The 43623-nt window shown below is 63.4% G+C and carries 30 protein-coding genes; 17 read left to right on the forward strand and 13 right to left on the reverse strand.

What is annotated here, in order from left to right; all coding sequences use genetic code 11:
• Positions 1–98 precede the first annotated feature (98 nt).
• Positions 99–713 (reverse strand): 3-isopropylmalate dehydratase small subunit, encoded by a 615-nt coding sequence (gene leuD / locus HX821_RS26450; RefSeq protein ID WP_003208984.1) that lies wholly within the window; start codon positions 711–713, stop codon positions 99–101.
• Positions 710–2131, reverse strand: coding sequence for a 3-isopropylmalate dehydratase large subunit (leuC, locus tag HX821_RS26455; RefSeq protein WP_177036842.1), 1422 nt, complete (start codon positions 2129–2131; stop codon positions 710–712). Before leuC ends, leuD begins: the two co-directional genes overlap by 4 nt.
• 251 nt (positions 2132–2382) lie before the next feature.
• Here leuC and HX821_RS26460 point away from each other — a divergent pair, with 251 nt between their 5' ends.
• From HX821_RS26460 to HX821_RS26495, 8 genes are read left to right on the forward strand one after another with little or no spacing between them, the layout of a single operon-like run.
• Complete coding sequence (locus tag HX821_RS26460; protein WP_177036844.1) at positions 2383–3585, forward strand: PepSY domain-containing protein; 1203 nt, start codon at positions 2383–2385, stop codon at positions 3583–3585.
• Entirely contained in the window at positions 3582–4121 is a 540-nt protein-coding gene (locus tag HX821_RS26465; protein WP_008431660.1) for a hypothetical protein, read from the forward strand. Before HX821_RS26460 ends, HX821_RS26465 begins: the two co-directional genes overlap by 4 nt.
• Positions 4118–4447, forward strand: coding sequence for a hypothetical protein (locus HX821_RS26470; protein ID WP_003208992.1), 330 nt, complete (start codon positions 4118–4120; stop codon positions 4445–4447). The genes HX821_RS26465 and HX821_RS26470 overlap by 4 nt, the downstream gene beginning before the upstream one ends.
• The gene (locus HX821_RS26475; protein WP_102605703.1) at positions 4444–5004 is read left to right on the forward strand and encodes a DUF6162 family protein; all 561 of its coding nucleotides are present in this window, start codon (positions 4444–4446) and stop codon (positions 5002–5004) included. The genes HX821_RS26470 and HX821_RS26475 overlap by 4 nt, the downstream gene beginning before the upstream one ends.
• A gap of 26 nt (positions 5005–5030) precedes the next feature.
• Positions 5031–5951, forward strand: coding sequence for a metal ABC transporter substrate-binding protein (locus HX821_RS26480; RefSeq protein ID WP_023659272.1), 921 nt, complete (start codon positions 5031–5033; stop codon positions 5949–5951).
• Complete coding sequence (locus tag HX821_RS26485) at positions 5948–6694, forward strand: metal ABC transporter ATP-binding protein (protein WP_177036847.1); 747 nt, start codon at positions 5948–5950, stop codon at positions 6692–6694. Before HX821_RS26480 ends, HX821_RS26485 begins: the two co-directional genes overlap by 4 nt.
• Entirely contained in the window at positions 6691–7590 is a 900-nt protein-coding gene (locus HX821_RS26490) for a metal ABC transporter permease (RefSeq protein ID WP_003208998.1), read from the forward strand. The genes HX821_RS26485 and HX821_RS26490 overlap by 4 nt, the downstream gene beginning before the upstream one ends.
• A complete protein-coding gene (locus HX821_RS26495; RefSeq protein WP_003208999.1) occupies positions 7590–8537 on the forward strand; it encodes a metal ABC transporter solute-binding protein, Zn/Mn family in 948 nt (315 codons plus the stop codon). Before HX821_RS26490 ends, HX821_RS26495 begins: the two co-directional genes overlap by 1 nt.
• A gap of 149 nt (positions 8538–8686) precedes the next feature.
• Here HX821_RS26495 and HX821_RS26500 read toward each other — a convergent pair whose 3' ends face one another.
• From HX821_RS26500 to HX821_RS26520, 5 genes are all read right to left on the reverse strand, one after another.
• Positions 8687–8911: an MbtH family protein gene (locus HX821_RS26500; protein WP_003209001.1), complete on the reverse strand. Its 225-nt coding sequence runs from the start codon at positions 8909–8911 to the stop codon at positions 8687–8689.
• 80 nt (positions 8912–8991) lie between these two features.
• Positions 8992–10392 (reverse strand): aspartate aminotransferase family protein, encoded by a 1401-nt coding sequence (locus HX821_RS26505; RefSeq protein WP_177036849.1) that lies wholly within the window; start codon positions 10390–10392, stop codon positions 8992–8994.
• Positions 10393–10542: 150 nt separating this feature from the next.
• Entirely contained in the window at positions 10543–11316 is a 774-nt protein-coding gene (locus HX821_RS26510) for an N-acetylmuramoyl-L-alanine amidase (RefSeq protein ID WP_003209007.1), read from the reverse strand.
• 123 nt (positions 11317–11439) lie between these two features.
• The gene (locus tag HX821_RS26515) at positions 11440–12759 is read right to left on the reverse strand and encodes an ATP-binding protein (RefSeq protein WP_008431673.1); all 1320 of its coding nucleotides are present in this window, start codon (positions 12757–12759) and stop codon (positions 11440–11442) included.
• Positions 12759–13439, reverse strand: a complete 681-nt coding sequence (locus HX821_RS26520) for a response regulator (protein ID WP_003209011.1) — start codon at positions 13437–13439, stop codon at positions 12759–12761. The genes HX821_RS26515 and HX821_RS26520 overlap by 1 nt, the downstream gene beginning before the upstream one ends.
• A 175-nt stretch (positions 13440–13614) precedes the next feature.
• Between HX821_RS26520 and dsbD the strand changes: the two genes are divergently transcribed.
• Genes dsbD through dsbG form a run of 3 tightly spaced genes read left to right on the forward strand, consistent with a single transcriptional unit; the run spans position 13615 to position 16951 of the window.
• Positions 13615–15345, forward strand: a complete 1731-nt coding sequence (gene dsbD / locus HX821_RS26525) for a protein-disulfide reductase DsbD (RefSeq protein WP_087695095.1) — start codon at positions 13615–13617, stop codon at positions 15343–15345.
• Complete coding sequence (locus HX821_RS26530; protein ID WP_087695093.1) at positions 15345–16214, forward strand: TlpA disulfide reductase family protein; 870 nt, start codon at positions 15345–15347, stop codon at positions 16212–16214. The genes dsbD and HX821_RS26530 overlap by 1 nt, the downstream gene beginning before the upstream one ends.
• Positions 16190–16951 (forward strand): thiol:disulfide interchange protein DsbG, encoded by a 762-nt coding sequence (gene dsbG / locus HX821_RS26535; protein ID WP_003209017.1) that lies wholly within the window; start codon positions 16190–16192, stop codon positions 16949–16951. Before HX821_RS26530 ends, dsbG begins: the two co-directional genes overlap by 25 nt.
• Positions 16952–17012: 61 nt before the next feature.
• On the opposite strand, the gene HX821_RS26540 is transcribed toward dsbG, so the two are convergent.
• The 3 genes from HX821_RS26540 to HX821_RS26550 form a co-directional block, all read right to left on the reverse strand.
• Entirely contained in the window at positions 17013–19601 is a 2589-nt protein-coding gene (locus HX821_RS26540; RefSeq protein WP_177036851.1) for a hypothetical protein, read from the reverse strand.
• A gap of 132 nt (positions 19602–19733) precedes the next feature.
• On the reverse strand, positions 19734–32672 hold the full coding sequence (locus HX821_RS26545; protein WP_177036853.1) for a non-ribosomal peptide synthetase: 12939 nt from the start codon (positions 32670–32672) through the stop codon (positions 19734–19736).
• A 60-nt stretch (positions 32673–32732) separates the two neighbouring features.
• On the reverse strand, positions 32733–33491 hold the full coding sequence (locus HX821_RS26550) for a thioesterase II family protein (RefSeq protein WP_177023348.1): 759 nt from the start codon (positions 33489–33491) through the stop codon (positions 32733–32735).
• A gap of 278 nt (positions 33492–33769) precedes the next feature.
• Here HX821_RS26550 and HX821_RS26555 point away from each other — a divergent pair, with 278 nt between their 5' ends.
• A complete protein-coding gene (locus HX821_RS26555) occupies positions 33770–34321 on the forward strand; it encodes an RNA polymerase factor sigma-70 (protein ID WP_003209024.1) in 552 nt (183 codons plus the stop codon).
• A 138-nt stretch (positions 34322–34459) separates the two neighbouring features.
• Here HX821_RS26555 and HX821_RS26560 read toward each other — a convergent pair whose 3' ends face one another.
• The 3 genes from HX821_RS26560 to HX821_RS26570 form a co-directional block, all read right to left on the reverse strand.
• Positions 34460–35473: a GNAT family N-acetyltransferase gene (locus HX821_RS26560; RefSeq protein WP_177036855.1), complete on the reverse strand. Its 1014-nt coding sequence runs from the start codon at positions 35471–35473 to the stop codon at positions 34460–34462.
• 66 nt (positions 35474–35539) lie between these two features.
• Positions 35540–36328: an ABC transporter substrate-binding protein gene (locus HX821_RS26565; RefSeq protein ID WP_177036857.1), complete on the reverse strand. Its 789-nt coding sequence runs from the start codon at positions 36326–36328 to the stop codon at positions 35540–35542.
• Between the two features lie 99 nt (positions 36329–36427).
• A complete protein-coding gene (locus HX821_RS26570; RefSeq protein WP_177036859.1) occupies positions 36428–37051 on the reverse strand; it encodes a TetR/AcrR family transcriptional regulator in 624 nt (207 codons plus the stop codon).
• Positions 37052–37205: 154 nt separating this feature from the next.
• On the opposite strand from HX821_RS26570, the gene HX821_RS26575 reads away from it, so the two are divergent.
• The 5 genes from HX821_RS26575 (at position 37206) to HX821_RS26595 (ending at position 43488) form a co-directional block, all read left to right on the forward strand.
• Positions 37206–38984 carry an acyclic terpene utilization AtuA family protein gene (locus tag HX821_RS26575; RefSeq protein WP_177036860.1) on the forward strand — a complete coding sequence of 593 codons (1779 nt, stop codon included), beginning with the start codon at positions 37206–37208 and terminating at the stop codon, positions 38982–38984.
• Between the two features lie 12 nt (positions 38985–38996).
• A complete protein-coding gene (locus HX821_RS26580; RefSeq protein ID WP_177036862.1) occupies positions 38997–39869 on the forward strand; it encodes an SDR family oxidoreductase in 873 nt (290 codons plus the stop codon).
• Positions 39870–39872: 3 nt separating this feature from the next.
• Positions 39873–41489: a geranyl-CoA carboxylase subunit beta gene (gene atuC / locus HX821_RS26585; RefSeq protein ID WP_008431693.1), complete on the forward strand. Its 1617-nt coding sequence runs from the start codon at positions 39873–39875 to the stop codon at positions 41487–41489.
• Positions 41490–41560: 71 nt separating this feature from the next.
• Positions 41561–42718: a citronellyl-CoA dehydrogenase gene (gene atuD / locus HX821_RS26590; protein WP_177036865.1), complete on the forward strand. Its 1158-nt coding sequence runs from the start codon at positions 41561–41563 to the stop codon at positions 42716–42718.
• Entirely contained in the window at positions 42715–43488 is a 774-nt protein-coding gene (locus tag HX821_RS26595; protein WP_177036867.1) for an enoyl-CoA hydratase-related protein, read from the forward strand. The genes atuD and HX821_RS26595 overlap by 4 nt, the downstream gene beginning before the upstream one ends.
• Positions 43489–43623: the final 135 nt, after the last annotated feature.

The following is a 43623-nucleotide window of genomic DNA, read 5'->3' on the forward strand; positions in this document are numbered from 1 at the left end:
GGGAGGCCGCTGTGCTCTTGATTTTGATCTGACTGCCCCATTCAGCCCGAGGCCGAACGCAGGCAGTGCGGAGCAGCCAACCTGCAACTACAGCCCCATCACCCGAGCCAAGGATTGGCCGCCAAATGCTCACGCTCAAACGCCTTGATCTGCTCACTGCGCTGCAACGTCGTGCCAATAGCATCCAACCCCAACAACAACGCAGTCTTGCGCAACGTATCGATCTGGAACGCAATCACCTGCCCGTCCGCCAAAAGGATCTCCTGCGCCTCCAGGTCCACACTGATCTGCGCCTGCTCAGGCTGACTCACCATCTGCCCCAACCGCTGCAACACCGCCTCCTCCAGCGTGATCAACAACACCCCGTTACGCTGGCAGTTGTCATAGAAAATCCCCGCAAAGCTGCTGCCGATCAACGCGCGAATGCCCATCTGCTTCAGGCCCCACACCGCATGCTCCCGGCTGGAACCACAGCCGAAGTTCGGCCCCACTACCATAAAACTCGCGCCCTGCCAGGCCGGCTGGTTCAGCACAAATTGCGGGTCAGGCTCACCCGAGGGCAAAAAGCGCAAATCAAAGAACAACCCGCGATCCAGCCCGTTGCGGTCGATGCCCTTGAGAAACTGCTTGGGCATGATCACGTCGGTGTCGATATTGGCCGCCAGCATCGGCGCCGCCTTGCCGGTGATCCGAGTGAAGGGTTGCAAGCTCATGTGCGGTCTCCAAAGTGGCGAATATCCGTCAGCCGGCCAGTGATGGCCGCAGCGGCGACCATGGCGGGGCTCATCAGGTGCGTGCGGGCACCCGCGCCCTGGCGGCCTTCGAAATTTCGGTTGGTGCTGGAAGCGCAGCGGTCGCCCGGCTCCAGCACGTCGTCGTTCATCGCCAGGCACATCGAGCAGCCCGACTGGCGCCATTCAAACCCGGCGTCGATAAAGATCGCGGCAAGGCCTTCGGCTTCGGCCTGGTCACGCACTTCGGTGGAGCCCGGCACGATCATCGCCCGCACATGGTCGGCCACGTGCTTGCCGCGCACCACGCTGGCGGCGTCGCGCAGGTCTTCGATACGGGCGTTGGTGCAGGAGCCGATAAACGCGTGGCTGATCACAATGTCGCTCAACGGCATGCCCGCTTCCAGGCCCATGTAGTTCAAGGCACGGCGCATGTCCTGGCGCAGGATCAGGTCGCTGATGTCTTGCGGGTCCGGCACGCGGGCACCGATGGGGGCGGCCTGGTCGGGGCTGGTGCCCCAGGTGACCATCGGTTCAAGGGCGCGGGCATCCAGTTGCACTTCGAGGTCGAACACCGCGTCGGCATCCGAGTGCAGTTGGCGCCAGCCCACCAGGGCGCGTTCCCACAACTCGCCCTTCGGCGCGCGTGGCTTGCCCTTGAGGTAGGCGAAGACTTTTTCATCCGGCGCCATGAACGCTCCACGTGCGCCGGCTTCCACCGCCATGTTGCAAATGGTCATGCGCGCCTCGACGCTCAAGGCATCGATGGTCGACCCACAAAACTCAATGGCGTAGCCGGTGGCTCCCGAAGCGCCGATCTTGCCGATCAGCGCCATGATCACGTCCTTGGAGGTCAGCCCACGGGCCAGTTCGCCGTCCACGGTCACACGCAGGCTTTTCAGACGCTTGTAGACCAGGGTTTGCGAGGCCAGCAAATGCTCGATTTCCGAAGTGCCAATGCCAAAGCCGAACGCGCCCAAGGCCCCGTAGGTGGTGGTGTGGCTGTCGCCGGCGGCGATCACCATGCCCGGCAGGATAAAACCCTGCTCCGGGGCGATCACGTGTTCGATGCCCTGGCGCTTGTCGAGGATATCCAACAGCTCGATCCCGAAATCCCGGCAGTTTTCCGCCAGGTACGACACCTGGCGCGCGCCGCCCGCATCCGGCATGGTCGCGATGCGCTTGGGCGTGGTGGGGTTCACATGGTCGACCACCGCCAGCGCCGTACCGGGCCGCCACACACCACGGCCCGCCTCGCGCAAGCCGCTGAAAGCTTGCGGGCTGGTGTATTCATTGATCACCTGGCGGTCGATGTACAGCAGCACATGGCCCTGGTCATCCAGGCGGCACACCGTGTGGGAATCGATGTGTTTGTCGTAGAGGGTTCTGGCAGAAGTCATTATGGGGCTCGCTCAACGGTATGACCCCATCATAGGCAGCGCCCCCGCCCCATCAATCCCGCCTTGGTGATGGCTCGGAACATGTTTCGTGTTGCATGAATGCGTATCTGAAACATTTACTTTCATATCCGCCTTAGGGTTTTGTGTTTCTCATCCGTCTTAACTTAGATACAGCCGCTCGCGTCAGCAAAAGCTACGGGTGGCGTTTTCCGGGCCTTTACCGCCTCCCTCCGATCAAGACCCTCATTCACATGTCGAAGAAGTCACGCTCAAAACTCTGGTTTCTCGTGCACAGCTGGCTGGCATTGCCCATCTGGTTCTTTGTGCTGATCGTCTGCGTCACTGGCACCCTGGCGGTGGTCAGCCAGGAGATCGTCTGGCTGGCCAACCCGGACATCCGCGCCAGCAAGCCGTCGGACAATGCCGAACCGCTCACCTACGACCAGGTGATCGGCGCCATCAAGCGCGCCGAACCCCAGGTGATCGTCGAATCCCTGAGCCGCCCGGACGAATCGCACTTCGCCCTCAGCGCCGACCTCAGCTACCCCGACGGGCGCTCGCTGGAGGTCTACGTCAACCCATACACCGGGGTGATCCAGGGCATCAGCCCATCGTTCAACTTCCAGCAATTTACCCGTGCCCTGCATGGCTGGTGGCTGGTGCCTTTCACCAATGGCTACAGCTGGGGCTGGTACCTGGTCTCGCTGCTGGGCTTGCCGCTGCTGGCCTCGCTGGTCACCGGCCTCGTGGTCTACAAGCGTTTCTGGAAAGGTTTTTTCAGGCCGACCCTGCGCATTCGTCACGGTGCGCGGATTTTCTGGGGCGACTTCCACCGGTTGAGCGGCATCTGGTCGATCTGGTTTATCGCGGTGATTTCCATCACAGGCACCTGGTTCCTGATCCAGGCGATCCTGGGTGATAACCAGATCACCATTTCCAGCGAGCCGATCGTCCCGGCGATTGCCCGCGACAAAGTGCCGATGTCCGCCCCGGGCGTACCGGCGCCCATGATTCCCCTGGACGAGGCGATCAACATCGCCACCCAGCGCATTCCCGGGCTTGAGGCCAGCTTCGTGAGCCTGCCCAGCAACGCCTACAGCCACCTGCGCATCGGCGGGCGTGGCTGGTACCCGCTGATGTTCCAGACCGCGGAAATCAACCCGTACAACGGCGAAATCGCCGCCTCGCACCTGCTGTCCGACCGTTCGGCCCTGGAGTTCGTCACCGAATCCATGCGCCCGTTGCACACCGGGGACTTTGGCGGGATCTGGATCAAGCTGATCTGGGCCTTCTTCGGCCTGGTGCTGAGTATGATGGTCTTGAGCGGCTTGCTGATCTGGACCAAACGCACGGCCCTGGCCACCCTCAATGCGCTGAAACGCGAAGCCAAGGCAGCCCGTCAACCGGCGAAAACCCAGGCCTTGCAGGCTGAGACCACGGAGGCCAACCCATGAACAAGGCCATGACGGTTCAACCCCCCTCGCCCCTTCGGGCCTTCTGGCTCAAATGGCGCTTCCACATCAATATCCTGCTGTTGCTGGTGCCCCTGGGCTTCATGCCCAAGTACTTTGCCGACGCGGCACTGTTTCGCGGCGACAGCGGCCTGGGCGAACGGGAGATCGGCGAAGTACAGGTCGGCCCCTGGAGCCTGAAGCTCGCCGAACTACGCAACGAGCCGCCGCGCCCGGACCCGGCAGGCCCGATGAAATCCTTCAACGCTGCCCTGTGTGCCACGTGCATCGACCAGGTCAAGGCAACCTACCTGCGTATCGGCAAGCCCCGCAGCCTGCGGGCGGCCGGGGTGATTTTCTTCGGCACCCCATACCGCATGGGCGCTGCGTTGCCGATCCCTGAGCGCACCCCGCTGGACGCCGAAGTGTGGATCACCATGGAAGGCTGGGACGGCGCCATGCACCAGGCCTCCATTCCCTTGAGCCAGGCATCGCCGGCCACCATCGACTGGCTGAAAAAACGAGGAGTTAAACCATGACTTTGCCGCAACTGGCCCGCACCGTTGGCGCGCTGATCCTCAGTGCCGGTTTCAGTACCGTCGCCCTGGCCCACAACCCGATGTGCGAATGCAAGGAAATCGCCGGCGAGCAGATCCAGTGCACCGGTGGTTTCTCCGATGGCAGCGGTGCCCCCGGCGTGACCCTGGACGTGATCGGCTACGACGAGACCATCCTGGTGCCCGGCAAGCTGGGAGAAGACTCGAAGCTGACCTTCAAGAAACCCTCCGCCGAGTTCTACGTGCTGTTTGATGCCGGCCCCGGCCACGTGGTGGAAATCGACCAAGCGGATATCCAGCCCCAATGAGCCGTACAACCCAAGTCGTGCGCCCGGCCGGTGCCGGGCACGAAACCCTGTATGTCCTGCTGTTGTGCCTGATCATCCTCGCCGTTGCCGGCACGGTGGTGGCCTTGCGCGGTGAAAGCCAGGAGATCGCCGCCGTGCCCAGCCACCAACTGGACGCCCGCCGCGACCTCAGCGCCGCCGAGCAAGGCATCTACGCCGACCTGCGGGTGACCCTGGATGAAATCCACTTGCTGCAGGAGGAACACAGCGCCCTGCCGACGCCTGAACAGCTGGCCGAAGAGGGCTTCGCGCCCTTCGCCCAGGACGCCAGTTCGGTGAGCCGTGGCGACCACCGCTGGCAGTTGCTGGACGCGGCCTATCTGGGCCTGAGCCAGACGCCGGACCTCAGCGGTTCGCTGTTGATGCGCATCCGCGGCGCCGAGCCGGATATCTGGCTCAACCGCAGCGCCCACCTCACCGCCCCCACCGACCTCACTGACCAGGCGCTGATCAGCGCGGGCTGGCAGCAGGTAGTCGCGCAATTCGATGCCGGTGTCACCCGCCAGCATCGTCACTGAATTCACGTTGCAGCCGAGAGAAGACCATGTCTATTTCATCTCCATTATTACGTCTGGTGCTGGTCGGCCTGATCACCGTGCTGCTGGCCCCGTTCGCCAGTGCCGACCCGGCAAAGCGCCTGCGCATCGGCATCACCCTGCACCCGTATTACAGCTACGTCGCCAATATCGTCGGCGACAAGGCTGAAGTTGTCCCGCTGATCCCGGCCGGTTTCAATCCCCATGCCTACGAACCCCGCGCCGAAGACATCAAACGCATCGGCACCCTTGATGTGATCGTGCTCAACGGCGTCGGCCATGACGATTTCGCCGACCGCATGATCGCCACCAGCGAGCGCCCGGACATCCCGGTGATCGAGGCCAACGCCAACGTGCCGCTGCTGGCCGCCACCGGCAACGCTGCGCGCGGTGCGGGCAAGGTGGTCAACCCGCACACCTTCCTGTCCATCAGCGCCTCGATTGCCCAGGTGAACAACATTGCCCGGGAACTGGGCAAGCTCGACCCGGACAACGCCAAGACCTACACCCAGAACGCCCGCGCCTACGGCAAGCGCCTGCGCCAGATGCGCGCCGACGCCCTGGCCAAGCTCACCAGCGCGCCCAACCCCGACCTGCGGGTGGCCACCGTGCACGCGGCATATGACTACCTGCTGCGGGAATTCGGCCTGGAAGTCACCGCCGTGGTGGAACCGGCCCACGGCATCGAGCCGAGCCCCAGCCAGTTGAAGAAGACCATCGACCAACTGCGGGAACTGGACGTGAAAGTGATCTTCTCGGAGATGGATTTCCCGTCCAGCTACGTCGACACCATCCAGCGTGAATCCGGGGTGAAGCTGTACCCGCTGTCGCATATTTCCTATGGCGACTACAGCGCGGAAAAATACGAAGTGGAAATGACCGGCAACCTCAACACCGTGGTGCGGGCGATTCAGGAGTCCGGGGCATGACGGCGGCTGAACACCTGAGTGTGGCCAGCGTTGGCCCGACCGTCGACTTCGATAACGTCGCGCTGACCCTGGGCCGTACGGTGATCCTCGATGCAGTGAGTTTCCAGGTGCAGCCCGGCAGCATCCATGCGCTGGTGGGCCCCAACGGCGGCGGCAAAAGCTCGCTGATCAAGACCCTGCTGGGGCAAACGCCGCACCAGGGCCAGTTGAGCCTGCATTGGCCGGATGCACCCGGCACCATCGGCTACGTACCCCAGGCGCTGGAGTTCGACCGGGGCTTGCCGATGACCGTCGACGATTTCATGGCCGCGATGTGCCAGCGGCGTCCGGCGTTTCTCGGGCTGTCCAAACATTACGCCGCCGCGATTGGCGACGCACTGGAACGGGTCGGCATGCAGGACAAGCGCAAGCGGCGCATGGGTGCGCTGTCTGGCGGTGAACGCCAGCGGGTGCTGTTGGCCCAGGGCTTGATCCCGGCACCGCAATTGCTGGTGCTGGACGAACCGATGTCGGCGCTGGACGAAGCCGGGATCCAGGTGTTCGAGCGGCTGCTGAACGACTGGCGCCGGGCCGGGATCACCGTGCTGTGGATCGAACACGACCTGGAAGCCGTCGGCCGCCTGGCCGATCGCGTCACCGGCCTGAACCGCCGTGTGCTGTTCGACGCCACGCCGAAAGAGGCACTGACCCCGGACCGCCTGCTGACCCTGTTCTCCACCCACCCACGGAGCCCGGCCTTATGAGCTATGAAGCCTTTCGTCTGATGGTCCAGGGCTGGGCGTCTTCCGGGTATCTGCCGGAAGCGCTGGCCTATGGATTTGTAGTCAACGCCCTGCTCGCCGGCCTGCTGATCGGCCCGGTGCTGGGTGGTTTGGGCACCCTGGTGGTGGTCAAGCGCTTTGCGTTCTTTTCCGAAGCCGTGGGCCATGCCGCACTGACCGGCGTGGCCGTGGGCATTCTGCTGGGGGAACCGTATACCGGGCCTTACGGCAGCCTGTTCGGCTACTGCCTGCTGTTCGGGATCCTGCTCAACTACTTGCGCAACCGCACCGGCCTGGCGCCGGACACGCTGATCGGCGTATTCCTCTCGGTGTCCCTGGCCCTGGGCGCGAGCCTGCTGCTCATTCTGGCGGGCAAGATCAACGTGCACATTCTCGAAAACGTGCTGTTCGGCTCGGTGCTGACCGTCAACGGCAATGACCTGTTGGTGCTGGCGATTGTCGGCGCGCTGGTGATGGCCCTGGCCCTGCCACTGTACAACCGCATCATGCTCGCCAGCTTCAACCCGCAGTTGGCGGCGGTGCGCGGGGTGGCGGTGAAGACCCTGGACTACCTGTTCGTGATCCTGGTGACCCTGATCACCGTGGCGGCGGTCAAGGTCATCGGCGCGATCCTGGTGGGTGCGTTGCTGGTGATTCCGGCGGCCGCCGCACGCCTGTTGAGCCAGTCGCTCAAGGGCTTCTTCTGGATCTCGGTGGTGATCGCCACCGTCAGCACCCTGTGCGGGATCCTGCTGCCGATCATCTTCGACCTGCCGATTCCGTCCGGTGCCGCGATCATCCTGGTAGCCGGTATCGCCTTCGCCCTCGCCGCCATCGCCCGCGGCACGGTCCCCAGCCTGAAAGGGAATCTTGGATAATGCGCCCGATGTTTCGACCACTGCTTCTGGCCCTGGCCATCGCCACACCGGCATTCGCCGCCGACGGCGTCAAGCCACTACAGATCACCGCCAACCAAGGCGTTGGCCATGCTGCCTTGAACCAGGCCAAGGCGACAAAACCGGTAAAAGTCCTCGCCGCCTTGCCGATCACCTATGGCTTGGCGCAGGTGTTGCTCAAAGGCACTGACGTACAGCTTGAGCGCGCGGCACCGGCCAACCTGCCCGGCTCGCGGCAAGTCGCCTATTTCACCGGGCGCGGTGCGCAGGCGCTGAACACCCTGGCGCTGGACGCCGATGCAGCCATCGGCCTGCGCTCGCTGTGGCCCGACGACCCGCTGTACCCGGTGGCCCGGCGCAGCAATATCCGCATCGTCGAAGTCGACGCCGCGCGCCCGGTGGACGGTGGCTTGCCGGGGATTGCCGTGCAGCCGGGCGCCACCGACGGCCTGAACAGCCAGCCGTGGCAAGCCAGCAACAACATGGGGCGTATGGCCGATGTGATGGCCGCCGACCTGAGCCGCCTGGCGCCCGAGGCCAAGCCGCAGATCGAAGCCAACCTGGCCGCGCTCAAGCAACGCCTGCTCAAGCTCACCGCCGACAGCGAAGCGCGACTGGCCAAGGCCGATAACCTGACGGTGGCCAGCTTGAGCGATCACTTTGGTTATCTCGTCAGTGGCTTGAACCTGGAGCTGGTCAGCACCGATGCAAGGGCGGATACCGAGTGGACACCCGAGGCGTTGCAGCAACTGAGCGAAGGCTTGAAGGAGAATGAGGTGGCCGTGGTGCTGCATCACCGCAAGCCAAGCGATGCAGTGCAGGCGGCGGTCACGGCGGGCGGGGCGAAGTTGCTGGTGCTGGGCACCGATGGCGCCGACCCGGTGGCGGAACTGGAAGGCAATGTGGATCAGGTGATCAAGGCGCTGTAACGCGCCTCTCACCGGCGAAACACAGTAAATGTGGGAGCGGGCTTGCTCGCGAAGGCGGTGTGACAGTCAACACATACGGTGACTGAAACAACGCCTTCGCGAGCAAGCCCGCTCCCACATTTGGGTCGGTGTTATGCCCGAGGTCCGGGTCAGCCGGCAAGTGCCTGGCTATCCATCTTCTGGCGCAGGCTCAGCGGACGCATGTCGGTCCACACTTCTTCGATGTAGGCCAGGCACTCTTTCTTCATCCCGCTCTTGCCCACGGTGCGCCAGCCTTCCGGCACGGCCTTGTAGTCGGGCCAGATGGAATATTGTTCTTCATGGTTGACCACTACCTGAAACAGGATGTCTTCGCGGTCGAATACTGAGGTCATTGCTGTTCTCCGTCGGTGTAAGGCTGGCTGCGCACCACGCACAGCTGATGTAAGAAGGAACGTGCCAGCCCGATAAAAAATTAGAGGCTGGTGACCGACGCCGCCAGGGCGCGACCAAAAATCTCGGCCACACGGTCGATTTCTACGGCAGTAATCACCAGCGGCGGCAGGAAACGCACGACGCTGCCGTGTCGCCCGCCCAGTTCGAGAATCAACCCGCGCTTGAGGCATTCACGCTGCACCAGCGGCGCCAGTTGGCGATGCACCGGCGGGTGGCCCTGGGCATCAGGCGCACCGGCGGGGTCCACCAGTTCCACACCGAGCATCAGCCCACGGCCACGAATGTCTCCCAACTGCGGGAAGTCGCGCTGCAGGATGCGCAGGTGTTCGCCGAGGCGCTCGCCCATGGCGGCCGCGTGGGCGGGAATGTCGTGGTCCTTGAGGTAACGCATCACCGCCGAGCCGGCCGCCATGGCCATCTGATTGCCACGGAAGGTCCCGGCATGGGCGCCCGGCAACCAGGTGTCGAGCCAGTCGCGATACACCACCACCGCCAGCGGCAGGCTGCCGCCGATGGCTTTGGACAGCACGACCACGTCCGGGACAATGCCGGCATGTTCGAAGGCAAACATCTTGCCGGTGCGACCAAAGCCGCTCTGGATTTCGTCGACAATCAACGCCACACCAGCCTGCTCGGTAATGCGCCGCAGGCCGCGCAGCCAGTCGAGATCAGCCGGGATCACGCCGCCCTCGCCTTGCACCACCTCGACGATCACCGCCGCCGGCAGCAATACACCGGCCTCGGGATCGTTGAGCAGGTTTTCCAGATAATGCAGGTTGACCTTCACCCCTTCCGCGCCGCCCAGCCCGAACGGGCAACGGTAGTCGTACGGGAATGGCAGGAATTGCACGCCATTGCCGAGCAACGCGCCCAGTGGCTTCTTCGGCCCCAGGCTGCCCATCAGGCTCAGGGCGCCCTGACTCATGCCGTGATAACCGCCCTGGAATGACAACACCGTGCTCCGCCCGGTGGCGGTGCGCACCAGTTTCAGCGCGGCTTCCACCGCATCGGTGCCGGTGGGGCCGCAGAACTGGATCTTGGCTTCCTGCGCCAGCGCCGGCGGCAGCAGGCCGAACAGGTCCTGCACGAATTGGTCCTTGACCGGCGTGGTCAGGTCCAGGGTGTGCAACGGCAATTCATCGCTCAGCACCTGGCGAATGGCATCGATCACCACCGGGTGGTTGTGCCCCAGCGCCAGGGTGCCGGCACCGGCCAGGCAATCGATAAAGCTGCGGCCTTCGACGTCCTCGACATAGATCCCTCGGGCGCGCTTGAGCGCCAGGGGAATGCGCCGTGGGTAGCTGCGGGCATTGGATTCCTGCTGGCGCTGGCGGGCCAGCAGCGGGGTTTCATCGAACTGGTAAAGCGTTTCCGCAGGGACCGCCTGGGTCTCTTCGATACGGCTGGTAGCGACTGACATCTCTCGATCCCTCAATACGCTGATGATGGTGACCAAACTGCCCACCCGTTGGCGCCAGGCCCAAGGGCCGCGCACGGATTTCCTGTTCTGGAAACGCATCAGCGAAGGGAGGATTTACACCTGTGGTCGTTAAAAACAGCTTTAGCGGATTTACCCGGCCACCCCGGTGTATTTTTCATTCAACGCATACAGGATCGCGCAGGTCTGCGCATCCAGCCGCCCACTGTAGTCAGAGGGCCGAAAATGCATCTGGAACGCACGGACACGTTGCTGGAAACCCAGGCGATTTTTCGCCGGGGCATAACCGTAGCGCTGGAACGCCCGCTCCACCTCAACCTCTGGCGGCAGGCCGATGTCGAACCGACGTTGATAGGCCATCTTGGCCACCTCTTCATACCAGGCCCCCACGCCCGCCTCGAACAGGCAGCGCCATGGCAAGCGGGGGCCGGGGTCGCTCTTGCGCCAATAGGCAATGTCGGAATGCCCGAGGATGTCGGTAGGACCGATCGCCGGGTAACGCACCTGAATGTCACGAATCAAGGCGATCAACACGTCAATCTGCTCTGCGCCATACGCCGGGAAGGTCAACACACCGGCGTCATCCCGGGCCTGGTTGACGATTTCAATGCCGATGGAGCGGCTGTTGAGGTTATCGCGCCCGGCCCAGTGGCTGGTGCCGGCGTGCCAGGCGCGTTGCGCTTCGTCCACCAGGCGAAATACCCGCAACTCGTCATAGCCGGCGGCGCGGTAGCTGGCGTCATGGGGGTCGGCCAACAGGTAGTGGGCACTGAAACCGTCGCGGGTCAGTGCACGCAATGACGAGGCAAAGGGCGCGGCGGTGTAATGCACAATCACCTGGCGCACGGCCTGGCCATTGCGCTCATTGAAGTCGTTTGCGGGATACGTGGAATCGATAACCAACATAGGGGCTGTCCTTTTCAACACAGGCCGAGTCATTCAGCCGGTTCAAACACAAAAAAATGACCGCCATCCTGAAGCGTTGCGCTTGAGGATGGCGGTAGCTATGTGTGCTGTGAAAAGAAGGTTTCAGCGCCGCAACGGCATGCCCAGGTCGACGCGCATGCCATCGGCCTGGCTGTCGAATTTCAGAGAGCACGAGCAGCGCTGCACGATGGCCTGGACGATCGCCAACCCCAGGCCGCAACCCGGGCTGTTGCCGTTGCGCCAGAAGCGCTGGGTCAAGTGTTGCAAGTCTTCGCTGGAAATCGGCGCGCCATGGTCACGCACCCGGAACACCACATTGTCGCCAGCGCTGGACACACTCAGCTCCACCCGGGTATCGGCCGGGGTGTGGCGCAGCGCATTGTCCAGCAGGTTGCGCAGGGCGGCGACGGCCAGGCCCACCGGCATTTCCAAAGGTTTTTCGGACAAACCGTCTGCCAGGATCAGGTCAATACGCTGATTGTCGCCGCCGTTGGCATCCTGGATCGCCAGTTGCGCAACTTGCTCGGCACTCGATTGCAGGCCGTCATCAAACGACAGGCTGCCTTCGACCCGCGCCAGCAGCAGCAACTGCTCAAGGGTGCGGTGCAAGCGGTCGGCGCCCTCTTCAGCATGGGCCAGGGACTGGTCACGGGCGGCGCCTTCGGTCATGCGCGCCACTTGCAGGTGGGTCTTGATCGCGGTCAACGGGCTGCGCAGTTCGTGGGCCGCGTCACCGGTCAAGCGGCGTTCGCGTTCGATGGTCTTGGCGATGCGTTGCAGCAACTGGTTCTGGGTGTCGAGCAGTGGCTTGAGTTCGCTGGGCAGCGGGCTGATCTGCAACGGTTCGAGGGAGTCGGCACTGCGGCGCATCAAGGCGTCACGCATGCGGTTGAGCGGCAACAGGCTCTGGCCGATCCCCAGCCACAACAGGCACAGGCAGCCCAACAATGCCACGCCCACCGGCACCGAGGCGGCCAGCAGGATCGACAGGTTCAACGCTTCACGCTCCACCTGCCGGTCGGCGGTGGTGATAAACAAATCGCCACGGGACAGGGTAAAGCTGCGCCAGCCCACGCCATCAATCATCTGGTCGCGAAAGCCGCTCTTGCGCGACTCCAGGCCCTGGTCCGGCGTGGTGTGGCTGCGGGCCAAAACCACGCCGCGCAAGGAACTGACCTGGCACGCCATACCGCCTGGCACATTCAATTGTTCGGCGCTGAAGTGCGCCCCCTCCCCCGTGCTGGAGAGGCCGGGCATTTGCTCCATCAGCCCCGCCACCATGCGTGCCGACGCCACCAGGCGCTGGTCGAGGGAAAACATCATCTGGTTGCGCAGGTCGTTGAGCATCCACGCGGCGGCCAGGACCCAGATCAGCACGAAGGCTGCGCCGAGCTTGAAGGTCAGCCGCAGGCGCAGGCTCATCACGAAGCGTCCTCTCCACCGTCAGCCGGGCCCAGGCGATAGCCCAGGCCGCGCACGGTTTCGACGATGCCGTTGCCGAGTTTGCGCCGCAGGTGGTGGATGTGCACGTTGAGGGCGTTGCTTTCCAGTTCGTCGTTCAGGCCGTAGACGCTGTCCTTGAGCTGCTCGCTGGAGAGCACCCGGCCGCGGTTCTGCAACAGGGCCTGCAACAGCGCCTGCTCGCGGCGGGACAGGTCCACCGACTCACCGCCCAGCAACGTTTCGCGGCTGCTGGGGTTGTAGGTCAGGCGCCCGTGCTCGATCAGGTTGACGCTGCGGCCGGCTACCCGGCGCAACAGGGTGTGCAGGCGTGCGGCGAGTTCGCGCAGGTCGAAGGGCTTGAGCAGGTAGTCGTCGGCACCGGCCTGCAGGCCGTCGACGCGGTTGGTCACCGAATCCCGTGCGGTCAGGATCAGCACTGGAATCTCCAGGCCCTGGCTGCGCAGTTGCTGCAACAGCTTCAAGCCGTCTTCATCCGGCAGGCCGAGGTCGAGTACCATCACGTCGAATTCCGCCACCTTGAGCATCGCCCGGGCAGCCGCAGCCGTGCCGACGCGCTCGACCGTCAGGCCCTGGGCGCTGAGCCCGGCAACAATGCCGCTGGCGATCAGCTCGTCGTCTTCACAGACCAGTACGTGCATGGTGAACCCTTTGCAAAATGTGAGGGTGATTAAAAAGGCAGTGGATTAAGCGTGCATTATGCCGCCAACGCCGAGAATCCCGGATAATCCCTTCTTTCTAGGATAGCCCGGTTAATCATCGGTTAATCAACGCCACACATTGTGTGTCCCACTTGCTTCGAACTAAGGCTTGATCATGCGGCATCTGTTTATCTTTCTGCTGGTAGTGTTTGCTGGATTCGCCCAGGCCGCGCCTGGCAACAATCCATTCGAGACCAAACCCGACTTCCTCCCGGTAGGCAAAGCCTTCACCTTTACCTCCGAGCGTCTGGCCTCCGGCGAAACCCAGTTGTATTGGCAGATTGCCGACGGTTACTACCTGTACCAGCAGCGCATGAAATTCGATGGCCTGGCCGAAAAGCCGACGTTGCCCCAGGGCGAAGCCCACAGCGACGAGTTCTTTGGCGAGCAGCAAGTCTATCGCCAGGGCCTGGAAGTGAAGATTCCCGCTGGCGCCACCGGCCAGGTCAAGCTCGGCTGGCAAGGCTGCGCCGATGCCGGCCTGTGCTACCCGCCGCAATCGATCACCGTGGACCTGGGCGGCAACCCTGCCGTCGCCGCCACCGGCCAGGCCCAGGACCAAAGCCTGGCCAGCGGCCTGCAACAACGCAGCCTGGGCTGGAGCCTGCTGGTGTTCTTCGGCCTGGGCCTGCTGCTGGCCTTCGCCCCGTGTTCCCTGCCGATGTTGCCGATCCTCGCCGGCCTTGTGGTCGGCAGCGGCGCCAGCCCACGGCGCGGCTTTGCCCTGGCCGCCAGCTACGTGGTGTGCATGGCGCTGGTGTATGCCGCGCTCGGTGTATTGGCTGCGCTGCTCGGCGGCAACCTCGCCGCCCTGCTGCAAACCCCGTGGATCCTCGGCAGCTTCGCTGCGTTGTTTGTGATTCTCGCCCTGCCGATGTTCGGCTTCTTTGAACTGCAACTGCCGGCCTTCCTGCGCGATCGCCTGGACAACGTCAGCCGCAACCAAAGCGGCGGCAGCCTGGTAGGCGCCGGCGTGCTCGGCGCCCTGTCCGGCTTGCTGGTGGGCCCGTGCATGACCGCGCCCCTGGCCGGCGCCCTGCTCTACATCGCCCAAAGCGGCAACGCCTTGCACGGCGGTTTGATCCTGTTTGCCATGGGCATCGGCATCGGCGTGCCGCTGTTGCTGCTGGTGACCGTGGGTAACCGCTTCCTGCCCAAGCCTGGCACCTGGATGAATATCCTCAAGGGCATCTTCGGCTTCCTGTTCCTCGCCACCGCCGTGCTGATGATTCGCCCGGTGGTCGGTGAAACCCTGTGGCTCGGCTTGTGGGGTGTGCTGGCGCTGGTCATGGCCTACTGCGGCTGGCGCCTGGCCCGCGATTTCGGGCGTACCGCCATGCTGTTCGGTGCCGGTTCGCTGGTGTTGGGCCTCTGGGGCAGCGTATTGGTGATCGGCGCGGCCGGCGGCAGCGACGACCTGTGGCAACCGCTGAAGGTCTACAGCGGCTCGCGGGCAGCTGGCGCTCCCACCGCCCACGAAGCCTTTATGACCATCAACGACCCGGCCGTGCTGCAAAGCCAGCTCGACAGTGCCAAGGCCCAGGGCCAATGGGTACTGGTGGACTACTACGCCGACTGGTGCGTGTCGTGCAAGATCATGGAAAAACAGGTGTTCGGCAAACCCGAGGTACTGGACGCCCTCAAGGATGTGCGCCTGCTGCGCCTCGACGTCACCGCCGACAACGCCGCCAGCCGCGAGCTGCTGGGCCGCTACAAGGTCCCCGGCCCTCCGAGCTTCGTCTGGATCGGCCCCGACGGTGAAGAGCGCCGCGCCCAGCGCATCACCGGCGAAGTCGACGCCGCCGCCTTCCTGCAACGCTGGACCCAAGCCCGGGAAGCCCTCTGATGCTGACACTGACCATCGGCACCTTCGCCATCGCCCTGAATCACTTGCTGCTGATCACGGCGTTGATCCTCGCCACCCTGGTGGGCTGGCGGGTGGCCAAGCGCGGCGGCGAGAACCCCGAGTCGGTGCTGTTCACCCTGTTTCTGCTGGGTATGCTCGCCGCACGCGTCAGCTTCGTATTGATGTACTGGTCGTACTACCAGAATGACCCGCTGCAAATCGTCGACCTGCGCGACGGCGGTTTTCTCGCCTGGCCCGGCGTGATCGTGCTGATCATCGGCGCGCTGATCTACGGCTGGCGCCGCCCGCTGCTGCGCAAGCCACTGAGCGCCGGCGTGATCACCGGCCTGGCGTTCTGGGCCTTGACCAGCCTGTCCCTGACCCTCTACGAAAAAGGCACGCACCTGCCGGACATTGCCCTGCGCAACGCCAATGGCGAAACCGTGCAACTGGCCGACTACAAGGGCGGCCCGCTGGTGATCAACCTGTGGGCCACCTGGTGCCCACCGTGCCGGCGCGAAATGCCGGTACTGGAAAGTGCCCAGCGCCAGCGCCCGGACGTGACCTTCCTGTTCGTCAACCAGGCCGAAAGCATGCAAAGCGTCGCCACCTATCTGGCGACCCAGGGCCTGAACCTGGACAACGTGCTGTTCGACGCCAGCGGCCGCCTGGGCCAGGCCGTCGGCTCCATGGCCTTGCCCACCACCCTCTTCTACCAACCTGATGGTCGCCTGATAAACAGCCACCTGGGCGAACTCTCACAGGCCAGCCTGGCCCGCGCCATGGAGCGCTTCGAGCCGACCCCCGCCAAACCGGCCTTGCCGGCCACCACAAGGAATTCGCCATGCTCCGCCTCCGCCACCTGCTGACACTCCTGCCCCTGACCCTGGCCGCCAGCCTGGTCCACGCCGAAGACTGGCCGGCGCCGATCAAGAACATCGAAGCCAAGGGGGCCAAGATCATCGGCAAGTTCGATGCGCCCAGCGGCCTCACAGGTTACGCGGCGCAATACCAGAACCGCGGCATGGCGCTGTACCTGACCGCAGACGGCAAAAGCGTGATCGCCGGCAACCTGTACGACGCCGACGGCAATGACCTGAGCACCGCGCCGCTGGAGAAACTGGTGTATGCGCCGATGGCCAAGGAAGTCTGGGCCAAGATGGAACACAGCAACTGGATCCAGGACGGCAACAAGGACGCGCCGCGCATCGTGTACCTGTTCAGCGACCCGAACTGCCCGTACTGCAATATGTTCTGGGAACAGGCACGGCCGTGGGTGAAGTCGGGCAAGGTACAGTTGCGGCACATCATGGTGGGGATTATCCGTGAAGACAGCCCGGGCAAGTCGGCCGCGCTGTTTGCCGCCAAGGACCCGCAACAGGCCTTGGAAGCCCATGAGTCGGCCGGTAAAGGCAGCAAGTTGCAGGCGCTGGAGAAGATCCCGGCGGATATCCAGGCCAAGCTTGATTCGAATATGAAGCTGATGGACGAGCTGGAGTTGTCGGCCACGCCGGCAATTTTCTATCTGGATGACAAGGGTGGATTGCAGCAACAGCAAGGAGCGCCGTCGCCGGATAAGCTGGTGAAGATTCTCGGTCCGAAATAATCAGCCCTAGCCTGTAAAGACAATGCCCGCATCGAAGCGGGCATTGTCTTTTCAGCGCGGATTAAATCCCCTCGACCAGGAAATCATCCATGTACCAATCGTTGCCGCTCGTAGCGCCTTCATGGCTATAGATTTCCAGCAGCACGGGAGCGATGGTTGGCGTAAAGGTGAAGCTCAGTGTGTGCCAGTTCAGGTCAACCAACTCCTCCACCGGTGTTTGTTGAATGGAGTCTTTGCGCAACGATAACTTGGGCGTCGCGAACGCAACGCTGTACCGTCGAACCCGTACGGAAAACCGGTAAGTAAAACCGCTCTCCAAATCCAAGAAGCGCCGCTGCAGGATCGGGCCGAAACTGTTATTGGTAAATGTGAAATTCCTGACTGCGTAATCGGGCTTGCCGTCAGGTCCCGTCCCCATATATTCAATGCTGATATCCCTGGCATCGGGTGCGCCTGACCCTACGGTCCATAAACCCAAGGTCTGATCGTTGAAATCCGTCAGGTCTCTGTACTGCTTGCGCAACAGCAACATCAGCACAGGGAACACAATTGCTTCGCTCACATGGGAGCTGCCGTCCGCCGTAACCTTGAACACGATGTTCAATACGGACCTGTGGCGAAACTTTTCCAGTTCCTCACGAGGCAGAACGTGCGACAACCCATGGTTTGCCTGCTCTTGCGTGATCGGCTCATTGACCAGCAGCTTGAGGGTATGGGACGACCCGTCGAGCAAGGTTCCCGTACATTCCAGCCAGCCCTTTTGCCCCACCAGGATGAACCACCAGGCTTGCAGCGTAATCTCGGCATCCCCGGTAAAGGTGCGCAAGTCCAGTGTCCCCTGGCCACCGGGCAATTGAGTGGCCTGCGGCACCTCTGGCGCAGGCAAGCGCTGCGGTACACTGATCTGTAGCTCCAGGTCAGCTGACGTGACGTGCTTGCATGCGCTCGCGACGCTGTAACTGACGGGCACTGTTTTGCCGCTTCCAGCGATTACAGCCTCGCGGGGAATGGTGAAGTCAACGTACTTCGGATCAGTGTTACCCGGCTTGGGTGGCAACGGCAGGCAACTACCGTCCGATTGTGTCCAACACACGCTGATCTCGTCATGAGCACTGATGTGGTCATATTCCACCCGTGCCGTCACGCCATCACGGCCATTCCATACCGTCAACTGCGAGCCCACGGCCTCCCGAATGGTCAAGGGTTTCAGGACCAGGTCTTCCTGATGAATATCCAGGTGCAGCACAGGAAACGGCTCGGCGCTGGCCCTGTCGGACCGGCCATCGAAGTTCACCGCAAAATGCACGTCAAAGCGGCTGCAATCGGCCAGTTTTTGCAGGTCGCGCCGGGACAGCAGCGTACTGACGCCCTCCTGCAGCCATTGCTCGGAGAGCGGCTCGCCATCCAGCACATCGAAGCGATAAGGCGCGCCATCTTCCCGCTCACCGGTTACCCACATCCAGCAGGGCTGCCCCAAGGCGCCGTAGGCATAGGCCGCCACCGTCAGTTGCGCGTCCCCCTGGAACGTATTGAGGTCCAGCGTACTGCCCGTGGCCTGTTCCACCTGCGGCTTGGGCAGGCCGGAGATATTCAGGATTTTTACCGGTCGCGGCAGCGCCGACCAGGTTTGCCCTTCCCGTCGGACGGTGTAGCGGACCGACACCTGCTTATTGAAATTGGCGCTGATGGCTGACGCCGGCACATTAAAATCAACAACGTCCCGATTGTCGGCCTGCTTGCACTCGATTACCGGAGTGCCTGCCCCGGCAGTCCCTTCCCAGAAGGCGCAAACCCAGTCGCAAGGGCACATATGCTCATAGCTGACCCGGATGGTCGCACCGTCCCGGGTATTGACCGGATTCAATACGAGATTTTCAGGTGTGATTTGCGTGGCTTCCACCACCGTGGGCGCTACGAGATCCAAATGAGGCTCGATGAGCAACGTCAACACCAAACCAGAAATCAGCCGATACACCGGCCTGGAACCCGCACGCGGCAAAAACTCAACGTAGAACGCAATATAAAGCTCACTGTCATGCTTGAGCGTGGCCAGCTCGGCACGGGACAACTTTCGGGTCCAGCCATGGCGCACGTCCTCGTCTGTTACCGGTGCATCTTCATAAGGGTAGAGACTGGCCTTGGACCCATCAGGGTAAATCCCCCCGATATAGACCTGAGCCACTTGAACCGGGTCGATGAACGGCCAGGCATCGACATGCAGAACCGGGTCTTCACCGCACAACAAGGACAGGTCCAGAACACCGCCTGAGGCTTGAAAGATCTGCAGTTGCGGCAAATTGGACGGCAGCTTGATGAACACGTCGGCAACGGGGGAAGGATGTTCCTCGCCATCGCGGGTAACGACATAGGAAAACAGCGCGAAGTTATCAATGCGCAGCCCTACGTAATACGGGGGTACGTGGAACTCGACCGAGCCCGCTTCGACGCCATCCAGGGAGGCAATCGGCGCGTATTCCCCCGGTGTCGACTCCCAGCGCAACGCAATACTGTCGGTGCTGAGCATCCCTTCGTAGAACACCCGGACAGTAGCCCCCTCCAGCAACTGGAGCGGGTCAACCCGGGGCTCTCCCTCGGCTTCGACCAACTGTGGCTTGGGCAGGTCAAGGGTCAACGGTGATGACTTGGGCATGATAGAACTCCATTTCAACGAGTGATGGTGTTGCCCATCACACGCCGAAATGCCCCCCTTGCCTACTGTCAGAATTCACAGTTCGAACCTTAACAACCGCGCCACCCGACGAGTGGCGCGTTGCGATCCGAGTTAAAAACCCTCCAGCTCCGCCATCAAATCACTCAACCGATCCACCTTCTCGGCGCTGATCTCATTCGCCGCCAGCCCGTCGATATACCCCGCCAACGCCTCCACCGTGCTGCACTCGAACATCGCCCGCAACGGCACATCCCGCTGCAGCGTCTTCTGCACCCGTGAAGCTATCTGCGTGGCCAGCAACGAATGCCCGCCCAGTTCGAAGAAGTTGTCCTGCACGCCGACGCGCTCGACCTTGAGCACCTCGGCCCAGATCCCGGCCAGCGTCTGCTCCAGCTCATTGCGCGGCGCCAGATATTCCTGGCTGTGCAACTGGCCGATCTCCAGTGCCGGCAAGGCCTTGCGGTCCAGCTTGCCGTTGGCGTTCAGCGGCAACCGGTCGAGCCACAACCAATGCAACGGCACCATGTATTCCGGCAGCTCGGCCCGCAGGCGTTGCTTGATGCGATCGAGGCGCTCACCCGGGTTGAGCTGCGCATCCGCCGCCACCAGGTAGCCCACCAGATGCTTGCCGTTGACGCCCTCCTGCACGCCCACCGCCGCATCCCGCACTTCAGGCTGCTCATGCAGGCGCGCTTCGATTTCACCCAGCTCGATCCGGTAACCGCGAATCTTCACCTGATGGTCGATGCGCCCGACGTACTCCAACACACCGTCGCTGCGACGGCGGGCCAAATCCCCTGTTCGATACAACCGGTCCGCACCCAATGGATTCGGCACAAACGCTTGCGCCGTGCGCAGCGGATCGCTGACATAACCACGCCCCACGCCCGTCCCGACCACGCACAACTCGCCAACCGCGCCTTGGGGCACCAATTCCAGCGCGCCGTCCAGCAGGTACAACCGGTTGTTGTCAGTCGGCGTACCAATCGGCAGATAAGTGCCACGGGTCGACGCCAGGTCGACGCGGAAGAACGCCACGTCGTCCGAACATTCCGCCGGGCCATACGCGTTGACCAGGCCAATCTGCGGATAACGCAGCAACCACTGGTGCGCCAGTTCCGGCGGCATCGCTTCACCCGTCGGCAGCATCCAGCGCAAGCCATCCAGGCTCATGCGGTCCTGGGCGAGCATGCCCTGGATCAGTGACGGCACGCTTTCCAGCACGGTAATGCCCTGGGCCTGGACGTGAGCGAGCAAGCCTTGCGGATCATGGGCAATGGTATTTGGCACAATGTCCACCCGCGCCCCGAACAGCGGCGCCGCGAGGAACTGCCACACCGAGATATCGAAACTTTGCGAGGCGGTCTGGGCGATCACATCGTGCTCAGTCAGTTGCAGATACGGCACCTTGCTCAACTGGTTATTGAGCATGCCGCGCTGTTCGACCATCACGCCCTTGGGCAGGCCAGTGGAGCCCGAGGTGTAGATCACGTAGGCCAGGTTATCCGGCGCGCTGTAGATGCCCGGGTTCTGCTCTGAACCCACCAGCTCCTCCCACACCAGCAGCCTCGGTCGCGAGCCACAGGCAAACTCTTCCAGCAACAGATCCGCCTGTTCCCGACAAGCCTCGGTGCACACCAGCAACGGCGTACGACTGAGGTCGATGATCCGGCTCAAGCGCTGGGTCGGCAGCCCCGGATCCAGCGGCAAGTAACCCGCGCCGGCCTTGAAGCTGCCGATGATCATGCCCAGCAAATCCAGATTACGTTCAGCCAGCAACGCCACCGGTTGGTCCAGCCCGACACCCGCGGCAATCAGCGCATGACCCAGGCGGTTACTGCGCCGGTTCAGCTCAGAGTAGGTCCATTGCTGATCCAGGCAACTGGCGGCAATCCGCTGTGGATGCTCTGCCACCTGGGCTTCGAACAGCTCGATGTAACTGCGCTCCAGCGGATATTCATGCTCGCTCTGGTTGCAGCCGTCCACCAGGAACTCACGCTCCTGCTCGCCAATCAGCGGCAAGTCGGCCATGTCGCCATGGAAGCCCTGCACCAGCGCCAGCAGCAGCCGCTTGAATTCAGCGAGCATGCCTTGCACGGTGGTTTCATCGAAATAACGCTGGTCGTAGGACAGGTGCAAGCCCAGGTCATCGCCCGGGTAGCACACGGCCGTCAGCGGGAAGTTGGTGTGGGTGCGACCGGAATCCGAGGTGGCATTCAGGCTTTGCGCACGGTCCAGTACCGAGACTTCCACCGGGGCGTTCTCGAACACGAACAGGCTGTCGAACAGCGGCTGGCCTTTCGGCAGTTCGCTGTGCTCCTGGATGGTCACCAGCGGCAGGTACTCGTACTCGCGCAGTTGCATATTGCTGTCGAGCAGGCCGCTCAACCATTGGCGCACGCTGCACTGCTGATCGTCCTCCGGCAGCTTGACCCGCAAGGCGATACTGTTGATAAACAGCCCGACAGTGCGCTGCATCTCGGGCATTTCTACCGGGCGCCCGGCCACGGTGACGCCGAACAGCACGTCGCGATCGCCACTCAAGCGCCGCAGCACCAGGGCCCATGCCGCCTGGGCGAAGGTGTTCACCGTCAATTGATGAGCCTGGGCCAGCTCGCGCAATTGCGCGCCGTCGCGCACATCCAGGCGGGTGTAGCAGTCGCCTACCACCATGCCGCCGCTGTGGCCGGCATGCTCGCGCAGGAACGGCCGGTCGCTCGGAATCGGTGTGGTGCGTTCGAACCCTTGCAGGTTCTGCTGCCACCACTGGCGCGCCTCGGCGAGGTTCTGGCGTTGCAGCCAGGCGATGTAATCGCGGTAACGCGGTGGCGTCGCCAGTTGCGCTTCGCGACCTTCGCCGAGGGCCATGTAGATGTCGAAGAAATCGTTCATCAGCAGCGAGCGGCACCACGCATCGATCAGGATGTGGTGGTTGCTCATCATGAACCAGTAGCGGGCTTCGCCTACGCGGATCAGCCGCAGGTGGAAGGGCGCCTGGTTAAGCAGATCGAAACCGGCTTCACGCTCGCTTTTCAGCAACGCTTGCAGGCGCGGTTCCTGCTCGCTTTCCGGCTCCTGGCTCCAGTCGAGGTACTCGATCGGCGTGCTGCCGGGCTTGTGGATAACCTGCAACATGTCTTCGCCGACGTTCCAGCAGAACGAGGCGCGCAAGGCTTCATGACGGGCGATCACCGCCTGCCAGGCCTGGGCGAAACGCTCGGGGTCCAGGGCGCTGTTGATGCGGTAGCGGTCCTGCATGTAGTAGAGGCCGGTGCCCGGTTCCAGCAGGGTGTGCAGCAGCAAGCCTTCCTGCATCGGGGTCAGCGGGTACACGTCTTCGATGGCATTGGCCGGCACCGGCAGCGCATCGAGTTGCCCCTGGGTCAGGTGCGCCAGCGGGAAGTCCGACGGCGTAAGGCCGCCCGCGTCTGCCTTGAGGCAATGTTCGATCAGGCTTTGCAGTTCCGCCAGGTAAGCGTCCGCCAGTTCAGCGATGGTCTGGCTGTGGTGACGCTCGCGGCTGAAGGTCCAGCGCAGCACCAGCTCACCGCCGTACACCTGGCTGTCGACACTCAGCGCGTTGGGCAACGGCGCCTCCGGGTCGTGGGCGATTCCGGCGGACTCGTCCAGCGGGTGGAACAGTGCGTCGGCGCCAAAGCTCTGATCGAACTGGCCGAGGTAGTTGAAGGTGATACTGGCGCTCGGCAACGCGGCCATGGTCTGGCGGCACAGGTCGTCGGCCAGGTAGCGCAGCACGCCATAACCCAACCCCTTGTGGGGCACGCCGCGCAGTTGCTCCTTGATCGCCTTGATCGAGGCGCCCTGCCCGGCGGCCTCTTCGATATGCAGCGGGGTCAGGCGCAGCGGGTAGGCGCTGGTGAACCAGCCGACGCTGCGGGTCAGGTCGATCTCGTCGAATAGCGGTTCGCGGCCGTGGCCTTCCAGCTGGATCAATGCGGATTCATGGCCACTCCAACGGCACAGCACACGGGCCAGGGCGGTCAGCAGCAAATCGTTGACCTGGGTGCGGTAGGCACTTGGCGCCTGCTGCAACAACTGGCGGGTGCGCTCGGCATCCAGGCGCACGCTGACGGTATCGGCGTCGCGATTGCGCAGCGAACCCTGTGGGCGATCCACCGGCAACTCAACGGCAGGGCCGGCCAACTGTTGCTGCCACACGTGCAGCTCCTCACGCAGGGATTCGCTGCCGGCATACGCCTGCAACCGCGCCGCCCAGTCGCGCAAGGCGCTGGTCTTGGCCGGCAGGTTGACCGGCTGGCCGTCGCTCAACTGGCGATACACGGTCTGCAAATCTTCGAGCAATACCCGCCAGGAAACGCCGTCCACCACCAGGTGATGGATCGCGATCAGCAGCCGGCGCTGGCCTTGCGGGCCGTCCACCAGTAACGCGCGCAACAACGGGCCATGGGCGAGGTTGAGGCTGCGCTGGGTGTCGGTGAACAGCGCGCCGCACTGCTCCATGTCCGCCACCTGGGCTTGCAACAGCAGGCCGCCTTCCGGCACAGCCAAGTGTTCGGCGTGCCATTGGGCGTCGCGCTGGGTGAAGCTCAGGCGCAGGGCGTCGTGATGTTCCAGCACCGCCAGCAACGCTTGCTCCAGGCGATGAGGTTCCAGGGCCTGAACCGGCTCCAGCAGCAATGCCTGGTTCCAGTGTTGGCGCTCCGGGATGTCGGTGTCGAAGAACCAGTGCTGGATCGGCGTCAGCCCGGACGCGCCGGTCAACACGCCTTGTTCGGCGCTGACCTGCTCGCTGCGGGTCGCCACGGCGGCCAGGGTTTGCACGGTCTGGTGCTGGAACAAATCACGCGGACTGAAATGAATCCCCGCCTGCCGGGCCCGGCTGACCACCTGGATCGACAGGATCGAGTCGCCGCCCAACTCGAAGAAGTTGTCGTCAAGGCCTACCTGTTGCACGTTCAGTACCGCGCACCAGATGGCCGCCAGGGTTTGCTCCAGCTCGTTGCGCGGCGCCACGTACTGTTGACGATTCGCCTCGGGGTCCGGCTGCGGCAAGGCGCGGCGGTCGAGTTTGCCGTTGGCGGTCAGCGGCATGCTGTCGAGAACGATCAGGTGCGCGGGCACCATGTAGTCCGGCAGCTGCGCTTTCAGATGCGCCTTTAGGGATTCACGCAGCGCGCCCTGCTCCTGGTCGCTGACCAGATAGGCCACCAACTGCTTGCCGCTCGGAGAGTCCAGCGCCAACACCACCGCTTCACGCACCGCCTCGTGTTCCAGCAGGCGGATTTCAATTTCTCCCAGCTCGATGCGGAACCCGCGAATCTTCACTTGATGGTCGATACGACCGAGGTATTCCACCAGGCCATCGGCACGCTGGCGCACCAGGTCGCCGGTGCGATACAGGCGACCGCCGTTCGTGGCAAACGGATCCGCGACAAACCGCTCCGCCGTCATCCCCGGACGCTGGTGATACCCCTGGGCCAGGCCGGCACCGCCGACGTACAACTCACCCGTCGCGCCTTGCGGCACCAGCGCCAGATCCGCATCCAGAATGTAGGCCACACGCGCGCCGATGATGCTGCCGATCGGCACGCTGCCGGCGCCCTCTTCCAGGGCTTCCGGGGCCAGGCTGGCCAACGGCATCACCACGGTTTCAGTCGGGCCATAGGCGTTGAAAAACAGCGCCGGCTTGAATGCCGCACGAATGCGCTGCAAGTGTTCGCCGGTCAGGGCCTCACCGCCGGTGATGCACATGCGCACCGCCAGGGTCTGGTCTTGCGTGGCCAGCCATTGCGCCAACTGGCTGCCATAGCTTGGGGTGAAGCCCAGGATATTGATGCGGTGCCGACGAATCAGCCCGCAGATTTCTTCCGCGTCCCACTGGCCCTGGGCCCGCAACACCACCTGGGCACCACTGAGCAACGGCACCAGCAGACGCTCGGTGGCAGCGTCAAAGTTGATGGAATAGAAGTGCAGCTCGCAGTCATCCGGGCGCATGCCGAAGCGCTCGATCACCGCCTGGCAATGCATGGCGATTTCGCCGTGGGACACCACCACGCCCTTGGGCTTGCCGGTGGAACCGGAGGTGTAGATCAAGTAGGCCTGATTTTGCGGCAGGCTGATGAAAGGCAACTCGCTTGCCGGGTAGTCCGCCAGGGTCAGCAGGTCATCTTCCAGGCACCAGCGGCCGACACTCTCAGGCAGTTCGCCCAAGGCGTCGAACATCGCGGCATCGCTGAGCAACAGGCCGATGCCACTGTCCTCGATCATGTAGTGCAGGCGGTCCAGCGGGTATTCCGGGTCCAGCGGCACATAGGCGCCGCCGGCCTTGAGGATTGCCAGCAGGCCGACGACCATTTCCAGCGAACGCGGCAACGCCAGGCCGACCCGCACCTGCGGGCCCACGCCGCGCTCGCGGAGCATCCAGGCCAGGCGATTGGAACGGCTGTCGAGTTCGCTGTAGCTCAGGGTCTGCCCGGCAAAGGTCAACGCCGGTGCATCGGCACGGGCCAGGGCCTGCTCGCTGAACAAGTGATGGATGCACTGGTCGAGGCGATGCTCGCCGGCTTCAATGCCAAGGCTGTCTTGCAGGGCGCGCTGTTCGCCAGCCTCCAGCAACGGCAACTCACTCAGGCGCTGTTGCGGATCGGCGAGCAAGGCTTCCAGCAGGTTTTGCCAATGCGCCGCCATGCGCGCAATGCGCGGCTCGTCGAACAGGTCGGTGCTGTAGGTCAGGCAGCAACCCAGGCGATGATCGAGGTCAGTGACTTCCAGGTTGAGGTCGAACTTGGTGGCGCGGGCGTCGTTGGCCAGGTATTCGACGGTCATCCCGGCCAGGGTGCGGCTCTGCTGGAATTCCCAGCGCTGCACGTTGCACATCACCTGGAACAGCGGGTTGTACGCCGCGCTGCGGGGTGGTTGCAGGGCCTCCACCAGATGGTCGAACGGCAGGTCCTGATGGGACTGGCCTTCGATCACGGTGTGGCGAACCTGGTCAAACAGTTCGCCGACACTCATCTGCCCGTTGAGCTGGCAACGCAGCACTTGGGTGTTGAGGAATGCGCCGATCAGCCCTTCGCTTTCCGGGCGAATCCGGTTGGCCACCGGCGCACCGATGCGCAGGTCAGTCTGGCCGCTGTAGCGGTAGAGCAATACCGCGAGGGTGGCGGTCATGGTCATGAACAGGGTCAGGCCGCGTTCGGCGTTGAAGGCACGCACGCGGGCGGCGAGGTCGTCGCTCAAATCGAAACGGTACAGCTCGCCCTGGTGACTTTGCACCGGCGGCCGCGGACGGTCGGCCGGCAGTTCCAGCAGCGGATGTTCGGTGCCCAGTTGCGCGGTCCAGTAATCCAGTTGGCGCTGGCGTTCGCCGGACTCCAGCCACTGGCGCTGCCACACGCTGTAGTCGAGGTACTGCACCGGCAGTGGCGCCAGTGGCGATTCGCGGTCGTCGATGAACGCTTCATACAGCGCGCTGAGTTCACGGGCAAAGATGTCCATGGCCCAGCCTTCGGTGACGATATGGTGCAGGGTCAGCACCAGGTAATGTTCCTGCTCGCCGGCCTTGACCAGGCAGGCGCGCAGCAGTGGACCGGTCTCCAGATTGAACGGCGTGTGGGCTTCATGGTCGGCCAGTTGTTGCACTCGCCGTTGCCGCTCGGCCTCATTCAACGCAGAGAAGTCCTGCCAATCCATGCGCACGCCGGTTTGCGCCGCGACCTTCTGCTGCGCCACGCCATTGATGCTCGGGAACGTGGTGCGCAGGGTTTCATGACGCATGATCAAGGCCTGCAACGCCGCCTCGAAACGGCCCACGTCCAGCACCCCGCGAAAGCGCGCCATGCCGCCGACGTTATACGCCGGGCTGTCGGGCTCCATCTGCCAGAGGAACCACATGCGCTGCTGGGAATAGGACAGTGGCACCGGCTGGCTGCGGTCGACCTTGCCGATGGCCAGCTGTTGGTTACGTTGCCCGGCGGCCTGGATCAGCCGGACCTGCTCGGCGAAAGCCCCCAGCTCGCTGGCGTCGAACAGCGTGCGCAACGGCAGTTCGACGTCACAGGCCTGGCGGGTGCGGGAGATGATTTGCGTCGCCAGCAACGAATGGCCGCCAAGGGCGAAGAAGTCGTCCCGCAGGCCGATGCGTGGCAGCGCCAGGACTTCACGCCAGATCGCGGCGATTTGCTGTTCCAGCGCTGTTTCAGGTTCGACGTGCTCACGTACCTGCCACACCGGTTCCGGCAAGGCGCGGCGATCCAGTTTGCCGCTTGGGCTCAGGGGCATCGCGTCCAGGCGCATCAATTGCGCCGGGACCATGTACTCCGGCAGCTCGGCGGCCAGGGCGGTTTTTACGTCCTGTTCATCCAACGGTTCGCTGGCGGTGTAGTAGCCGATCAACTGCGCACCGGCTGCGGTTTCCCGCACCAGCACCACCGCTTGGGCGATGCCGTCGAGAGCCAGCAGGCGGGCTTCGATTTCTTCAGGCTCGACACGGAAGCCGCGCAACTTGACCTGCTGATCCAGGCGTCCGAGGTATTCCAGTACCCCATCGGTGCTCCAGCGCACGCGGTCACCGGTGCGATACAGGCGTGCGCCCGCCTCACCCAACGGGTCGGCGACAAAGCGTTCGGCGGTCAGCCCCGCACGCCCGAGGTAACCCCGGGCCAGGCCGATGCCGCCGATGCACAACTCACCCGGCACACCCGCCGGCAGCGGCTCGAACTGATCATCCAGCACCCGGCAAATCACATTGCCCAGCGGCCGGCCAATCGGCGAACGCTCGCCGTCCTCGGCCTGGCAATGCCAGTGCGTCACGTTGATCGCGGTTTCGGTGGGGCCATACCGATTGTGCAACTGCACCGCCGGCAACTGCGCCAGCACCCGGTTGCGCAACTCGGCGGGCAGCGCTTCACCGCCGGAGAACAGGCGACGCAGGCTGGTGCATTCGGCAGCCAACGGTTCGTCGACAAACAGCTGCAACAGCGGCGGCACAAAGTGCAGCGTGGTCACGCCGTGCTCCTGCACCAACTGCGCGATGCGATGGGGATCGCGATGCTCGCCGGGGCCGGCCAGCACCAGGCGGCAACCGGTGATCAGCGGCCAGAAACACTCCCACACCGACACGTCGAAACTGATGGGCGCCTTTTGCATCAGCACATCAGTTTCATCCAATTGGTAGGTGGCTTGCATCCACTGCAAGCGCTCGGCCAGCGCGGCATGGGTGTTGCCCACGCCCTTGGGCTGGCCGGTGGAGCCGGAGGTGTAGATCACATAGGCGAGGTTGTCGCCATTGAGGTGCAAACCCGGCGCATGGGTCGGCCAACTGTCGAGCTTGAGGCTGTCCATGGCGATGACGCACACGCCTTGCGCCGTGGGCAGTTGTTCCAGCAGTGAAGTTTGGGTCAGCAGCAGTTGCACGCCGCTGTCCTTGAGCATGTAGCCCAGGCGTTCGGCGGGATAATCCGGGTCCAGCGGCACATAGGCGCCGCCGGCCTTGATGATTGCCAGCAGGCCGATCAGCAGTTGCGGCGAACGCTCGGCGGCGATGGCCACGCACACGTCCGGGCCCACGCCCTTGTCCCGCAGGTAATGGGCCAGGCGGTTGGCCTGGGTGTGCAATTGCGCGAAGGTCAGGCTGCCGTCCTGCCACACCACTGCGGTGCGTTCCGAGACGTGTTGGTTGAGGTGTTCCGGCAGCCAGCGCTGCGCCGGTGTGCACGGCGCAGCGCTCCACTGCTGTTGTTGGCGCTGCTCGTCGACGTGCAACAGCTTCAGGTCGCCGATGGCCTGTTGTGGTTGCTCGCAAATGGCTTGCAGCAGGTTGATGAAGTGCCCGGCCAGGCGTTCGATGGTGGCGGCGTCGAACAGCTCATCGGCGTAGTCGAAGGACAGGCTCAGGCGCCCGTTGCGGTCTTCTTCAGTGTGCAGTTGCAGGTCGAACTTGGCTTCGCGGCTGTGCCATGCCAGCTCGTCGGCAAGCAGGCCCGGCAAGCGGCGCAAGGCGCCGAGGTCACGTTGCTGGTGGTTGAACATCACCTGGAACAGGCCTTGTTCCCGAGCTTGGGGGAAGGCTTCCAGCAGTTGTTCGAAAGGCAGGTCCTGATGGGCCTGGGCACCCAGCGCTGCGGTGCGGGTTGCCGGCAGCAACTCGGCGAAGGGCAGGCGCGCATCCAGTTCGGCGCGCAGTACGAGGGTGTTGATAAAGAACCCGATCAGGCCTTGGGTTTCCTGGCGCGGACGGTTGGCGTTGGGCACGCCGATGCGGATATCGCGCTGGCCGCTGTAGCGATAGAGCAGGCTCTGGAACGCCGCGAGCAACAGCATGAACGGCGTGGATTCGTGGCTTTGGGCAGTCTTGCGAATGGCTTCGCCGAGGCTCGCGCTCACACGCACACTGTGACGCGAGGCACTGCGCAGGTGCTGCGCTGAACGCGGGTGATCGGTGGCCAGGCTCAGGGTTGGGTGCTCGTCGCCCAGTTGTTGTTTCCAGTAAGCCAGTTGTCGCTGGCCCTCGCCTTCGGCCAGCCACTGGCGCTGCCAACTTCCGTAGTCGGCGTATTGCAGGGCCAGCGCTGGCAGCTCCAGGGGTTGGCCCTGGGACGCAGCGGCGTACAGTCGCGAGAATTCGTCGATCAACACGTTCAGCGACCAGCCGTCCGCGATGATGTGGTGCAGGGTCACCAGCAGTTGGTGGTCGTCGTCATCCAGGCGTACCAGCGTTACCCACAGCAGCGGGCCTTTCTCCAGGTCGAACTGGGTGCGGGCTTCGTCTTCACGAATCTGCTTGGCACGGGCTTCCCGCTCGGCGGCAGGCAAATCGCTGAGGTCGATGACTTGCAGATCGAAATCAGCCTTGGCGTCGACCCGCTGGAAGGCCTGGCCATCGCGCTCGAAGAAGCGCGTGCGCAGGGCTTCGTGGCGCTGGATCAGTTGCTGGAAGGTTGCGCGCACCGCGTCTTCATCCAGCTCGCCGCGCAACCGCAAGGCGCCGGGAATGGTGTAGGCGCTGCTGTGCGGGTCGAGTTGCCAGGTGATCCACAAGCGGTTTTGCGCGAGGGATTGCGGCAGGTCTTCCTGGCGCGACAACCCATGGATTGCGCCTTGGGCCACGCCGCCGTCCTGCTGCAATTGCCCGACGCTGGTGGCGAAGGCAGCCAGGGTGGGCGCTTCGAACAACAGGCGCAGGTTCAGTTCCAGGCCGAGGGTTTCCCGCAGCCGGGCGACGACCTGGGTGGCGCTGATGGAGTTGCCCCCCAGCAGGAAGAAGTGATCGTCGGCGGCGACCTGCGTCACCTGCAATTGCTCGCACCAGATCGCGGCAATCTGGTTTTGCAGTTCGGATTGCAGGACAGCATCGCCGACCGGCGCCTGCACGCCGGGGAACTGCGCATAACTGTCGAGGCTGCCGTCCGCCAGGCGTGTGCGGCAGGCCGAGCGCTGCACCTTGCCGCTGGACGTTTTCGGCAAGCCACCGGGGTTGAGCAGCACCACCACGCTCGGCGCTTCCTGGCAGGCTTCGGCCACCGCCTGGCGAATCGCTTTGATCAGTGCCTCCGGCGGCAGGATTTTCTGCACGCTGCGGCTGATTTCGGCAGCAATACCGATGCCTTCCAGGCCCTGGTCATTCACCGCGAACGCGGCGACCCGGCCCTTGCGCACCACTTCCACTTCGCGCTCGATGGCTTGCTCGATATCTTGGGGATACAGGTTGTGGCCCCGCACGATCAGCAGGTCTTTCAGCCGGCCGGTGATGAACACTTCACCTTCGCGGATAAACCCGAGGTCGCCGGTCCGCAGCCAGGTACGGCCTTCGTGCTGGACGAAGGTCTTGGCGGTGGCTTCAGGGTTGCGCCAGTAGCCGTGGGCGATGCTCGGGCCGGTGGCCCAGATTTCACCGACGGCATTGTCGGGGAGCGTCGCCAGGGTGGCGGGGTCGGCAATCAGCACCGCGTGCTCGGGCTGGCTGGTGCCGCAACTCATGATCGCCGCGCCCTGACCGGGCTCGGCGCGATTGGCGGCCAGAGCCTGTTCGTCTAGGCGCACGGCCGGGATGCCCTGGCCACGGGTGCCGCCGGCAACGAACAAGGTGGCCTCCGCCAAGCCGTAGGAGGCGAAGAAATTGTTCGGGGTAAAACCGCAGGCGGCGAACTTCTCGGCGAAGCGTTCGAGGGTGTCGAGGCGGATCGGCTCGGAGCCGGAATACGCGACGCGCCATTTGCTCAGGTCCAGGCGATCCAATGCCGATTCGCTGACTCGCTCGCTGCACAAGCGATAGGCGAAGTCCGGCCCGCCGCTGATGGTGCCGCCGTATTCGCTGATCGCTTCGAGCCAGCGCAATGGCCGGCCAAGGAAGTACGCCGGCGACATCAATACGCACGGCACACCGCTGAAGATCGGCTGCAGCAGCCCGCCGATCAGGCCCATGTCGTGGTACAGCGGCAACCAGCTGACGATCACGTCGTCGGGGTTCAGGTCGATGCCGAAGCCGCGACGGATCAGCAATTCGTTGGCCACCAGGTTGCCGTGGGTCACTTGCACGCCCTTGGGCAACGCAGTGGAGCCGGAGGTGTATTGCAGGAAGGCGATGTCATCGTCCTGCAAGTTGGGCGCGACCCAATGGCTCGCGATTTCGGCATTGAGGCTGTCAACGCACAGCAACTGCGGCGCGCCTTCGAGTTGCGCCAGCGAATCACCGAGGCTGGACGTGGTCAGCAGCAACCGCGGCTCGGCGTCTGCAATGATCGACAGCAGCCGCTCCTGATGATGGCGGCGGGCGGACTCCGGCGGATAGGCCGGCACCGCGATGACCCCGGCGTACAGGCAACCAAAGAACGCCGCGACGTAATCCGGCCCGCTGGGGAACAGCAGCACCGCACGATCGCCCAGCCCGGCGTCGGCCTGCAAGGCGGCGGCGATGGTGCGGGCGCGCAGGTCGAGGTCGCGGTAACTGAGGACAACGCTCTGTTCGGCCGTCTCGGCAAGGAAGCGCAACGCCAGTCGATCCGGGGTTTGCGCGGCGCGGCGTTGAAGGGACTGAACCAGGGTGCGGGGAAGTTCGAAGGCGTCCATCATGGGGTTCCTGCCTGAAATCGGCTTACTGGGAAATCGGGGAATGTGTGGCCGGGGGCTTGTTCAGCCGGTTGCCCGGGCCATCTGCCGCGCGGCGTCGTTGCGCCAGCGGGCCAGGTGTTCGTCGGCGTAACGCCGCACACAGCGCAGTACGGAACTCTCGTGCTGCACCAGGAAGAAGTGGTGACCGTCGAACATGTCGAGGGAGAAACCGCTGGCGGTGTCTTGCTGCCAGTCCAGCAGTTGATCGGCGCGCACCGTGTCCTGCTTGCCGCCGAATACATGGATGGGCAGGCTCAGCGGCTCACGCTCGCCGTATTCGAAACTGCCGCACAGCAGGAAGTCGGCCCGCAGGATCGGCAGCATCAACTGCATCAGTTCGGCGTTGGCCAGCACGTCTTCGCCCGTGCCCTTGAGTTCCCGCAGGCGGGCGATCAGTTGTTCGTCGTTTTTCTCGATGGCGTATTCGCTGACATCGCGACAGGCCGGGCCGGCGGTACCCGAGGCAAACAGCGCCAATGGCGGCGGCGCACCCCGTTCGCGCAGGGCATGGGCCAGCTCGAAGGCCAGCAGGCCGCCGAGGCTGTGGCCGAACAAGGCGTAGGGGCCGTCCAGCTCGGCGCGGATCTCATCAGCCAGTTGCCCGGCCAGTTTTTTGATATCGCGCTGCAACGGCTCGTCCATGCGCATGCCGCGCCCCGGCAACTCCAGCGGCCGCACCTGCAACCACTCCGGCAGCGCACGCCGCCAGCGGCTGTAGACCATGGCGCTGGCGCCGGAGTAAGGCAGGCAAAACAGGCGTAATCGAGCCGGCGTGTTCATTTCAGACCACTCCCGCTCACACGATAAAAACCCATTTTGTCCTCCTCCAGGCGCTGATCCTTGGCCGGTTTGTTAACTGGCCTTTCACCCATGAGAACGGATGGCACCGGGAAATAATTAGTCAGCGAGACGCCGTTCACACCTCTCGATAAAGCATAAGATTAGTTCGTCTTCTCATTTGACAATCATTATCATTAAGCATAATTTGTTGCCCGATGTGTAGGAGGCCTCAGCAAGGACGCCCTCCCCCAACCTTCTCTTGCAACAAGGTGATTTCCATGACGGAACAAGTATCCACAGGCAGGTGCGACTCACCCCTACTCCAGGCCTTCGTCGACAATCGACTGATCCTGGTCAAGATCGCAGCGCGTATTACCGGCTGCCGATCCCGCGCCGAAGACGTGGTGCAAGACGCCTACTTCCGGTTGCAATCGGCCCCCACCATCACGTCATCGTTCAAGGCGCAGCTCAGTTACCTGTTCCAGATCGTGCGCAACCTGGCTATTGATCACTACCGCAAGCAGGCGCTGGAGCTGAAATATTCCGGCACGGAAGAGGAAGGCTTGAATGTGGTTATTCACGGCGCTTCACCTGAGACCTCGCACATCAACTTTTCGACGCTGGAGAACATTGCCGACGCCTTGACCGAGTTGCCTCAGCGCACGCGTTACGCGTTTGAGATGTACCGGCTGCACGGGGTGCCGCAGAAGGATATTGCCAAGGAGCTGGGGGTTTCACCGACGTTGGTGAACTTTATGATTCGCGATGCGCTGGTGCATTGCCGGAAGGTTTCCGGGACCCATAGCGACACGTTTGCGCGGCGGGCCTGACGCGCCACACATCCCATGTGGGAGCGGGCTTGCTCGCGAAAGCGGTGGATCAGTCACACATGCATTGACTGACACTGCGCTTTCGCGAGCAAGCCCGCTCCCACATTTGATCTTCGTGCACTCAGATTTTTTGCTCAGTCAAACCAACCCACACCGCTCAAAAAACCGTTCCCGCCCCAGAATCATCAACGCCGCCCGCTTATGAGGAAAATCAAACTCCTTCTCACAGTGGAAACACTGATTCTGCATATGCCCAATCATCTTCCCGTTATCCGCCCGAGGCTCAGCCACCACACGCTGCGTACGCGGATCATCGAGAAACAAGTAATGCACCAGCGCCGACAACCAGCTCGCTACCTTGTGCGGACCACGGTGGTGCTCTTCGCCCACCAGCATATGAATCCCGCGATCGTAATCCGCCGCGTCATAAAACGGCGCAACCCGATCCTCCTTCGCCCAATACGCCTCGAAATAAGCAAACGGCTCATCATCGAAACAGCCAATCAACGTCAACGCATGGGGATCCGCTTCCAGCTTGTCCAGATACTCCCGATGCTGTTCCAGGCTGCCAGTTTCCTGCCAGAAATTCGCCACCCGCGCACTGTTCTGCCAACGATTGAAGCGCGCCAGATCAACATCAATCTCCACCGTACGCAGTGAAATCCACGCCCCCAGCCGCGCATCAAACCGCCGATACACCTCGCCCCGCGGCTTCGGCGCACGGGCAGGATGACGCTTGCCACCGCTGATGATCATCTGCTGCGGATAAGTCCCCGTGAGAGATTGCCCCAGCCACGGTTGCGGCAACTGCCAGAACAACGTGCGCTCGCAATGAAACTGCCCGGCAACCCCGGTCGCCACCAGCAACCCACTGCGCAAGGCATCTTCCGGCGCATGCTCAAGACACCAGACCAGTCGCTGACGCCCGGGCTCCCTGGCAAACAGCCAATAACACGCCGCCCACAAGGCACGGGCAGCCGGCACACTGGCGGGCTCCTGCAAATGCACCTGCACCTCATCACCCCGCTCAAGGCGCAGGCGAATCAGCGGCTGGCCCTCAAGGGTGAGGCTCAGGCGGCTATCAGTTTCATCAGCATTCAGGGCGGGTCCCGCCGGCAAGGGCAGCACAGACAGGTCATTCAGATTGGACATAGGATGGGCTCACGAATCGTCGACAGTTCAACAAGTGACGTGAGCCGAGGGCAAAAATTTAGACGATCACGGTACCGGCATTACATCGATGCGGTAAGACTCGAAGATCTTCAGCAACTGGCCGTTGTCCCTCAGCTGCTTGAGCAGCCCGGCGAACGCCGGCCCCGTGATCGGCGCCTTGGGCCGCAGCAACGCATAGTGGTGGTACACCTGGTCGATCCGCTCGGACACCAGGAACTGCCCCGCCGTATCGGCATTGCGCACCAGGAAATCGCTGAGGTAGGAACGCGTCACCAGGGCAATGTCGGCCCGGCCCCGGGCGACCATCAGCAGGTTGCTGTCGTGGGAATAGGTCAAGGTGGCGTTGAAGTGCTCCGCCATGTACTTGGGGTCGGGATTGAAGTTGGCGAACGCGTAGTGATAGCCGCTGAACACCGCCAGGCGCTTGCCGGTCAGGTCGGCGAAATACGATTGGTCGCGACCGGGCTCCTGCTGGGCCACGAAGATTTCCGCATCCTCCAGGCCCATGTCGACATCGGTGTGGGCAATATCCTGCCAGCCCCACTTGGGGTTTTCGAAGATCGCCATGTCCACCCGACCTTGCTGGAAGTCGCGAAAACGCCGGGGAATCGAGGTGGGTACCAGCACAAACTGGTAGTCGGTTTGCAGGGCGTTCAAGGCTTCCACCAGTTGCGGCAGCAACCCGGTGTCGGCACCCTGCTCCGGGCGCACGGTGTATGGCGGGAAATGCGCAGCACCGACCCTCACCAGTTGGGCGGCCGAGGCAGGCATCAGCCACAGTGCGCCAAGTGCCCATATTGAGAGTCCTGCAGCCAATCGCCAAGGCGAAAACATCAAGGCACACACCGTCGAAAACTTTGATCCCGCTAAGCTAGGCGTTTTTGTCTATCGAGACAACTTTCTGCCACACAATTAATAGCTTGCGCGAAAGGGCTAGTCAGCTTTCAACACCATCAGCAAGGCTTCGTCGGCCAGTTGCTCCAAGGTCATGCTGCCCTGGGCGCGAAACCAGGTGGTGGTCCAGGACAAGGCGCCCGTCAGGAAACGCCGCGTGATAAACACATCGCCCTTGATGTAACCGGCGTTTTTCGCCTCCCCCAGCACCTGCAACCAGATCTCTTCGTAGATATCGCGCAAGGCCAGCACCTGGGCCTGGCCCTCGGCCGACAGGGAACGCCATTCATACACCAGCACCGCCATGGCCTCGCCACTGCCGCCCATGATCGACTGCAATTCGCAACGAATCAGCGCCAGCACCCGCTCGCGCACGTTGCTCGCCTCGGCCAGGGAAGCGCGCATCAGGGCGGTGTTGTAGTGGATGGTTTCCTCCATCACCGCCCGCAGGATTTCGTCCTTGCTCTTGAAGTGATGAAAGATGCTGCCGGACTGGATCCCGACCGCGCCGGCCAGGTCACGCACGGTGGTGCGCTCAAAACCCTTGTTGCGAAACAGGTGGGCCGCGGTTTGCAGCAGCTTGCCACGGGCACTGTCGGGGTCGGTCAATTGGCCGGCGTCGACCATGGCGCGCATCACCCGCAGGGCTTTTTGCTCATCCATGCTGCTCTCCTTAACTTCTGGTTACGTCTTGGGCGGCAATTTAGGCCGTGGCAGCCAACCAAGCAAGCGCTTGGGGCAAAGTTATGACCAGAGTTTACAAACCAAGCGCTTGCTTGGTAGTGTGGGTGCCAGCAAACCAGAGGAAGGACGCCCCATGAACAAGACGGTACGCATCGGCTGCGCCAGCGCCTTCTGGGGCGACACCTGCACCGCCGCTGCGCAGTTGGTGCACGGCGGCACGCTGGATTACCTGGTGTTCGACTACCTGGCGGAAGTCACCCTGTCGATCCTCGCCGGAGCGCGAATGAAAGATCCCCAGGCCGGCTATGCCACGGATTTCGTCGAGGTGCTGACGCCGCTGCTGGCGGATATCCAGCGCCAGGGCATCCGCGTGATCAGCAACGCCGGCGGGATCAACCCCCAGGCCTGCGCCGCCGCGTTGCAGGCGGCCTGCGACCAGGCCCGAATCCCGTTGAAGATCGCCGTACTGCTGGGGGATGACCTGCAACCGCAGTTCAAGCAACTGCAAGGCGTCACCGACATGTTCAGCGGCGCGCCCTTGCCGCCGATGTGCGTATCCACCAACGCCTACCTCGGCGCGCCCGGTATCGTGCAGGCGCTGGAGCTGGGTGCCGATATCGTGATAACCGGCCGTGTGGTAGACAGCGCGGTGGTCAGCGCGGCGCTGGTGCATGAGTTCGACTGGTCCTGGCAGGACTACGACCGCCTGGCCCAGGCGGCATTGGCCGGGCATATCATCGAATGCGGCGCGCAGTGCACCGGCGGCAACTTCACCGATTGGCGGGAGGTGCCGGACTACGAACACATCGGTTTCCCGATTGTGGAGGTCAGTGCCGACGGCCAGTTCACCGTCAGCAAGGTCGAGGGCACCGGCGGACTGATCAGCGAACTGAGCGTCGCCGAGCAACTGCTGTATGAAATCGGCGACCCGCGCGCCTACCTGTTGCCCGACGTGATCTGCGACTTCAGCCAGGTCAAGCTCCGGCAACAAGGCAAAAACCGCGTGCACCTGCACGGCGCCAAAGGCCTGCCGCCCACCGACCAGTACAAGGTCAGCGCCACCTACCCGGATGGTTTTCGCTGCACCGCCAGTTGCCTGATCGCCGGGATCGACGCGGTGGCCAAGGCCGAACGGGTCAGCCAGGCGATCATCAACAAGACCTCAGAGCTGTTCAGCCAGCGCGGCTGGGCGCCCTACACCGACATCAACATCGAACTGCTGGGCAGCGAAGCCACCTACGGCCCCCATGCCCAACGCCAGGACTGCCGCGAAGTGGTGGTGAAACTGGCGGTGCGTCACCCCAGCAAACAGGCGCTGGTGCTGTTCGCCCGGGAGATTGCCCAGGCGGCCACCGGCATGGCGCCGGGGCTCACCGGGATCGTCGGCGGGCGACCCACGGTGTACCCGCTGATTCGGTTGTTTTCATTCCTGATCGATAAAAGCGCCTGCCAATTGCAGGTCGACTTCCTTGGCGAACGGCATGCCTGCGAATTGCCCGTCACCAAACCGCTGAACACCTCGATCGCATTGATCGACCCGCCCAAACCCCAAGGCCGCGCCGACGCCAACGTGCCGCTGGTCAAGCTGGCCGTGGCCCGCTCCGGCGACAAGGGCAACCACAGCAACATCGGGGTGATCGCCCGCGAGCCCGACTACCTGCCGTGGATCGCCGAGGCACTGACGCCCGAAGTGATCGTCGACTGGATGAGCCACGTGCTCGACCCGATCCACGGCCGCGTCGAGCGCTGGTATTTGCCCGGCAGCCACAGCCTGAACTTCCTGCTGGAAAACGCCCTGGGTGGCGGCGGGATTGCCAGCCTGCGCATCGATCCCCAAGGCAAGGCCTTCGCCCAGCAACTGCTGGAAATCCCGATTGCCGTGCCGCAGCACATTGCCGATCAATTCACTTAAAGGACCCGCGCCGTGGCCTTCGACTCGATCTTCAAAGCCGACCTGTTCCAGGGGCAGACCATCATCGTTACCGGCGGCGGCAGTGGCATTGGCCGTTGCACCGCCCACGAGCTGGCAGCCCTCGGCGCCCATGTGATCCTGGTGGGGCGCAAGCCGGAAAAACTGCAAACGGTGGCGGCGGAGGTCAGTGAGGACGGCGGTCGCGCCAGCTGGCAGGCCTGCGATATTCGTGATGAAGAAGCGGTCAAGGCGCTGGTCGGCCAGGTCCTGCAGGAGCACGGCCCGATTCATGGCCTGGTGAACAACGCCGGCGGCCAGTACCCCTCGCCGCTCGCGTCGATCAACCAGAAGGGCTTTGAAACCGTGTTGCGCACCAACCTGGTGGGCGGTTTCCTGATGGCCCGGGAAGTGTTCAACCAGAGCATGAGCAAGCACGGCGGATCCATCGTCAACATGCTCGCCGACATGTGGGGCGGCATGCCCGGCATGGGCCACTCCGGTGCGGCACGTTCGGGCATGGACAACTTCACCAAGACCGCCGCCGTTGAATGGGGTTACGCGGGGGTGCGGGTCAACGCCGTGGCGCCGGGCTGGATTGCCTCCAGCGGCATGGACACCTACGAAGGCGCATTCAAGGCGGTGATCCCGACCTTGCGCGAGCATGTACCGCTCAAGCGCATCGGCACCGAATCGGAAGTCAGCGCGGCGATTGTGTTCTTGCTCAGCCCCGCCGCCGCGTTCGTCAGCGGCAGCACCTTGCGCATCGACGGCGCCGCCAGCCTGGGCAGCCGCGCCTGGCCGCTGCACAAGGCGCAACCGCCGAGCGTGTCCTTTAATGGTTTCCACCGGGCTTACTTGCCGGACGTGCTCAAGGAGGAGAAATAAGCCATGCCGGTGATCGACTCGCAACTCGACGCCCACAGCCCGCAATTCGCGCAGAACCGCGAAGCGATGCTCACGGGCGTCAATCAATTGCGCCAGCTGGAGCAAAACCTGCTGGGCAAGGCCGCCGAAGCCAAGGCCAGGTTCGACAAGCGCGGGCAACTGCTGCCACGGGAACGCCTGAATCTATTGCTCGACCCCGGCGCGCCGTTCCTCGAACTGGCGAGCCTGGCCGGCTACAAACTGCACGATGACAAGGACGGCAGCGCCGCTGGCGGCGGGTTGATCGCCGGCATCGGCTACGTCAGCGGCGTGCGCATGCTGGTGGTGGCCAACAACAGCGCGATCAAGGGCGGGACCATTTCCCCCTCGGGCCTGAAAAAATCCCTGCGCCTGCAACAGATCGCCATGGAAAACAAACTGCCGGTGGTGACGCTGGCAGAAAGCGGCGGCGCCAACCTCAACTACGCCGCCGAGATTTTCGTCGAAGGCGCCCGCAGCTTCGCCAACCAGGCGCGGATGTCGGCCATGGGCCTGCCGCAAATCACCGTGGTGCATGGCTCGGCCACGGCGGGCGGCGCGTATCAGCCGGGGCTTTCGGATTACGTGGTGGTGGTGCGTGGCAAGGCCAAGCTGTTCCTGGCCGGCCCGCCGCTGCTCAAGGCCGCGACCGGCGAAGTCGCCACCGATGAAGAACTGGGCGGCGCCGAGATGCATGCGCAAACCGCCGGCACCGCTGAATACCTGGCGGAAAACGACGCTGACGGTGTGCGCATCGTGCGTGAGATTGTCAGCCTGTTGCCGTGGGATGACCGCTTGCCACCTGTGCCAAAGCGCGCTTACAGCGAGCCGCTGTACCCGATTGACGAGCTGTTGGGGCTGATCCCCGACGATCCGAAAAAGCCCTACGACGTGCGCGAAATCCTCGCGCGGTTGGCGGATGCTTCCAACTTCCTGGAGTTCAAGGGCGAGTTCGACCCGCACACCGTCTGCGGCCACTTGCATATCCAGGGCCGGGCCTGCGGCTTTATCGGCAACAACGGGCCAATCACCCCGAAGGGTGCGAGCAAGGCCGCGCAATTTATCCAGCTGTGCGACCAGAGCCAGACACCGCTGCTGTTCTTCCACAACACCACCGGCTTCATGGTGGGCACCGAGTCGGAACAGCAAGGCGTGATCAAGCACGGCGCGAAGATGATCCAGGCGGTGGCCAATGCGCGGGTGCCGAAACTGACCATCGTCGTCGGCGGCTCCTACGGTGCCGGCAACTATGCGATGTGCGGCCGTGGGCTCGACCCGCGTTTCATCTTCGCCTGGCCCAACAGCCGCACCGCCGTGATGGGCGGCGCACAGGCGGGCAAGGTGCTGCGGATCGTCACCGAAGCCAAGCAACTGAAAGACGGCCTGGTGCCCGACCCCAAGGTGCTCGACATGCTCGAACAGGTCACCGCACAGAAACTCGACAGCCAGTCCACCGCCCTTTATGGCAGCGCGAACCTGTGGGACGACGGGCTGATTGACCCACGGGATACACGGACCTTGCTCGGGTTTCTGCTGGACATCTGCCACGAGGCCGAGGTGCGGCAACTACAGCCCAACAGCTTTGGTGCAGCGCGGTTTTGATGATTGTTCCCACGCTCCGCGTGGGAATGCAGCCCGGGACGCCCCGCGTCCCCATAGGGAGAACAATAAAAATGATCTTCACCCAGGAACACGAAGCACTGCGTCGCACCGTCCGTGGCTTTGTCGAGCGCGAGATCAACCCGCATGTGGATGAGTGGGAAAAGGCCGGACGCTTTCCGATCCACGAGATCTTCCGCAAGGCCGGCGACCTCGGTTTGCTGGGTATTTCCAAGCCGGAAAAATTCGGTGGCATGGGCCTCGACTACAGCTACTCGATCGTCGCCGCCGAAGAGTTCGGCAGCATTCGCTGCGGCGGCATCCCGATGTCCATCGGCGTGCAGACCGACATGTGCACCCCGGCCCTCGCCCGCTTCGGCTCCGATGAATTGCGCGAAGAATTCCTGCGCCCGGCCATCAGCGGCGAACAGGTGGGCTGCATCGGCGTCTCGGAAACCGGCGCCGGCTCCGACGTGGCCGGGCTGAAAACCCATGCGCGCAAGGACGGCACCGACTACGTGATCAACGGCAGCAAGATGTGGATCACCAACTCACCGAGCGCCGACTTCATCTGCCTGCTGGCCAACACCTCCGACGACAAGCCGCACATCAACAAGTCGCTGATCATGGTGCCGATGAACACCCCTGGCATCAGCGTCAGCCCGCCCCTGGAAAAGCTCGGCATGCACAGCTCGGAAACCGCCCAGGTGTTTTTCGACGACGTGCGCATCCCCCAGCGCAACCGCATCGGCCATGAAGGTGCGGGATTCATGATGCAGATGCTGCAGTTCCAGGAAGAGCGGCTGTTCGGCGCGGCCAATATGGTCAAGGGCCTGGAGTACTGCATCGACAGCACCATCGATTACTGCACGGAACGCAAGACCTTCGGCAAGGCGCTGATCGACAACCAGGTGATCCACTTCCGCCTGGCCGAACTGTCCACCGAAATCGAATGCCTGCGGGCACTGGTGTACCAGGCCACCGAGCAGTACATCAAGGGCCAGGACGTGACGCGCCTGGCCTCCATGGCCAAGCTCAAGGCCGGCCGCCTGGGCCGGGAAGTCAGCGACAGTTGCCTGCAATATTGGGGCGGCATGGGGTTCATGTGGGACAACCCGGTGGCCCGGGCTTATCGCGATGTGCGGCTGGTGTCGATTGGTGGTGGGGCGGACGAGATCATGCTGGGGATCATCTGCAAATTGATGGGCACCCTGCCGGGGAAGAAGTCGTGAACACGTTGTTGCTGGAACCGCATAACGGGGTGCTGCATGTGACCCTCAATCGGCCGGACAGCCGCAATGCCATGAGCCTGGAAATGGTCAACGAACTGCGTGCGGTACTGGCCGATGTGGCTGGGGACAAGAGCGTGCGGGCGTTGGTTATCAGCGGCGCGAGTGGGCATTTTTCGGCCGGTGGCGATGTGAAGGACATGGCTCGCGCGGGAGCCGCGGGCGGCTTGCAGGCGTTGAACCGGGCGTTCGGTACGCTGTTGCAGGAAGTGGAGGCGCTGCCGCAGGTGGTGATTGTGGTGCTTGAGGGTGCCGTGCTGGGCGGCGGGTTTGGGTTGGTGTGTGTCAGTGATGTGGCGATTGCGGATCATCAGGCGCAGTTTGGGTTGCCGGAGACCGGCCTTGGGTTGTTGCCGGCGCAGATTGCCCCGTTCGTGGTGAAGCGTATCGGGCTGACCCAGGCGCGGCGGCTGGCTTTGACGGCGGCGCGGTTTGATGGGGTTGAGGCGCTGCGGTTGGGGTTGGTGCATTTTGTGGAGCACGATCCGCAGGCGTTGGCGGAGCGGCTGGATGAGGTGTTGGGGCAGGTTTTGCGGTGTGCTCCGGGGGCTAATGCGCGGACCAAGGCGTTGCTGCTGGCCAGTGGTGAGCAGGTTTTGGGGCCGTTGTTGGACCAGGCTGCCGAGTGGTTTGCCGAGGCGGTTTGTGGTGAGGAAGGGGTTGAGGGGACTCAGGCGTTTGTGCAGAAGCGCAGGCCGGGGTGGGCGCGATGAATCGGGGGCATATCCGTTATTTTTGTAATGGCGACTATGGGTTCCGCTCTTACAGCGGGTCACTTTTGAAAAGCGCAAAAGTAACCAAAACGCTCTTGCCCCACCACTCGGCTCCTCGCTTAGGCTCGGAGTGCC

The sequence above is a fragment of the Pseudomonas sp. B6001 genome (assembly GCF_013386015.1).
Lineage (GTDB): Bacteria > Pseudomonadota > Gammaproteobacteria > Pseudomonadales > Pseudomonadaceae > Aquipseudomonas.

Coding starts and splice junctions, on each gene's coding strand:
- HX821_RS26495 (WP_003208999.1), top strand. CDS start 7,590: ATGCGCCCGATGTTTCGACCACTGCTTCTGGCCCTGGCCATCGCCACA.
- HX821_RS26490 (WP_003208998.1), top strand. CDS start 6,691: ATGAGCTATGAAGCCTTTCGTCTGATGGTCCAGGGCTGGGCGTCTTCC.
- dsbG (WP_003209017.1), top strand. CDS start 16,190: ATGCTCCGCCTCCGCCACCTGCTGACACTCCTGCCCCTGACCCTGGCC.
- HX821_RS26575 (WP_177036860.1), top strand. CDS start 37,206: ATGAACAAGACGGTACGCATCGGCTGCGCCAGCGCCTTCTGGGGCGAC.
- HX821_RS26545 (WP_177036853.1), bottom strand. CDS start 32,672: ATGATGGACGCCTTCGAACTTCCCCGCACCCTGGTTCAGTCCCTTCAA.
- leuD (WP_003208984.1), bottom strand. CDS start 713: ATGAGCTTGCAACCCTTCACTCGGATCACCGGCAAGGCGGCGCCGATG.
- HX821_RS26570 (WP_177036859.1), bottom strand. CDS start 37,051: ATGGATGAGCAAAAAGCCCTGCGGGTGATGCGCGCCATGGTCGACGCC.
- HX821_RS26480 (WP_023659272.1), top strand. CDS start 5,031: ATGTCTATTTCATCTCCATTATTACGTCTGGTGCTGGTCGGCCTGATC.
- HX821_RS26485 (WP_177036847.1), top strand. CDS start 5,948: ATGACGGCGGCTGAACACCTGAGTGTGGCCAGCGTTGGCCCGACCGTC.
- HX821_RS26540 (WP_177036851.1), bottom strand. CDS start 19,601: ATGCCCAAGTCATCACCGTTGACCCTTGACCTGCCCAAGCCACAGTTG.
- leuC (WP_177036842.1), bottom strand. CDS start 2,131: ATGACTTCTGCCAGAACCCTCTACGACAAACACATCGATTCCCACACG.
- HX821_RS26530 (WP_087695093.1), top strand. CDS start 15,345: ATGCTGACACTGACCATCGGCACCTTCGCCATCGCCCTGAATCACTTG.
- HX821_RS26550 (WP_177023348.1), bottom strand. CDS start 33,491: ATGAACACGCCGGCTCGATTACGCCTGTTTTGCCTGCCTTACTCCGGC.
- HX821_RS26470 (WP_003208992.1), top strand. CDS start 4,118: ATGACTTTGCCGCAACTGGCCCGCACCGTTGGCGCGCTGATCCTCAGT.
- HX821_RS26505 (WP_177036849.1), bottom strand. CDS start 10,392: ATGTCAGTCGCTACCAGCCGTATCGAAGAGACCCAGGCGGTCCCTGCG.
- atuC (WP_008431693.1), top strand. CDS start 39,873: ATGCCGGTGATCGACTCGCAACTCGACGCCCACAGCCCGCAATTCGCG.
- HX821_RS26475 (WP_102605703.1), top strand. CDS start 4,444: ATGAGCCGTACAACCCAAGTCGTGCGCCCGGCCGGTGCCGGGCACGAA.
- HX821_RS26460 (WP_177036844.1), top strand. CDS start 2,383: ATGTCGAAGAAGTCACGCTCAAAACTCTGGTTTCTCGTGCACAGCTGG.
- HX821_RS26520 (WP_003209011.1), bottom strand. CDS start 13,439: ATGCACGTACTGGTCTGTGAAGACGACGAGCTGATCGCCAGCGGCATT.
- HX821_RS26565 (WP_177036857.1), bottom strand. CDS start 36,328: ATGTTTTCGCCTTGGCGATTGGCTGCAGGACTCTCAATATGGGCACTT.
- HX821_RS26560 (WP_177036855.1), bottom strand. CDS start 35,473: ATGTCCAATCTGAATGACCTGTCTGTGCTGCCCTTGCCGGCGGGACCC.
- HX821_RS26465 (WP_008431660.1), top strand. CDS start 3,582: ATGAACAAGGCCATGACGGTTCAACCCCCCTCGCCCCTTCGGGCCTTC.
- HX821_RS26555 (WP_003209024.1), top strand. CDS start 33,770: ATGACGGAACAAGTATCCACAGGCAGGTGCGACTCACCCCTACTCCAG.
- atuD (WP_177036865.1), top strand. CDS start 41,561: ATGATCTTCACCCAGGAACACGAAGCACTGCGTCGCACCGTCCGTGGC.
- dsbD (WP_087695095.1), top strand. CDS start 13,615: ATGCGGCATCTGTTTATCTTTCTGCTGGTAGTGTTTGCTGGATTCGCC.
- HX821_RS26500 (WP_003209001.1), bottom strand. CDS start 8,911: ATGACCTCAGTATTCGACCGCGAAGACATCCTGTTTCAGGTAGTGGTC.
- HX821_RS26510 (WP_003209007.1), bottom strand. CDS start 11,316: ATGTTGGTTATCGATTCCACGTATCCCGCAAACGACTTCAATGAGCGC.
- HX821_RS26515 (WP_008431673.1), bottom strand. CDS start 12,759: ATGAGCCTGCGCCTGCGGCTGACCTTCAAGCTCGGCGCAGCCTTCGTG.